The organism is Vibrio sp. PID17_43 (genome assembly GCF_002608565.1).
Lineage (GTDB): Bacteria > Pseudomonadota > Gammaproteobacteria > Enterobacterales > Vibrionaceae > Vibrio.
The window spans coordinates 1-57671 of the sequence record NZ_LIXM01000018.1; the positions used below are offsets into that span (position 1 = coordinate 1).

At 46.3% G+C, this 57671-nt stretch carries 44 protein-coding genes, 1 rRNA gene and 1 riboswitch (1 of these 46 running past the window's edge); of the genes, 33 read left to right on the forward strand and 12 right to left on the reverse strand.

Going from position 1 to position 57671, the window contains the following annotated elements; translation table 11 throughout:
- The first annotated feature begins 189 nt into the window (after window positions 1-189).
- Window positions 190-306, forward strand: a 5S ribosomal RNA gene (gene rrf / locus AK965_RS13545).
- Between the two features lie 446 nt (window positions 307-752).
- Here rrf and AK965_RS13550 read toward each other — a convergent pair.
- On the reverse strand, window positions 753-2039 hold the full coding sequence (locus tag AK965_RS13550; protein ID WP_099080103.1) for a sodium:proton antiporter: 1287 nt from the start codon (window positions 2037-2039) through the stop codon (window positions 753-755).
- 192 nt (window positions 2040-2231) lie between these two features.
- Between AK965_RS13550 and metH the strand changes: the two genes are divergently transcribed.
- Window positions 2232-5912, forward strand: a complete 3681-nt coding sequence (gene metH, locus AK965_RS13555) for a methionine synthase (RefSeq protein WP_099080104.1) — start codon at window positions 2232-2234, stop codon at window positions 5910-5912.
- Between the two features lie 89 nt (window positions 5913-6001).
- Here metH and lysC read toward each other — a convergent pair whose 3' ends face one another.
- A complete protein-coding gene (gene lysC / locus AK965_RS13560) occupies window positions 6002-7354 on the reverse strand; it encodes a lysine-sensitive aspartokinase 3 (protein WP_099080105.1) in 1353 nt (450 codons plus the stop codon).
- A 122-nt stretch (window positions 7355-7476) separates the two neighbouring features.
- A riboswitch (Lysine riboswitch) is annotated at window positions 7477-7655 on the reverse strand.
- Window positions 7656-7877: 222 nt separating this feature from the next.
- On the opposite strand from lysC, the gene AK965_RS13570 reads away from it, so the two are divergent.
- Entirely contained in the window at window positions 7878-8999 is a 1122-nt protein-coding gene (locus AK965_RS13570) for an alanine--glyoxylate aminotransferase family protein (RefSeq protein WP_099080106.1), read from the forward strand.
- Between the two features lie 54 nt (window positions 9000-9053).
- Here the strand turns inward: AK965_RS13570 and AK965_RS13575 are convergent, their stop codons facing one another.
- The 4 genes from AK965_RS13575 to AK965_RS13590 form a co-directional block, all read right to left on the reverse strand.
- Entirely contained in the window at window positions 9054-10838 is a 1785-nt protein-coding gene (locus AK965_RS13575; protein WP_099080107.1) for a PglL family O-oligosaccharyltransferase, read from the reverse strand.
- A 69-nt stretch (window positions 10839-10907) separates the two neighbouring features.
- The gene (uvrA, locus tag AK965_RS13580; protein WP_099080186.1) at window positions 10908-13730 is read right to left on the reverse strand and encodes an excinuclease ABC subunit UvrA; all 2823 of its coding nucleotides are present in this window, start codon (window positions 13728-13730) and stop codon (window positions 10908-10910) included.
- 134 nt (window positions 13731-13864) lie between these two features.
- A complete protein-coding gene (galU, locus tag AK965_RS13585; protein WP_099080108.1) occupies window positions 13865-14737 on the reverse strand; it encodes a UTP--glucose-1-phosphate uridylyltransferase GalU in 873 nt (290 codons plus the stop codon).
- A gap of 124 nt (window positions 14738-14861) precedes the next feature.
- Window positions 14862-15506: a LuxR C-terminal-related transcriptional regulator gene (locus AK965_RS13590; protein WP_099080109.1), complete on the reverse strand. Its 645-nt coding sequence runs from the start codon at window positions 15504-15506 to the stop codon at window positions 14862-14864.
- Window positions 15507-15783: 277 nt separating this feature from the next.
- On the opposite strand from AK965_RS13590, the gene AK965_RS13595 reads away from it, so the two are divergent.
- The 26 genes from AK965_RS13595 to tldD all read left to right on the forward strand — a co-directional run bounded on the left by AK965_RS13595 (window position 15784) and on the right by tldD (window position 46120).
- Window positions 15784-16314, forward strand: coding sequence for a single-stranded DNA-binding protein (locus AK965_RS13595; RefSeq protein ID WP_099080110.1), 531 nt, complete (start codon window positions 15784-15786; stop codon window positions 16312-16314).
- Window positions 16315-16621: 307 nt separating this feature from the next.
- Complete coding sequence (gene csrD / locus AK965_RS13600) at window positions 16622-18628, forward strand: RNase E specificity factor CsrD (RefSeq protein ID WP_099080111.1); 2007 nt, start codon at window positions 16622-16624, stop codon at window positions 18626-18628.
- Between the two features lie 14 nt (window positions 18629-18642).
- Window positions 18643-20088 (forward strand): PilN domain-containing protein, encoded by a 1446-nt coding sequence (locus AK965_RS13605; protein ID WP_099080112.1) that lies wholly within the window; start codon window positions 18643-18645, stop codon window positions 20086-20088.
- The gene (gspM, locus tag AK965_RS13610; RefSeq protein WP_099080113.1) at window positions 20085-20735 is read left to right on the forward strand and encodes a type II secretion system protein GspM; all 651 of its coding nucleotides are present in this window, start codon (window positions 20085-20087) and stop codon (window positions 20733-20735) included. The genes AK965_RS13605 and gspM overlap by 4 nt, the downstream gene beginning before the upstream one ends.
- Window positions 20728-21060: an MSHA biogenesis protein MshK gene (locus AK965_RS13615; protein ID WP_172438149.1), complete on the forward strand. Its 333-nt coding sequence runs from the start codon at window positions 20728-20730 to the stop codon at window positions 21058-21060. Before gspM ends, AK965_RS13615 begins: the two co-directional genes overlap by 8 nt.
- 20 nt (window positions 21061-21080) lie before the next feature.
- Window positions 21081-22712: a pilus (MSHA type) biogenesis protein MshL gene (mshL, locus tag AK965_RS13620; RefSeq protein WP_099080114.1), complete on the forward strand. Its 1632-nt coding sequence runs from the start codon at window positions 21081-21083 to the stop codon at window positions 22710-22712.
- A 45-nt stretch (window positions 22713-22757) separates the two neighbouring features.
- A complete protein-coding gene (locus AK965_RS13625; protein ID WP_099080115.1) occupies window positions 22758-23603 on the forward strand; it encodes an ExeA family protein in 846 nt (281 codons plus the stop codon).
- The gene (locus AK965_RS13630; protein ID WP_099080116.1) at window positions 23588-24709 is read left to right on the forward strand and encodes a lipopolysaccharide assembly protein LapB; all 1122 of its coding nucleotides are present in this window, start codon (window positions 23588-23590) and stop codon (window positions 24707-24709) included. Before AK965_RS13625 ends, AK965_RS13630 begins: the two co-directional genes overlap by 16 nt.
- On the forward strand, window positions 24706-26430 hold the full coding sequence (locus tag AK965_RS13635; RefSeq protein ID WP_099080117.1) for a GspE/PulE family protein: 1725 nt from the start codon (window positions 24706-24708) through the stop codon (window positions 26428-26430). The genes AK965_RS13630 and AK965_RS13635 overlap by 4 nt, the downstream gene beginning before the upstream one ends.
- A gap of 8 nt (window positions 26431-26438) precedes the next feature.
- Window positions 26439-27662 carry a type II secretion system F family protein gene (locus AK965_RS13640; protein WP_099080118.1) on the forward strand — a complete coding sequence of 408 codons (1224 nt, stop codon included), beginning with the start codon at window positions 26439-26441 and terminating at the stop codon, window positions 27660-27662.
- Between the two features lie 3 nt (window positions 27663-27665).
- On the forward strand, window positions 27666-28127 hold the full coding sequence (locus tag AK965_RS13645; RefSeq protein ID WP_099080119.1) for an MSHA biogenesis protein MshF: 462 nt from the start codon (window positions 27666-27668) through the stop codon (window positions 28125-28127).
- Between the two features lie 292 nt (window positions 28128-28419).
- The gene (locus AK965_RS13650; protein WP_099080120.1) at window positions 28420-28881 is read left to right on the forward strand and encodes a type II secretion system protein; all 462 of its coding nucleotides are present in this window, start codon (window positions 28420-28422) and stop codon (window positions 28879-28881) included.
- A gap of 80 nt (window positions 28882-28961) precedes the next feature.
- Window positions 28962-29195 carry an MSHA biogenesis protein MshA gene (locus AK965_RS13655; protein ID WP_099080121.1) on the forward strand — a complete coding sequence of 78 codons (234 nt, stop codon included), beginning with the start codon at window positions 28962-28964 and terminating at the stop codon, window positions 29193-29195.
- Window positions 29196-29322: 127 nt separating this feature from the next.
- On the forward strand, window positions 29323-29805 hold the full coding sequence (locus tag AK965_RS13660) for a type II secretion system protein (RefSeq protein ID WP_099080122.1): 483 nt from the start codon (window positions 29323-29325) through the stop codon (window positions 29803-29805).
- Window positions 29806-29855: 50 nt separating this feature from the next.
- Window positions 29856-30425, forward strand: a complete 570-nt coding sequence (locus AK965_RS13665; protein WP_119464577.1) for a type II secretion system protein — start codon at window positions 29856-29858, stop codon at window positions 30423-30425.
- Complete coding sequence (locus tag AK965_RS13670) at window positions 30425-31156, forward strand: PilW family protein (protein WP_099080123.1); 732 nt, start codon at window positions 30425-30427, stop codon at window positions 31154-31156. Before AK965_RS13665 ends, AK965_RS13670 begins: the two co-directional genes overlap by 1 nt.
- Window positions 31146-31580, forward strand: coding sequence for an MSHA biogenesis protein MshP (locus AK965_RS13675; protein WP_099080124.1), 435 nt, complete (start codon window positions 31146-31148; stop codon window positions 31578-31580). Before AK965_RS13670 ends, AK965_RS13675 begins: the two co-directional genes overlap by 11 nt.
- 5 nt (window positions 31581-31585) lie before the next feature.
- A complete protein-coding gene (locus AK965_RS13680) occupies window positions 31586-35137 on the forward strand; it encodes a DUF6701 domain-containing protein (protein ID WP_099080125.1) in 3552 nt (1183 codons plus the stop codon).
- 152 nt (window positions 35138-35289) lie between these two features.
- Window positions 35290-36333: a rod shape-determining protein gene (locus AK965_RS13685; protein WP_099080126.1), complete on the forward strand. Its 1044-nt coding sequence runs from the start codon at window positions 35290-35292 to the stop codon at window positions 36331-36333.
- A 147-nt stretch (window positions 36334-36480) separates the two neighbouring features.
- On the forward strand, window positions 36481-37371 hold the full coding sequence (mreC, locus tag AK965_RS13690; protein WP_099080127.1) for a rod shape-determining protein MreC: 891 nt from the start codon (window positions 36481-36483) through the stop codon (window positions 37369-37371).
- Window positions 37361-37849 (forward strand): rod shape-determining protein MreD, encoded by a 489-nt coding sequence (mreD, locus tag AK965_RS13695; protein ID WP_099080128.1) that lies wholly within the window; start codon window positions 37361-37363, stop codon window positions 37847-37849. The genes mreC and mreD overlap by 11 nt, the downstream gene beginning before the upstream one ends.
- Before the next feature lie 4 nt (window positions 37850-37853).
- Window positions 37854-38423, forward strand: coding sequence for a nucleoside triphosphate pyrophosphatase (locus tag AK965_RS13700; protein ID WP_099080129.1), 570 nt, complete (start codon window positions 37854-37856; stop codon window positions 38421-38423).
- A gap of 18 nt (window positions 38424-38441) precedes the next feature.
- Window positions 38442-39911 (forward strand): ribonuclease G, encoded by a 1470-nt coding sequence (gene rng / locus AK965_RS13705; RefSeq protein WP_099080130.1) that lies wholly within the window; start codon window positions 38442-38444, stop codon window positions 39909-39911.
- Between the two features lie 11 nt (window positions 39912-39922).
- The gene (locus AK965_RS13710) at window positions 39923-43801 is read left to right on the forward strand and encodes a YhdP family protein (RefSeq protein WP_099080131.1); all 3879 of its coding nucleotides are present in this window, start codon (window positions 39923-39925) and stop codon (window positions 43799-43801) included.
- A 40-nt stretch (window positions 43802-43841) separates the two neighbouring features.
- The gene (locus tag AK965_RS13715; RefSeq protein ID WP_099080132.1) at window positions 43842-44672 is read left to right on the forward strand and encodes a carbon-nitrogen hydrolase family protein; all 831 of its coding nucleotides are present in this window, start codon (window positions 43842-43844) and stop codon (window positions 44670-44672) included.
- Between the two features lie 2 nt (window positions 44673-44674).
- Window positions 44675-46120, forward strand: a complete 1446-nt coding sequence (gene tldD, locus AK965_RS13720) for a metalloprotease TldD (protein ID WP_099080133.1) — start codon at window positions 44675-44677, stop codon at window positions 46118-46120.
- Between the two features lie 66 nt (window positions 46121-46186).
- On the opposite strand, the gene AK965_RS13725 is transcribed toward tldD, so the two are convergent.
- Window positions 46187-47563: a PhoH family protein gene (locus AK965_RS13725; protein WP_099080134.1), complete on the reverse strand. Its 1377-nt coding sequence runs from the start codon at window positions 47561-47563 to the stop codon at window positions 46187-46189.
- A 531-nt stretch (window positions 47564-48094) separates the two neighbouring features.
- Between AK965_RS13725 and rapA the strand changes: the two genes are divergently transcribed.
- The 3 genes from rapA (at window position 48095) to AK965_RS13740 (ending at window position 52852) form a co-directional block, all read left to right on the forward strand.
- Window positions 48095-51004 (forward strand): RNA polymerase-associated protein RapA, encoded by a 2910-nt coding sequence (rapA, locus tag AK965_RS13730; protein ID WP_099080135.1) that lies wholly within the window; start codon window positions 48095-48097, stop codon window positions 51002-51004.
- A gap of 100 nt (window positions 51005-51104) precedes the next feature.
- Complete coding sequence (gene rluA, locus AK965_RS13735; RefSeq protein ID WP_099080136.1) at window positions 51105-51857, forward strand: bifunctional tRNA pseudouridine(32) synthase/23S rRNA pseudouridine(746) synthase RluA; 753 nt, start codon at window positions 51105-51107, stop codon at window positions 51855-51857.
- Between the two features lie 32 nt (window positions 51858-51889).
- A complete protein-coding gene (locus AK965_RS13740; protein WP_099080137.1) occupies window positions 51890-52852 on the forward strand; it encodes a D-2-hydroxyacid dehydrogenase in 963 nt (320 codons plus the stop codon).
- Between the two features lie 76 nt (window positions 52853-52928).
- Here AK965_RS13740 and yjgA read toward each other — a convergent pair whose 3' ends face one another.
- Complete coding sequence (gene yjgA, locus AK965_RS13745) at window positions 52929-53456, reverse strand: ribosome biogenesis factor YjgA (protein ID WP_099080138.1); 528 nt, start codon at window positions 53454-53456, stop codon at window positions 52929-52931.
- Between the two features lie 110 nt (window positions 53457-53566).
- On the opposite strand from yjgA, the gene pmbA reads away from it, so the two are divergent.
- A complete protein-coding gene (gene pmbA / locus AK965_RS13750) occupies window positions 53567-54910 on the forward strand; it encodes a metalloprotease PmbA (RefSeq protein ID WP_099080139.1) in 1344 nt (447 codons plus the stop codon).
- A gap of 79 nt (window positions 54911-54989) precedes the next feature.
- On the opposite strand, the gene mgtE is transcribed toward pmbA, so the two are convergent.
- The 4 genes from mgtE to ptsN all read right to left on the reverse strand — a co-directional run.
- Complete coding sequence (gene mgtE, locus AK965_RS13755) at window positions 54990-56345, reverse strand: magnesium transporter (RefSeq protein WP_099080140.1); 1356 nt, start codon at window positions 56343-56345, stop codon at window positions 54990-54992.
- A gap of 165 nt (window positions 56346-56510) precedes the next feature.
- Window positions 56511-56786: an HPr family phosphocarrier protein gene (locus AK965_RS13760; RefSeq protein WP_099080141.1), complete on the reverse strand. Its 276-nt coding sequence runs from the start codon at window positions 56784-56786 to the stop codon at window positions 56511-56513.
- 2 nt (window positions 56787-56788) lie between these two features.
- Entirely contained in the window at window positions 56789-57652 is an 864-nt protein-coding gene (gene rapZ / locus AK965_RS13765; RefSeq protein ID WP_099080142.1) for an RNase adapter RapZ, read from the reverse strand.
- Between the two features lie 14 nt (window positions 57653-57666).
- Window positions 57667-57671, reverse strand: the 3' portion of a protein-coding gene (gene ptsN / locus AK965_RS13770) for a PTS IIA-like nitrogen regulatory protein PtsN (RefSeq protein ID WP_099080143.1). The gene runs 442 nt beyond the window's last position; only the last 5 of its 447 coding nucleotides appear in the window; its start codon lies off the right edge, out of view; it ends in the stop codon at window positions 57667-57669.

Genomic DNA, 57671 nt, shown 5'->3' on the forward strand with positions numbered 1-57671 from the left:
AGCGTTGTGAGGCGTTGAGCTAACTGATACTAATTGCCCGTGAGGCTTAACCATACAACACCCAAGGGGTTTTGATGGACTCAATACAAGAACGATTGAATGTGTAAGAGCGTTTACAAAGATTAGAAACAGCTTTCCGAATTTATTGGTTGTCACTTTTTAATAAAAGTGAAACCGAAACAGAATTTGCTTGGCGACCATAGCATTTTGGACCCACCTGATTTCCATGCCGAACTCAGAAGTGAAACGAAATAGCGCCGATGGTAGTGTGGGGCTTCCCCATGTGAGAGTAGGACATCGCCAGGCTTTTAATTTAGAAAAGCCCACTCGAAAGAGTGGGCTTTTTGCGTGATTAAAGCAAATAAATATTATTTCAATTCTGTTCTAGAATAGTAATAAATTAAGCTCATTCACGCTTATATTCTGTCTTTCTAATTCCCTCTTCTCGCATCTCACCAGTATGCTAAATCTTGTTCTTCATCACGACGAACGTCTATTTTTCGACACTTATTGACGTTTAAGGTACGTTTATCTCAAGCCAAACTCATTACAGTTCAAATCAGTGTCTGAACATTCTTACTTAAGGCTTTTAACTTTGTAATTAGAGTAACGACAAAAGCCATCCCCAACCAATCGATTTTTCAGTGTAATTCCCTGATCCAGACTGCTCATTTATCCCAATTAAAATTTTTCTATTTGGACAATATAAAAAAGGCAGCCACTTGGCTGCCTGATAATTTAGAATGCGGAATCTACGCTTCTTGAGATGCTTTTTCGGCTTGCTTCGCTTTTTCTATCATTGGTGTAATTGTCGAGCCTTGAATTAAGATTGAAAAAACGACGACAGAGTAAGTCATGACTAAGATGATTTCTTTTACGTCGATGAGTTTATCTGGAATGACCCAAATACCCGATGGAATAGATAAAGCCATAGCAAGCGCTAGGCCACCACGTAATCCCCCCCAAGTTAAGATCTTCACTGACCAAGGGTTATATGTTCTAAAGCGTTTAAAGCCGACATAGGAAATAGCGACGCTCAAGTAACGTGCAGTTAGAACAAGTGGTACTGATACAGCCATCATGATCCAGTCTTCTTTGTGGAATTCAAATAGAAGCATTGACATACCAATGAGCAAAAATAGCACACCGTTTAGGAATTCATCTACCAATTCCCAGAAGTGATCAAGGTGATCCTCACTCTCTTTAGAGAAGCCAATAAAGCGTGTCCAATTCCCGATCATGATACCTGAAACCACCATAGCCAGTGGGCCGGAAACATGTAGATATTCGGCTAAGGCATAGCCTGCCGTCGGAACACCTATGGTGAGTAGTAATTCCATTGAGTGGTCGTTTGTTGCACTGATTAAATAGTGAAAAATTACCCCTAGAACTAAGCCGTAAACAATACCCCCAATTGCTTCTTGAACAAATAGTAATGCTACGCTGCTTACGCTCGGTGCTTCTATTCCAAATGCGATGGTAAATATGGTCACGAAGAGCACTAGACCGAAACCGTCGTTGAATAAGGACTCACCTTCAATTTGGGTCGAAATACGCTTCGGTGCATTAAGTTTTTTGACGATCGCTAAGACTGCAATTGGGTCGGTTGGAGAAATAAGCGCGCCAAAAAGTAAGCAGTAGACGAGCTTGAATTGAATACCGATCAGTAGGCAGAAACCGTAGAGAACAAAACCGATGAAGAAAGTTGAGAAGAGAGTTGCGCCTAGAGCAAGTACTGTAATTTCCCATTTTTGGTCTTTGAGGTTAGGCAGTTTGACGCCTAAGCCACCCGCAAATAATAGAAATCCTAGGATCCCCTTAAGTAGAAAATCTTCAAAGTCGATGCTAGTGATGGTTCGTGTTGCGATATCTGTAAGCTGAAACCAATCATTTTGACCCGCGATGAGAATGAAGAGCGAAAGTATCATTGAGCCTGCGGTAATGGCTATGGTGGTTTGCATTTTTCCTATCTTGCTGTTTATAAAGGCAATTAGAATTGCTGCGGCAGATAGGAAACATAAAGTATGATAGACCGACATAGAGCCCTCTATTTGTAACTTTTTATGAATGGAAATTCTCGGCCTATGTTGGCTAAATAGCAAACATTTTTTCGTGATTTCTTTGTAACTTGAAATGGACGCTAAATAATCACTAATTCTACTTTTAGACGTCTAGACTCCTTTTGTTTGTGTGATAGGATGAGAAGATAATTAAAGGAATGAGGCTGTACTGTGGGAAGTAATGTAAGAGAGCAGATAGAAGCTCAATTGAAACAACGTATTTTGCTGATTGATGGTGGTATGGGTACCATGATTCAGGGTTACAAACTTGAAGAGCAAGACTATCGAGGTTTGCGTTTTGCAGATTGGCATTGTGACCTAAAAGGTAATAACGACTTGTTAGTGCTTACTCAGCCTCAATTGATTAAGGATATTCATAGCGCATACCTCGAAGCGGGTGCTGACATTCTCGAAACAAATACTTTTAATGCAACCTCTATTGCAATGGCTGACTACGAGATGGAAAGCCTGAGTGAGGAGATTAACTTCGCCGCGGCTAAGCTTGCTCGTGAGGTCGCCGATGAATGGACAACAAAGACGCCTAGTCGTCCCCGTTATGTTGCCGGTGTTCTTGGTCCGACAAACCGTACTTGTTCGATCTCTCCGGATGTAAACGATCCGGGCTACCGTAATGTTTCTTTCGATGAACTCGTTGAAGCTTACTCCGGATCAACTCGTGCGCTGATTAAAGGTGGTTCTGATCTTATTCTGATTGAAACTATCTTTGATACACTCAATGCGAAAGCGTGTGCCTTTGCGGTAGACAGTGTCTTTGAAGAACTAGGTGTTGAGTTACCAGTCATGATCTCCGGCACCATTACCGATGCGTCTGGTCGCACCCTTTCCGGTCAAACGACAGAAGCGTTCTATAACTCTCTGCGTCATGTAAACCCGCTTTCATTTGGCTTGAATTGTGCGCTTGGCCCTGATGAATTGCGCCCTTACGTAGAGGACCTTTCTCGCATTTCTGAATCTTTTATCTCAGCACACCCTAATGCTGGTCTACCAAACGCTTTTGGTGAGTATGACCTCTCGCCAGAAGATATGGCGATTCATGTTAAAGAGTGGGCGGAAAGTGGCTTCTTGAACCTGATTGGTGGCTGTTGCGGTACGACGCCAGAGCACATTCGCCATATGGCAATGGCAGTTGAAGGTGTGAAACCTCGTGATTTGCCTGAGCTTACGGTTGCGTGTCGTTTGTCCGGTCTTGAGCCTCTTACGATTGAAAATGAGACGCTGTTTATCAACGTGGGTGAACGTACTAACGTTACCGGTTCTGCTCGCTTTAAACGTCTGATCAAAGAAGAGCTCTACGATGAGGCTCTGGAAGTTGCTCGCCAGCAAGTTGAGAACGGCGCTCAGATCATCGATATCAACATGGATGAAGGTATGTTGGATGCAGAAGCCAGTATGGTTCGCTTTCTAAATCTATGTGCGTCTGAGCCAGAAATTTCCAAAGTTCCAATTATGGTCGACTCTTCCAAATGGGAAGTGATCGAAGCGGGTCTGAAGTGTATTCAGGGCAAAGGCATCGTGAACTCCATCTCTTTGAAAGAAGGGAAAGAGATGTTTGTTAAGCAAGCGAAGCTGATTCGTCGATATGGTGCTGCGGTTATCGTGATGGCATTTGATGAGGTTGGTCAGGCAGAAACGCGTGAGCGTAAGCTAGAGATCTGTACCAATGCTTATCGCATTTTGGTTGATGAAGTGGGCTTCCCGCCGGAAGATATTATCTTTGACCCGAACATTTTTGCGGTTGCGACGGGTATCGAAGAGCACAACAACTACGCAGTTGACTTCATTGAAGCGGTTGCAGATATTAAACGTGATTTACCACATGCGATGATCTCTGGTGGCGTGTCTAACGTTTCCTTCTCCTTCCGCGGTAATAACTACGTTCGAGAAGCGATTCACGCGGTGTTCCTATACCACTGTTTTAAAAATGGTATGGATATGGGTATCGTTAACGCGGGTCAGCTAGAAATCTACGATAATGTTCCAGACAAACTGCGTGAAGCGGTCGAGGATGTGGTGCTAAACCGTCGTGATGATTCAACTGAACGACTGCTCGATATTGCTGCTGAGTATGCAGATAAAGGTGTCGGAAAAGAAGATGATGCCTCTGCGCTTGAATGGCGTACCTGGACGGTAGAAAAACGTTTAGAGCATGCGCTGGTTAAAGGCATTACCGAGTTCATCGTAGAAGATACTGAAGAAGCTCGCCTTAATGCGTCCAAACCACTTGAAGTGATCGAAGGCCCTTTAATGGATGGTATGAACGTGGTTGGCGATCTATTTGGAGAAGGCAAGATGTTCCTTCCCCAAGTAGTAAAGTCGGCACGTGTTATGAAACAGGCAGTTGCTCACCTTGAGCCCTTCATTAACAAAGAAAAACTAGCCGGTTCATCCAACGGTAAGATCCTGCTTGCGACCGTTAAAGGTGATGTTCATGACATTGGTAAGAACATTGTTGGCGTGGTGCTGCAATGTAATAACTACGAGATCATCGATCTTGGCGTAATGGTACCGTGTGAAAAGATCCTGAAAGTGGCTAAAGAAGAGAATGTCGACATTATTGGCCTTTCTGGCTTGATCACGCCATCTCTGGACGAAATGGTTCATGTCGCAAAAGAGATGGAGCGTCTAGATTTTGAACTTCCACTTCTGATCGGTGGTGCGACCACATCAAAAGCGCATACTGCCGTTAAGATTGAGCAGAACTACAAACACCCAGTAGTATACGTAAATAACGCTTCTCGTGCGGTAGGTGTGTGTACATCACTGCTATCAGATGAACGCCGTCCGGCTTTTGTTGAAAAATTGGATGAAGACTACGAACGCGTACGTGACCAACATAACCGCAAGAAGCCTCGTACCAAGCCTGTCACCTTAGAAGCCGCACGTGCTAATAAAGTTGCGATTGATTGGGAGGCGTATACACCACCTGTACCAATTAAACCAGGCATCCACATTTTTGAAGATTTTGATGTCGCTACTTTGCGTAAGTATATCGACTGGACGCCTTTCTTCATGACTTGGTCGTTAGTCGGCAAGTTCCCAACAATCTTTGACCATGTAGAAGTGGGCGAAGAAGCGCTGCGTCTGTACAAAGATGCAAATGAGTTGCTTGATCGCGTTGAGCGTGAAGGGTTACTGAAAGCACGAGGTATGTGTGGTCTGTTTCCTGCGGCTAGTGTTGGCGATGATATTGAAGTTTACACAGATGAGTCACGCACCAACGTTGCTAAAGTGCTGCATAACTTACGTCAGCAGACAGAGAAACCAAAAGGCTTCAACTATTGTTTGTCTGATTATATTGCACCGAAAGAGTCTGGTAAGCATGATTGGATTGGTGCCTTTGCAGTAACGGGCGGTATTGGTGAGCGTGAACTTGCTGACGAATACAAAGCGCAAGGTGATGATTTCAATGCCATCATGATCCAAGCGGTGGCGGACCGTCTTGCAGAAGCGTTCGCAGAGTACCTACATGAGCGTGTACGTAAAGAGATTTGGGGTTACGCTGCGGATGAAGAGCTGTCGAATGAAGAACTGATTCGTGAAAAATACCAAGGCATTCGACCAGCTCCGGGTTATCCGGCATGCCCTGAGCATACTGAGAAAGGACCGCTATGGGAACTGATGAATGTTGAAGAAAACATTGGTATGTCACTGACAACAAGTTACGCGATGTACCCAGGAGCGTCCGTATCGGGTTGGTACTTCTCGCACCCTGATTCTCGTTACTTTGCGATTGCTCAGATCCAAGAGGATCAACTACAAAGCTACGCTGATCGAAAAGGTTGGGATAGGATCGAAGCAGAAAAGTGGTTAGGTCCTAACATTAACGGTTAATCGACTCAGATAGAAACAACAAGGGCTGCGATGTGTAGCTCTTGTTGTTTCTTGGTGAATTAAAGTTTTATCGTTGAGTTAAAGCGTTCTTACTGTTCAAACAGCTCTGTATGCAGTTTTTGGATCGCTTGACGTGATACTGACTCGTGGACAAGGAAGCACAGGTTATGTGGGCTTGCTCCGTAACAGATCATACGTAGGTTGAAGTCTTCTAACGTGCCAAACACTTGCTTCGCGTAGCCTTTGCTTTCACTCATATTGTTACCAATCAGAGCGACAAGACATAGGTCGTGTTCCACTTCTACTTTACATAGTTCTTCAAGTTCCTCGCGTGCCGCTTGTGGTAATTGAGGTGCACCGCCTGACGTGTCTGTTTGATCAAGGGTGAGTGATACACTGATTTCAGATGTGGTGATCAGATCGACAGATATTTTGTGTTTCGCTAGGATCTCAAATACCTTCGCTAAGAAGCCGTAGGCGTGGAACATGTTTGCGCTGCGCAGTGTCACCATGGTTTGGTTACAGCGCAGAGCAAGTGCACGGAATAAAGGTGAGCTTTCCACTTGATGACGGATCCATGTACCGCCTTTTTCTGGCTCTTTAGAAGAGCCTACGAATACTGGGATGTCGTGACGAAGTGCCGGAACCAGTGTTGAAGGGTGCAGGATTTTTGCGCCGAAGTTTGCCATCTCTGATGCTTCACTAAAGCTGATCTCTGGGATTGGCGCTGCTTTTGAGGCGATACGTGGGTCTGTGGTGTAGATGCCCGGAACGTCGGTCCAAATCTCTAGACCTGCTGCTTTCACCCCTTCTGCAATCAATGCTGCGCTGTAGTCACTGCCGCCACGACCAAGCGTTGTCGTGTTACCTTCTTCATCTGAGCCGATGAAGCCCTGAGTGATAACAACATACTCTTGGCATAGTGGAACCAACTTTTCTTGTGCGAGTTGTGAAATGGTTTCGACATTTGGTTCAGCACGACCAAAGGTAGCATCGGTTTTTAACACGTCGCGAATATCAAAACGGATGGTGTTAATACCACGCTCACGCATTAACTGCGCAAGAATGTGAGTCGACATTAATTCGCCACAAGCGACCAAATGATCGGTCAGTTTGGTGTTTGCTTGGATAGAAGTGGCCTCTGCCAAGCTTGTGACGGTATCAAGAATCGAATAAACCTCAGCTGCCGCTTCGGTTGCGTCTTCAAGTTGCGACAGAATCGATTCGTGAATGTTTGCTAGTTTCTGTAGTACTTCCGCACGATGTTCTTGGTCTTGAACACCATTTGCGAGTTCAACTAATAGATTAGTGACACCTGAGCAAGCGCTGCTGACGACAAGGCGAGTATTTGGGTTGTTTTCTATGATAGTGGAGCAACGGCTCATTGCCTCAAAGTTGGCAACACTGGTTCCACCGAATTTTGCTACGTTAAATGCGCTCACTGCGTTCTCCCACGACTTCCTGAAAAATAACAACAATTAATTGGTTGTCTAATACATCCAATGTTTGGTGAGGAAAGGAACAGAGCAAATAGAGAGGTAGTTAGAATGTAATTTGAAAATTTACCCTCAGAAGCTCTTCATCATACGGCACTGATGACAGTTGATGGGACTCAACCCAAGTCAACCGACAAGTCAAATCCTGCAACTTTGACTTACCTCGGCACTGCTCCCCCTGAGTGATTGGTATTGGAATTGCGGCTCCACAAATCACCTGCCTGGGCAGTGCTCCTCTTCTGCATAAAGCTTAAACATTGAACGGTTTTGTTGTCACATTGTCAACCAATATCTCAACCATTATGAAAGTTTTTATTAACGAATTTGTGACAGTGGTTTGACCTCTATACTTAGGGTTAATTGCCGATAGAGGAAAAATCTATTAGGGTGAAAACTTCGATACCTGAGCCAGCCTTTGAATAGAACTTTTATAACGCTCAGGATGAAAGACTGCAATCAAGGAGCTGACATGCCGATCCAAAGCTTTATCCCCCCACACCGTATTTTGATGGGACCTGGTCCCTCTGATATTTCACCTCAGGTTTTACAGGCGCTTAGCCGTCCAACCGTTGGTCACCTAGATCCCCTTTTCATTGCCATGATGGATGAGCTAAAACAGTTGCTTAAATACGCTTTCCAAACAGAAAATGAATTCACTATCGCTGTCTCAGCTCCGGGCAGTGCGGGCATGGAAACGTGTTTCGTCAACCTGATTGAAAAGGGTGACAAAGTCATCGTCTGCCGTAATGGTGTTTTCGGTGAGCGCATGCGTGAAAACGTGGTTCGTGCTGGTGGTGAGGCCGTTGTCGTCGATGATGAGTGGGGAACGCCTGTATCGGTCGATAAAGTTGAAGAAGCGTTAAAGGAGCACTCTGATGCTAAGATTCTTGCTTTTGTTCATGCAGAAACATCGACGGGCGCGGTAAGTGACGCTCAAGTCTTGGGTAAGCTTGCGAAGCAATACGGTTTGCTATCGATCGTCGATGCCGTGACTTCGCTTGGTGGTGTGCCTCTAAAAGTCGACGAGTGGCAGTTAGATGCGGTGTATTCTGGAAGCCAAAAATGCTTGTCCTGTGTTCCTGGCTTATCGCCAGTGACGCTTTCTCCTGCAGCCATAGAGAAGATTCAATCCAGAACGACACCGGTTCAAAGCTGGTTCTTGGATCAAAGCCTAGTATTAGGTTACTGGAGTGGAGAAGGCAAACGCAGCTATCACCACACAGCGCCGGTGAACAGTTTGTATGCGCTGCATGAAGCTCTACTGATCCTTAAGAATGAAGGTTTAGAAAATGCGTGGGCGCGTCACCAGTTAATGCATGAGAAGCTCAAAGCTGGTTTGCAAAAGCTAGGTTTTGAATTTGTGGTAGAAGAAGCGTATCGCCTACCGCAACTTAATGCGATTTATGTCCCCGAAGGGATTGATGAAGCAAAAGTGCGTAATCACTTACTTGAAACCTACAATCTAGAGATTGGCGCAGGTCTTGGCTCACTGGTTGGCAAAGCATGGCGCATTGGTCTGATGGGTTATGGTGCTCGACCTGAAAATGTCGCCTTGTGTTTACGAGCTTTAGAAGAGTCGTTGATCGAATAACGGATTTGGTCATAGGATAAAGAAAAGCGAAGGTTATCCCTTCGCTTTTTTTATTTATTGCTTAGCGCTTGGGGCTGGCGTTGGTGAGGCTGAAAGAGCCTGATAAGGCGGTTGATAATTCACATCACTGAAATCAATGTTAGGGAATAAGAATTGTGCTTCTGCACGAATTTGCTCAGCCTTACTTGTCTCATCCAGCCCTTGATACGCTCGTATCAGGTTGTTGTAGAACGCTGGGCGTGGTTTGTCTTTAATGATCTCTAATGACCAATCAATGTATGGCTGAATCAACGTTGGGTCTTGCTTATATAAGCCAATATTTAGGAAGGTACTGTACACATCCCAATCAAAGCGATCTTTCCATACCACGGGATTAGAGACCTGATTGAGAATGTCTGGATTGGTTGGACGCGTGGTTTCAAACTTGGTGAGTACGTAGTTTGTGTGTAGAGCACTCACCATATAGAAAGTGACCACGATAGGGAACAATAGACTACAAATGCGCAGCAAACTTTTGGTTATGCGACTAAAGCCTATTTGACGGTAACGTGAGACTCGTTGATCCACCCAATAAAGCAAAATGATAAAGATCAGCCAGTGCACAAGAGAGTGATAGAACGGGTACTCGAGTTGTGAATGCAAAACAATGGGAATGAATAGTGCTAGCAGTGCCAGACGTGTGCCTCGATTCGCCTGATAAATTCGGTGTAGCACTAAAGACATCGCCAAAAAGATGCCAAGAATAGGCAGTAAACCGCCTTCAACGCCCCAATAAAACAGTTCATTGTGTGGATGGTCCATTGAGGGGAGGCCTGGAGGGTATTGCTCATTCAATGCGTGCTGCCGAGCCGTATACAGTATGTATTCAGATTCAAACTTCCCATAACCATATCCGGTAAATGGTTTCTCAATCACCATATCTAAGGCTTGCGGGAAGGTATAAGTACGAGGCGATTCCATGTTTACTTTTTCATTTGCTAAGCCCCCTCCACTTGGAAAGGCGATATGCATAATGAAGACTGCAAGGGCGAGCCCGGTGAGTAAAGCGGCTAGCCAACGTAAAAAACGCCCTTGAGTGGCATAGCGGTACATGTATGGAATAACTAGCAAAATAGCGATGATCGAAGCCAGCCAGCCAGTGCGAGAGGCAAGTACCACAATCAGAGGGATAGTAAAAATTGGGACGGTGTAGAGTAGATAAATATCACTTAACTTACGTGAATACTTGTATGGCTGGCGAGCAAGTAGGTAGCTGGCTATCACCAGCCCGGTGGCAAGGAAACTCGCCATCACATTGGGCTGTTGAAAGATACCATAAGGACGGTTGGCCTCTGTGTTGTAACCAAATATATTCCCCGGTTTAAGGTACAAGTATTGTGTTAAACCAAAGATGCTCTCTATAACGACAGCGAGAACAATAAACCACAGTAGGCGTTGACGGTGCTTGTTACTGAAGTGGAATTGTTGCAGCACAATAAAAAATAGCATGCCGCTCCAAAGCCCTATCAGTTTGCTGGCGGCCAATATACTGTTCGCATTAGGATAGAACACTGGCAGCGTTATGATGATGCAACTAATGAACAATCCAATGGTTAATTTGGAGTAGCGTAACTCACGATTTGTAGCGAATTGATACAAGCCGATACCTAAAGCAAAACTGAATGCAATCCACGTCGTCGCATTAAATGAGAGTGCTAACCCAGAGCCCCCAGGGTTAGGCATAAAGAAATGCATCGCCAGCAAAAACAGTGCTGCCAATACCATAAGGAACTTGCGATTGAGGGGAACGAGAACTTTTTCAGGTGAAAGTTTGGTTCCACTTACATGTATAGTAGCCATAGAGATTGCATTGTTTTAAATGAAAAAAAAGACCAGCAATGGCTGGTCTTTGTACTTTACCTGTTTTTTCTATTTCAACATAGGCTTAAGGAAGCGAGCAGTGTGCGAACCTTCGATCTGAGACACATATTCCGGTGTGCCTTGAGCAATTATCTCTCCGCCACCTTGTCCACCTTCTGGCCCTAAGTCGATGATCCAGTCAGCGGTTTTAATCACATCGAGGTTGTGTTCAATGACGACAACGGTATTTCCATGGTCGCGCAAACGGTGTAGTACAGTTAGTAGCTGCTGGATATCGTGGAAGTGCAGACCGGTTGTCGGCTCATCTAAAATGTACAAGGTTTTACCTGTATCACGCTTAGACAGTTCTCGAGCCAGTTTCACACGCTGAGCTTCACCACCAGAAAGCGTGGTTGCCGCTTGACCTAGGCGAATATAAGACAAGCCCACATCCATCAGTGTTTGCAGTTTACGGGCAATCGCTGGCACAGGGTCGAAGAAAGTACGGGCATCTTCTACAGTCATCTCTAGTACTTCATCGATCGCTTTGCCTTTATAGCGAACTTCCAACGTTTCACGGTTATAACGCTTGCCCTTACATACATCACATGGCACATACACATCGGGCAGGAAGTGCATTTCTACTTTAATAACCCCATCACCTTGACAGGCTTCGCAACGACCACCACGGACGTTAAAGCTAAAACGGCCTGGCTTGTAACCACGGGAGCGTGACTCTTGCGTACCAGCAAACAGTTCACGGATTGGGGTAAAGATCCCCGTGTAAGTCGCAGGGTTTGAACGCGGTGTTCGACCAATAGGGCTTTGGTCGATATCGATAACCTTATCGAAGTGCTCTAGACCCTTGATGGATTTATATGGTGAAGGATGCGCGGTTGTTGCACCATTCAACTGGGTATGAGCAATTTTAAAGAATGTATCGTTGATTAACGTGGACTTACCTGAGCCAGATACTCCGGTAATACAGCTAAATAAGCCGACAGGAACCGAAAGGTCGACATTCTTTAGGTTGTTGCCAGTTGCGCCAACCAGCTCAACGGTTTTCTTGGGATCGCATGGCGTACGTTCTTTTGGTACTGCAATCTCTTTAGTGCCACTGAGGTATTGCCCAGTCAGTGAGTTTGGGTTAGCGATGATTTCAGCCATGGTGCCTTCCGCAACCACATTGCCACCATGAACCCCGGCACCTGGACCAATATCAATCACGTGGTCAGCACAGCGAATCGCATCTTCATCGTGCTCAACGACTAATACGGTATTCCCCAAGTCTCGTAGGTGAGTCAGGGTTTTCAATAAACGTTCATTATCTCGCTGGTGGAGGCCAATAGATGGCTCATCCAAAACATACATTACACCAACAAGACCCGCTCCGATTTGGCTTGCTAAGCGAATGCGTTGTGCTTCGCCACCCGACAGTGTTTCTGCGCTGCGTGAGAGGTTGAGATAATTCAGGCCAACATTGACAAGAAACTGTAAGCGGTCAGTGATCTCTTTCATGACCTTCTCTGCAATTTGAGCGCGTTGTCCTTCCAGTTTTAGCGTATGGAAAAACTCGAGGGAATCAGCAATGCTCAGCTCGACAATCTCTGGCAGAGTCGTATCGGCAATGAATACATTGCGGGCTTCGAGGCGTAAGCGTGTACCGCCACAGCTTGAACAAGACTTAGTTGAGATGTATTTCGCCAACTCTTCACGTACGGAGTTTGATTCCGTATCTCGGTAACGACGTTCCAGCGTATTTAAGATCCCTTCGAATGGATGACGCTTAACACGAATATCACCACGATCGTTGATGTATTTGAATTCAACGTCAGTGCGGCCTGAGCCTTTTAGAATGATTTCTTGGGTTTTCTTCGGTAGTGAGTTAAATGGCACATGAAGATCAAACCCGTAATGATCCGCTAAAGAAGACAGCATTTGGAAGTAGTAGTAGTTTTTTTGATCCCAGCCGCGGATCGCGCCTTGCGCTAAACTCAAAGAGTCATCTTGGATCACTCGACTTGGATCAAAGTACTGTTGTACCCCTAAACCATCACAAGTGCCACACGCACCAGCAGGATTGTTGAATGAAAACAAGCGAGGCTCAAGCTCTTGCATGCTGTAGCCACAAATTGGACAAGCAAAGTTGGCAGAGAAGATCACCTCTTCACCGTCACCATCCATTGGTGCAACGACAGCAATACCACCAGAAAGCTCCAGTGTGGTTTCGAATGATTCAGCTAAGCGTTGCTGCAAATCTGGGCGTACTTTAAAGCGGTCGACAACCACTTCGATGGTGTGCTTCTTGTGCAGCTCTAGCGGCGGTGGATCAGAAAGGTCGCAAGTTTCACCATCGATGCGTGCGCGAATAAAGCCCTGAGCAGCAAGATTCTCCAAGGTTTTAACGTGCTCACCTTTACGCTCTTTCACGATGGGAGCAAGTAGCATCATCTTACTGCCTTCCGGCAACGCTAACACTTTGTCTACCATCTGGCTGACAGTTTGCGCAGCAAGCGGCGAATGGTGCGTTGGACAGCGGGGCTCACCCACACGGGCATACAGTAGACGTAAGTAGTCGTAGACTTCGGTTATGGTACCTACGGTTGAGCGAGGGTTATGGGACGTCGACTTCTGTTCAATAGAAATTGCAGGAGACAAACCTTCGATGTGATCCACATCAGGCTTTTCCATAAGAGACAAAAATTGACGGGCGTAAGCCGATAATGACTCAACATAACGTCTTTGGCCTTCTGCGTACAAAGTATCGAAAGCGAGGGATGATTTGCCAGAACCACTTAATCCTGTAATCACGGTTAGTTTGTCGCGAGGGATCGTGAGGTTGATGTTTTTGAGGTTATGAGTGCGGGCACCACGAACTTCTATTTTGTCCATCATTTTTGCTCTATGTGTCACCAAGTGAAGCAAGTATTACATAGTCGGAGAAATGTGCAAAGAAGGCACTGGATAAAAAAACAGTAAAAAGCTCGGCAAGTGCCGAGCTTTTTGAGTTGTTCTATCTGGAGGCGCTATGCTTCTTTTTTGGTGGCGTGTTTACCTAGTTCTGACTTCTTTTCATCTTTCAGATAGAGGTGCTCGAAACAGTAGTTAGTTGCTTCGATGTAGCCTTCTACGCTACCACAGTCAAAACGTTGACCTTTGAATTTGTACGCCAGAACACAGCCCGCTTTGGCTTGTTTGAGCAGCGCATCCGTAATTTGGATTTCGCCGCCTTTGCCTGGTTCGGTATTTTCAATTAACTCAAAAATATCGGGTGTGAGAATATAGCGGCCAATGATCGCTAGGTTACTTGGTGCAGTACCTGGATCTGGTTTCTCAACCATGTCATCAACGCGGTAGATATCGTCTTTGATCATTTCACCAGAAATAACGCCATATTTGTGCGTTTCTTCTGCTGGTACTTCTTGTACGGCAACAATTGAGCAACGGAACTGTTTAAACAGGGTGACCATTTGCGCCAATACGCCTTCGTCTTCATTGACACATAGGTCATCAGCAAGAACAACGGCAAATGGCTCATCACCAACGAGTTCACGACCAGTCAAGATCGCATGGCCTAGGCCTTTCATTTCGCGTTGGCGAATGTAGGTAAAGTTGGCTGAGTCAATGATCTCACGAATGTCTACTAGCAGCTCTTCTTTATTGGTTCCACTGATCTGATGCTCAAGTTCGTAGTTCTTATCGAAGTGGTCCATGATTGAGTGCTTGCCACGGCCTGTTACAATACACATGCCGTTCATCCCTGCTTGAATCGCTTCTTCAACGCCGTATTCAATCAGTGGCTTGTTTACAACAGGCATCATCTCTTTTGGCATTGACTTCGTCGCTGGAAGGAAGCGCGTACCGTAGCCTGCCGCAGGAAATAGACATTTTTTAATCATTGGGGGAATATCCTTTCTTATCATTTTTAAGAATCTACGCGCTACTTTATCATGAGACACGCAGAATAATCATGAACTAAGTATGAGAAATGTGTGAAATTAGACCAACTAACAAGCTTGATTCTTACGACATTAAGTTTTGGTCTGCCCAAGCAATCGCTTGGACGCGGTTTTTGACTGACAGTTTTTTGAAAATCTGATAAAGATGCGACTTAATGGTGAACTCACTCACGAATAACTCTTCAGCCATTTGGTTATTTGAGGAGCCAGCCTGAAGGCAGCGTAGAACCTGTAACTCTCTAATGGTGAGATCCACTGTTGCAGGTGCTGTATGGGTGTTAATGACATTGCGATAGTAGTGCAACAATTGGCTCGTGACATTTCTTGGCAACCAGTTCTGCCCGTTAATGATCCCTTTGAGGCCTTCTCCGATGAGCTCGATAGCCTCATCTTGATAGAACACGCCTTTCAATTGACCGAAAGTAAGCAACTCATCCGTAGTTAAGCGCTTGGGGACATTAAACACCACCGTTTCGAAGTTTTTCCAAATCAAAGGCAGATTCTTAATCGTTCGAATAAGTGATTTATGCTCGTTGAAGTCTATCAGTAAGATTTTGTTGCGATGCTTTGGACTCGCCTCCATTAAGGCCTCTGTAGAGATCACTGGAATGTCGATATCGGTGTATCTCTCCAATGCATTAACTTTCTTCTTTGCATGCTCTTCCATACTAATCAGAAACAGTTTTCTCGCATAAGCCGATTTTTTCACGCGCCAATCTCTCCAAAGTTTACACAATGTTAATACGTTGTCATTAATGATTACTAAGAGCTATAGGGCAGGCAAAAAAATGCGTTGAGATTCAAAGGATCAGGAAACGATGTCTGCAAAGCGAATCAGAAATGCTACGTGAGGGGGGGGGCATAGAGATTCAGACGCCAGAGCTTTGCCGTTACAACTCATTCGGATTAGGCTTTAATCAATTCACCAAAGCGTGTTATTCTAATGCGCTAAAATTTTATATATCCAGAGTGAAACGGAGCACATCATGGCCAGCCGTGGAATTAACAAAGTTATCTTGGTGGGAAATTTAGGTAATGACCCAGAAATTCGTTACATGCCTAATGGCGGTGCAGTAGCAAACATTACGATTGCTACTTCAGACTCATGGCGTGATAAAGCGACTGGCGAACAGCGCGAAAAAACAGAATGGCACCGTGTTGTGCTATTTGGCAAGCTAGCTGAAGTCGCGGGCGAGTACCTTCGTAAAGGTTCGCAAGTATACATTGAAGGTCAGTTACAGACTCGTAAATGGCAAAACCAGCAAGGCCAAGATCAGTACACAACAGAGGTTGTTGTTCAAGGCTTCAATGGTGTAATGCAAATGCTTGGTGGTCGTGCTCAAGGTGGCGCTCCAGCAATGGGTGGTCAGCAACCGCAGCAAGGTGGTTGGGGACAGCCTCAGCAGCCAGCCCAGCAGCAGTACAATGCCCCTAAGCAACAGCAGCAGGCTCCGCAGCAGCCACAGCAGCAATACAACGAGCCTCCAATGGATTTTGATGACGATATTCCGTTTTAAATTTCATTGCTTCTGAATTTGAAAGGCCGCGAATACGCGGCTTTTTTATGTGTTAAGCATGACCAATACCCATTACTGTGAATCATTGCTCAACCTAGCTTAGTAAAAGGGGCGAGTTTTGACCTTGAATTCACGGGTAGATGAACATCATAGTGTTGATTCACTCGAGCTTAGATTGCGTTTTGAAACTCAATAACTTTCCGCCTCAGACTCTCACAATCAAACGAATCAGATTGTTTACTGATTGCTTATCAAGTATAAGTCATTCAATAAGGTATATGATGAATAAAAAAGGGATTTGGCATTCATGAGGTATACCCCCACTCTTAAGTTAAGCACGCGTCTGGTGGCATTTGTCACCATGATAGTTATTTGCGCAATGTTTATTTTGTTTGTCGGTGGCACCCTCTCTTTTAAACGACTAGGACAAGAGTATCTAACCCATTACTTGGAGGGGATCGTCGAGGTTGTTGATAAAGAGATGGAAGATCCAGATGCCGCGTATTCAATGCAGCGTTGGATGCCAAAAATGCTGCAAGCGAGCAGCATCGTCGAAATGACACTATCGACCAACAACGCCGTTGTTTATCGTTTTAAAGATACTTCCCATAAGATGGATAATGCGGTTTTATTTGAGCAAGAGTTTCGACTTACTCATAACCAAGATTATGTCATCTACTTCAAAGCGATTCCCCCTTACCTAGGCTATGGCTACTCAATGCAGGCGCTGTGGTCAATTACGCTTGCCGTTATTTTGATCATCTTTTGCTTAATGCGTGGTGTCGCATGGCTAAAAGAGCAGTTATCAGGCTCTGAAATGCTCGAAGAGCGTGGCCGAATGATATTAGCTGGTCGCGTAGAACAATATGCGAAAGGTGATGAAAGAGAGTGGCCTTACACTGCCAGTGAGGCCCTGGATGTTTTAATCGAAGAGCTTCAAGACGCGCGTCAAGAACGCAGCCGCTTTGATACCTTTATCCGGACACAAACTTTCCTTGATAAGTTAACGGGCACTGCTAACCGTGTATTGTTTGATAGCAAGCTTGAATCTGCGCTGTTGGAGAGTGGCGCAAGCGGGGCCGTATTATTGGTGCGCATTCAAGATTGGAAGTTGGTTGAAGAGGAGCAAGATAAACAAACGTGTGATGAGTTTATCGTTGAAGTCGGTGGTCTGCTATCCAACTTAGTACAACGCTTTCCAGAAGTCGTCTTTTCTCGTTACTACGATGCTGATTTTGCCCTTTTTCTTCCTCACTATGCTGGAAAGGATGTGGCGAATTTGGCCTCGCAGTGTATTCGTCAATTAGAGAAACTACACCCTCCGTATCCATTAGATGCAGAAAACTGGTGTCACATTGGCATGACCATGTATAAAGAAGGCGAGCGTCACAGCCAAATCATTGATGAAGCAGAAACCGCACTTCGTAGTGCCCAGTTACAGAATAGTAATAACTGGAGTCGGTTTAAAAAGTGGAATCATGATGAAAATGTACGCGGTAGCGTGAGGTGGCGTACGCTATTTGATTCAGCGCTTACATCTGAAAATGTGATAATCTACGCACAATCTGCTTATTTGATAAGTGATTCGGCGCATAAACAGACACTGCATGAAGAATTAACCTGTCGAATTCACGACCCAGAAAATGGCATTGTGAAGGCTTCCCGCTTTATCTCTGCGGTAAGACAAGTCGGTTATGAAGCGCAAATGGATCGAGCTGTTATTAATAAATTCTTAAATGATTTTAAAGGTAGCATCGATAGAACTCAGTGTTATGTCCTTAACCTCAATGTGACTCCTTTTAGAAGTAGAGAGTACTTCAAGTGGTTTCGTTATGAACTCTTGCAGTTATCACGAGAACAAAGGCAGGCGCTGATATTTGAGTTTGTAGAGGCGCAATTCGTAAAACACTTAGATTTTATGCGACCAGCGGTAAGAATGTTGGCCGGCTTAGAATGTCAGATCATGATTGGGCAGGCGGGTCGAACAATTGTGAGCACCCATTATTTAAAAGAAGTGGAAATTAGGTACTTGAAGCTGCATCGCAGTTTAGTTGCCAAAATTGACCAGAGACATGAGAACCAACTGTTTGTCCGTAGTATGTTGGGGGCGGCCGCAAACAGTAAAACTAAAATAATAGCAGTGGGAATTGAGAATAAGCATGAACTAAATACTCTGGTTGAGTTAGGGGTTCATGGCGGCCAAGGGCGTTATTTCTCCGCAGAGGAGCAGTACCTTCCACGTCCACAGGCAAAGCAAAGTTCTCATTCTGAATCTCAAGTGAAGTTGGGAAGAAGAAATCGCTGGCGGAAATAATAAAGATAATGAACATGGATTTTAAAGCAGTATTCGGCAAGCTCAAGCGCTCATCTGCCGGTGATCGCACGTGCTTTTTGGTGATCCAGCCAGACGCCGTTTATTTATCATCATCAGCGACTCGCAGTCGGCCATCTAAGATTGACATTACAGAATCAAACTGGGAACGAGCCTGTGAGCAAGCATTAAGTGTTGCAGCAAGCGCTTATGACTCTCTGACGGTGATACTTTCGCATAACTACTATCAGATGTATCAGATCGACAAGCCCGCAATGCCGCGTCAAGAGTGGCCTTCAGCGTTGCCTTTTTTGTTGAAAGAACTGATATCTGAACGTGCAATCGACATTATTTCCGATGCCGTAGAACTGCCGAATTCGAATAAAATTCAGGCATATGTGTTGTCTCGGAAAATTGTAGATAAGCTCGTTCTGCTGGCGAGTCGAGTACACCTAACATTAGACGCAATTGTTCCTGAAGATGATGTTTGGGGTAATACTGCGGGTGAGTTAGGTCACTTCTTGTTATTGCAGTACAGTACCCGTGGGCACTTTCGAATCAGTGCTTTTGTTGATCACACCATTGCTTTCCATCGTTCAATTCGCAGCGTGACACCACCATTAACCGGGGTTCCATCTAGCGAACTGCAGATGGACGGTCTTTCGCTAGAGTTACAACGTTCGATTGACTACCTCTCTTCACAGCTTCGTCATGTGCAACTGCATCAACTCAAAGTGTGTTGTGATGAGGAAGACGAGAATGAGTTAGTCCAGTCGCTCAATTACCGCCTCAGCACCAAAGTATCACCACTGCTTCCGGGGGGGCATGAGCTCTCTGGGCATTTATTGGCTGACACGGCAGCAAACGCTGTTACGCAACGGGTGAATTTATACCCAGACTTTCTAAAGCCGAAAAAGAACCTTCTCACACTGAAAAATGTGGCGATTTCTTGGGGAGTAACGGCTGCGATGATCCTTCTTTCATACGGCTATGTCACTTGGCAAAGTAATGGCGTTGAAGATGAAATTGCGATTGTGAAGAGCAAAGGCAATATCCTGAACTCTGAGCTTGAGCGCTATCAAGTTCGCCTTCGTAAGCATCAGCCTGACACAAACAAGTTAGCGGCGAAAGTGCGTCTTGAGCGAGAAGTCAAAGCAAAACGCGATTCAATGAAAGCAGTAGGTAAATATGATGACTCTCAGCGTACGGGTTACTCTGGGGTGATGCAGTCTTTAGCTAAATTGGGCAGTAATAATATTTCACTGTCAGAAATCGATATCGATAATGATACGCTTGACTTGAAAGGGTTAGCCAGATCACCCAGTGCCGTTCCTAATTGGGTTCGCCAATTTAAAAATGAGATCAGTTTAATTGGTCGAACATTCGATGATGTGACGATTGGACGTAATGATGAAAACGTAGTGACCTTTGAGTTGAAGACGCGCGGAGATAAAGAGCAATGAAGGAATTTTGGCTCTCATTGGAAGAACGCTTTGATGAAATGAGCGCACGTGAAAAAGTGCTGGTTGCACTGTGTGGTTTAGTTGCAATCGTGATGCTGCTGTTTACTTTGGTTTTGGAGCCAAAACTAAAGGAAATTTCCAGTAATGATAAGCGACTAAGCAACTTGAAGTTGACCAATCAAAAAACAGAAATTGATATTTTACGCATTCAAGCGCAATTGAAGAAAGACCCGAATGCGGAAATTGATCAAGACATTTCTGATCTATTGGCAGAGAGTCAGTACCTTTCTCTGCAATTGTCTGAGATTATTGAGCATTTAATTACGCCTTCTCAAATGGCAGAACTACTTGAAAGCGTGCTTGAACAACAAAGTGGAATTTATTTGTTGTCGCTAAAGACCTTACCTGCAGAACCGATTACTGAAAGCAAAGAAGCGTCGCAATACTCTGGTTATTACGTACATCCTGTGCGTATGGAACTGATGGGGGATTACTTCTCGATACTGAATTACCTCTCTAAGTTAGAGCGCTTGCCCACGAGTTACTACTGGCGCAGTTTTAATTACAAGGTAGATGAGTATCCAAAAGCGAAACTGGTGTTAGAAGTGTACACGTTAGGTTCTCGAGAGGAGTTTATCGGTGGTTAAAAAACGCATTATTTCAGCGATGCTGATAGTTGCTTCAGGTGGGGGGTGGGCGAATCAAGACCCAACGGCACCATTAGGCTGGAAGAAGCCTGTGGCTGAATCGAAAGCAAAGTCAAGAGTGAAGCAATATCGCTTGCCAACACTCAACAGCATTGTGTGCCAATCTAGCACAGAATGTATTGCTACTTTAAATAACCGAATTGTTGAACAGGGAGCACTGTTCAATGGCTATCGTGTTGTAAGAATTAACAGTGAATTTGTAACGTTAAAGCGTGGTGACCGCCAGTGGAAGCTCGCGCTTTTTGGTTTGAACGTAAAAAAATAATAACCAGAGCCTGATCAGATATGCGCAAATTAGTGGTAGGAATAACAATTGCTTCCTTAATGGGATGTTCAATGGGACACCGCGACCCAGTTGAAGTGAAGCAAGCTCTCAACGAATCTATTAATCAAGCAAACAGTCGCGCGCTTGAAGAGCTCCCATCTTCAGTAGAAGCCGATTTAATGCCTAATCTAGAGAGCAATGTGGCATCAGGGCAAGGCATGTTGAAGCGTTTTATTATTCAAGCGAATGCGGTCGAAGCGCGCAGTTTCTTTACTTCATTGGTCAAAGGTACTGAGTACAGCGTCGCTATTCACCCTGCTGTACAAGGTAACGTCACCGTCAACCTTTCTGATGTGACATTGGATGAAGTACTGCGCGTCGTGCAAGATATGTATGGTTACGACGTGGTGAAGTCAGGCAAAGTGATTCAAGTATATCCAGCAGGTATGCGCACGGTAACCATTCCGGTTGATTACCTGCAGTTTAAGCGCTCGGGTCGCTCGTTGACGAGCATCGTTACTGGCTCTGTCACCTCTGCCGGAACATCGAGTTCTGGTGGTAGCTCAAATGATTCAGATTCATCCAACTCCAACTCGAGTGATAGTTCAACCACATCGACGGGTGGCACGCGGATTGAAACCATTACCGAAAGTGATTTTTGGCCAATGTTGCAACAAGCGGTCGCAAACCTGATAGGGTCCGGAAAGGGACAAAGTGTGGTGGTGACGCCGCAAGCCAGTGTGATTGTGGTTCGTGCTTTTCCTGATGAAATCCGTGAAGTGCGTGAGTTCTTAGGTGTCTCTCAAGAGCGTATGCAGCGTCAGGTGATCCTTGAAGCGAAGATTTTAGAAGTGACTTTGAGCGACGGTTATCAGCAAGGAATCAACTGGTCTGATATGACAGCATCGATTGGCAATTCAGGCAGTATAGTGGTGGAGAGAGCGGCATCAGCATTACCGCCATTGGATTCGATTGGCTCACTATTGGGCGGTCAAACCAATGTGACAATTTCGGATGGCAATTTTGAAACCGTACTGAGTTTCATGTCGACTCAAGGTGACTTGAATGTGCTTTCTAGCCCGCGTATTACCGCCGCGAATAACCAGAAATCGGTTATCAAAGTGGGTACCGATGAGTATTTTGTTACTGAGCTTTCAAGTAACGTTGGTAACGGTGAATACTCTAATGCTGTACCTGAAGTAGAATTGACCCCGTTCTTCTCGGGGATTTCTCTCGATGTTACACCTCAAATTGATGACCAAGGTAATGTATTTCTGCATGTCCACCCGGCAGTTATCGAAGTGGAAGAAGAGGTGAAGCGGCTCAATTTAGGTGGCGATTTCCAGAATATCCAACTGCCTTTGGCAAAAAGCTCGATTCGAGAGTCAGATTCCGTGATTCGTGCGAAAGATGGCGATGTGGTTGTGATTGGCGGCTTGATGAAACAGCAAAATCGTGAGCTTGTTTCAAAGGTTCCATTCCTAGGAGACGTACCAGCATTAGGTCATTTATTCCGTAACGTGAATAACGTAACAGAGAAAACCGAACTGGTGATTTTGCTTAAACCTACCGTGGTTGGGGTAAATACGTGGCAAAAAGAGTTAGAACGCTCGCGTGATTTACTACAAGAGTGGTTCCCTGACGCTCAATAAAGGGCGTGGGGAATCGTATCGTTGTCATGGTGTTGTGATTAGCCTATGTACTTGTCGCATTTCGGATTCCGATCTCAACCTTTTTCTTTGACTCCAAATACAGAAATGTTTTTAGGGTTGATGCCGCATTATGACGCCATTCAAACCATCTTGGCTGCGGTGAAAATGGGGGAGGGAGTGATCAAGGTCACCGGTGAAGTTGGTACCGGCAAAACCATGGTGTGCCGTAAGCTGATTGAACAAATCGAATCGCAAGTTGAACTCGTTTATTTGCCTAATCCGGCACTGAGTGGCGAGCAACTTCAGTTTGCTGTTGCGAGAGAGTTGGGAATTGAAGAGTGTAATCCGCTGTGTATTGTTTCTCTTATTCAAGAGCATTTAATTCAGGTTCACTCAAGCGGTAAGAGAACGGTATTGATTGTCGATGAGGCGCAGGTGCTGTCTGCTGAGGCGCTAGAAACATTGAGGCTATTTGGTAACTTAGAAACGGAGCAACACAAGTTGATTCAACTGGTGTTGTTCGGTCAGCCAGAACTCGATGAGCGATTAGGAACCCATGAGTTAAGGCAGTTTCGTCAGCGGATAACCTTCAGTTGTCAACTTCGTCCTCTTTCGATTGATGAAGGGGTCGCTTATATCAACAATCGCTTAGATAAAGCCGGAAATGGTGCCCATATTTTCTCAATCGAGCAGAAAAAGGCAATTTGGCGCTCTGCAATGGGGATCCCACGCCTGATAAATCAGATCAGTCATAAAGCTCTACTTTCCGCGTTTAATGATCGTTGCAGCTTTTTGAAAAATCATCACGTTTATGTGGCGATTCACGATACGTTTGACGCCCGAAAACCTAAGTTTAAAACCCCCGTATTTTGGGGATGGAGTCAGCCTTGAGTGCTATCAATAAAGCATTATCAGAACTTGCTGAAAAAGAATCGCCTTCTGCGCTAATTAAAGCAGAAGTCCCGTGTGTATCGAAGAATAAGCCGTGGCTTTGGCTGGTAGGGGGCTTTTCATTAAGCCTCGCGGTTGGTGGGTGGGCAGTGTCTCAAGAACCAACTTTCGCAGAGCAAGACAGGGTTTCCGTTCCTACCTTGGCAGTAAGAGCTCCGGAATCTGTCAACGTGCCTGTCACCACCTTGACCAAGGTGAGTGAGTCACCAACTAGCAAAGCGACGCCTAAACTGGATAACGTCATTTATACCAAGCGAGTGGAATCTCCACAGCCTGAGGTGAAGGTTGAAGATGTTCATCAGAAACTGCTGGCGGATAAAGCGTTGCATGATACCGAACCACGCCAAGTGCCCCCCCCTGTACTGCTAGCCAAGGTTATCCCGGTGCCGAGTGCTCCATCGGCCTCAACGCCGTCGAGTTCTGTACCGGCGAGTTCAATGCGTATTGAGCAGGTAGAATTGACACCTCAACAGTTGGCTGAAAAAGCGTTGGTTCGTGCTGATAAGGCAATGGATGCCAATGACATGAAGAGTGCATTGGCGGCATTTAATGAGGCATTACGTTATCAACCGACCAACGTTGAAGCGCGTCAGAAATTGGCGGCGCTCTATTTTGGCAAAGGCGATACACGCGAAGCGTACGATATCCTTCAAGCGGGGATCAACTTAGATAGGAATAACCAGGTTTTGCGCTTGGCGTTATCTAAATTATTGGTTAAAGCGGAACAACTTGAAGCGGCACTGAGCCCTCTCGTTCATATGCCGCTTGCGCCAAGTCGTGACTATTTAGCCATGCGAGCAGCATTAGCACAAAAGCAAAAACAGAATGAGATTGCATTGGAAAGCTATCAGCTGCTTACCTCGCGAGAACCTGAAAACGCTCGCTGGTGGTTGGGGCTTGCGATTCAGCAAGAGCGAGCATTGGCGTTTCAATCCGCAATTGACTCATACCAACAAGCGCTTGGAAAAGTCGGCATCTCAAATCAATCACAAGCTTTCATTCGTGATCGCTTGAATCTTTTAAAGCAACTGGAGAGTGCACAATGAAAATTCAGTTGAGAAAACGCTTAGGCGATCTGTTAGTAGAAGAAGGCATTGTCTCAGAAGAGCAAATTCAGCAGGCATTATCGGCACAGCGAAGTACCGGGCAGAAGCTTGGCGATGCCTTGATTGACCTCGGCTTTATTACAGAAAAGCAGATGTTGGAATTTTTGTCTCAGCAATTGGCCTTGCCTTTGATTGATCTAAGCCGCGCTCCTGTTGATGCGGATGTTGTGCCGATCCTTCCTGAAGTGCATGCCCGCCGTTTGCGCGCGTTGGTGGTGGCAAAAAATGACGACACGTTGCGTGTTGCCATGAGTGATCCTGCCGACCTATTTATCCAAGAATCGTTGATGAACTTACTTGGTCAATACAACCTAGAGTTTATCATCGCACCAGAACGTCAGTTGATTGAAAGCTTTGACCGTTACTATCGCCGAACCCAAGAAATCGCCTCTTTTGCAGAGCAGTTGCAAGCGGAGCACCAAGACGTTGAGGGATTTAACTACGGTATTGATGAAAGCGACAGTGAAGACGTCACGGTAGTGAAACTGGTTAACTCGATGTTTGAAGATGCGGTGCAAGTTGGCGCGTCAGACATTCATATCGAGCCAGATGACAAGGTGTTGCGTTTGCGTCAGCGTGTTGATGGGATATTGCATGAGACGATCCTCAATGAAGTTAAAGTAGCCCCTGCTTTAGTGTTGCGTTTAAAGCTGATGGCGCACTTAGATATTTCTGAAAAGCGTTTACCACAAGATGGTCGATTCAATATCAAAGTGCGTGGCCAATCGGTCGATATTCGTATGTCGACACTACCAACCCAATACGGTGAGTCAGTGGTGATGCGCTTGCTTAACCAATCTTCCGGTTTACGCAAACTGGAAGACTCTGGTTTACCACCTGATTTACTGGCGCGCTTACGTCGCCAGCTCTCGCGTCCGCACGGCATGATCTTGGTGACCGGACCTACGGGCTCGGGTAAAACCACGACGCTTTACGGCGCATTGAGTGAGCTCAATGATCCGGGCAAAAAGATCATTACTGCAGAAGACCCTGTAGAGTATCGTTTACCGCGTATTACTCAGGTTCAAATAAACAGTAAGATCGAGCTGACTTTTTCTCGTGTGCTGCGCACCTTTCTACGCCAAGACCCGGACATTATTCTTATCGGTGAGATGCGCGACCAAGAAACGGTTGAAATCGGCTTGCGAGCAGCCCTGACAGGGCATTTGGTTCTGAGTACCTTACATACCAATGATGCGATCGAAAGTGCATTACGTATGATTGACATGGGCGCGCCTGGTTACTTGGTGGCAAGTGCGGTTCGCGCCGTGGTGGCTCAGCGACTTGTGCGCCGAATTTGTACTGATTGCAAAACGACGGATGTGTTAGATGGCGCTCGTCAGCAATGGCTAGCTGAACGGTTCCCGAATCAAGTTGGAACTGTATTCCATCGAGGTAATGGTTGCCAAAACTGCAACATGACGGGTTATCGCGGCCGAGTTGGTGTTTTTGAAATACTCGAACTTGAACAAGACATGATGGATAAGCTGCGTGCTAATGATGCGGTCGGGTTTGCACAAGTGGCGCGTCGTTCTCCAAATTACAAGCCGCTTTTGGCATCGGCGATGGAGTTGGCGTTGCAGGGAATCGTGAGTTTGGATGAAGTGATGGCGCTTGGTGAGGGTGATGCTTCTGGTCAATTAGCCCCGATTTTGATGTAGGTAAGTGAATGCCAACTTTTCGTTATCAAGGCCGTTCTTTGGACGGCAAGCCAACCAGTGGCAAAGTGGATGCGGTCAACTCAGAGGCGGCGGCTGAGGCGTTGATGAATAAAGGGATCATCCCGCTAAACCTGCGTTTAGAAAAAGAAGCGATTAAGAACAAGGTGAGCTTGTCAAAGCTGCTCGTACCGGCCATTCCGCTGGAAGTGATTATTCTGTTTTCTCGTCAACTGTTCAGTCTAACTAAAGCGGGGGTGCCGCTGCTGCGCTCAATGCGAGGTTTACTGCAAAACAGTGAAAACAAACAGCTTAAAGATGCGCTTGAAGATGTCGTATCCGAGCTCAGTAACGGCCGTGGTTTGTCGGCATCCATGCAGCCACACACTAAAGTCTTTAGCCCGCTGTTTGTCTCGATGATCAATGTGGGTGAGAACACCGGTCGTCTCGATCAAGCATTACTGCAATTGGCCAACTATTACGAGCAGGAACTCGAAACGCGAAAACGGATCAAAGCGGCAATGCGTTATCCGACCTTTGTGATCGTGTTTATTACCATTGCGATGTTTATCCTCAACATTTTGGTGATTCCTGAATTCGCTTCTATGTTTACCCGCTTTGGGGTGGAACTACCGTTGCCAACTCGGGTTTTGATCGCCACATCGAACTTCTTTGTCAACTATTGGGGACTACTGATCGCTGCCATGGTTGGTGCTTTTTTTGCGTTTCAAGCGTGGGTTGCAACTGCGGATGGGCTGGAGCGGTTCGATAAGTTTCGTCTGCATTTACCGATAGTCGGCGGCATCGTCAACCGAGCACAATTGTCACGGTTTGCCCGCACTTTCGCTTTGATGCTTAAATCGGGTGTGCCATTGAATCAGTGTCTGGCATTGGCAGGTGAAGCGTTAGGTAACAAGTTTTTGGAAAATCGCATTTTAGAAATGAAAGCCTCGATTGAGGCGGGCAGCACTATTTCGGTTACCGCTATCAACAGCAAAATATTTACCCCGTTAGTGATACAGATGATCGCGGTTGGTGAAGAGACGGGTCGAATTGATGAATTGTTGCTGGAAGTCTCAGATTTTTATGATCGAGAGGTAGATTATGACCTCAAAACACTCACGGCCAGAATTGAACCGTTACTTTTGGTGATCGTCGCAGGCATGGTGATGGTGTTGGCTCTGGGCATTTTCTTGCCTATGTGGGGAATGTTAGACATTATCAAAGGCGGCTAATGCGTGGTTGAAAACCAAACAAGGGCGTCGGCCATTCTTGGTGGATTCGTGGTGGTCATTCTGCTTGTTGCTTTGATTTATAACCTCAAACCAATTGAGCAGCAAGGCCAAGCGACCGGTGTCAATATGGCTAAGGCTTGGATGCAAGATAGCGTCCTGCGTTATCGCCACGCATGGTTACTCAATGGTGAGCCCAAAACGCTGTCGATGGATGGTTTTGATCTGCTGATGACGGACGAAGGGTTAGTCTCACCTTTTGTCGCTGGCGGAGCGCTCGATTGTGACTATTGGCTGACGGTGCACTATCCACAACGTAGCATTATGTCGAGTGAGTTGTTGGAAATTCGTGGTGTGGTTAAAAGTAATCATTTTCTGTGTGACTATGCTTACGAAAATGGTTATAAAATTGTAGTTAATTCGAGTAATAACTACTTGAAATTGAGCGTCAAAAGGCTGGCGGAGTGAATTTTTTGGCACTTTAGCGCTACAAATGACCAGTAAAGTTAGTATAATCCAAGTATTACCATAAGAAAAAGGTTGTAATAAAAAAGTAAATTTACCATGTTTACTTTTTGTCATGGCTTTGAATGAATAATGACGAATCGTCATTTTGCTCAAGCGGTAGAGAAAGCGCTCATCTTGCCAATTCAACAAAGTAGGGTGAGGCGTTATTCCGTTTTAGCATTATCTAAAAAAATGGTCACGTGACCGATAAAATTTGCAGTCACACTGCATGCTTACATAGAGAGAAAAAACAATGAAAAGACAAGGTGGTTTTACCCTTATCGAGTTGGTAGTGGTTATTGTGATCCTAGGCATTCTAGCGGTGACGGCAGCGCCACGTTTCCTTAACCTGCAAGATGATGCGCGTAACTCGACACTTGAAGGTCTGAAAGGTGCAATGGTTGGCGCGGCTGGCATTACTTATGGTAAAGCAGCTATTGCAGGTCAAGAGGGAGATACTGGTGCAATTTCAATTGGTACTAGCACTTTGAATCTAGTATGGGGTTATCCAGAAGCAACATCTCAAGCTCTTGGCTTGGTAGTTGATGGGTTGAGTGAGGATTGGGTTGTTAAAGGAACTCCTACAGATACAGTTATCCGTTTTGGTATTGATGGTTATTCAAAATCTTGTGTTAAATACACTGAAGGTACAGCGAACGATGCCGCTAAAGTGGAAGTTGTTATTCCAGGTGAGGGTGATACTGAGTGTGACTAACCCTTAGTTAAACTAAATTGGTTGAGGCCAGCCAGTCTGGCCTTTTTTCCCAAGTTCTGGTTAATCTCGGAATACTGAATATGCGTAAACCCTCCGGTTTGAGCTCCGTTGAGTTCGTTGTTGTTTTAATCCTCCTCGGTGTGGTTGGCTATGTGGTATTACCAAGATTTATCAGTTTTGAATCTGAGCAGGTTGAGGCGCAGTGGGAAGTCACTAAGCAAAAAGCACAACATGTTTCGGAATCGCTGAGTAACAAAAAAACTTACGATCGTATTGAGGAAGAGCTTGAACGCGCAAAAGGTGAGCGTCACTAGCAGCGAGCGGTTGCGATTTGCATGCGTGCTCACACTTCATGCTTAAACCTTATAAGCCTATCATTATCCTCAATATTTCATCGTATACTTACTTCGCTTGTCCTAAGCCTAAGCCTAAGGTTGGGTTATGAAAATTCGCAGCTCTGCATTAGGGTTCACGCTGATGGAATTGATCCTCGTGATCGTCCTCCTTTCTATTCTCTCGCTTTACGCGGCCAGTCGCTTTATTGGTACGGCCAGTATTTCCGCCTACGCATTACAAGAGCAAGCCATCTCGGTTATTCGCCAAGTGCAGATTAACCGTATGCAATCCAACATTGACGGTGAGGATGATAACTTTATCCTCCAAGTCTCCAGTTCGTGTATTGGCTCTAAGACCGCATGTGAATTGAGTAGCAGCCAACGTGAATCACGCAGTGATTATGTGGCAGACCCGAAAGCGGTGTTTAGTTTGAGTGGGGCGTTCTCTCCAATTAAATTTGACTTATTAGGTAACCCTCAAGGCGTCAGTGCTGGTGTTTCTATTCTGATAGAAGATAAAAATGGCGGTAGCCGTTGCCGTGTTGATATCAACAGTCAAGGGTATGTGTCAGAGGGAGCCTGTTCATGACGCGTCTAAACATGAAGCGCTTAATCCTGAAACGCTTAAGCAATAAAAGACTGAAGAGCCAAGGCGGCATGACCTTGATTGAAATGGTGATCGCCATCGTGCTGATGGGCATTGCGATGATCGCTTACACCTCCTTCTTGGTACCGCAACTGCGTGATTCTGCGACACCACACTACCAAGCTCGCGCGGCGGCATTGGCACAAGGTGTTATGTCTCAGATCTTAGCGCGTGGCTTTGATAATCATAGCGATTTTGATGGTGGTTTAATTCGTTGTAGTGAAAACGGTGCGCCGAGCTGTACTGCGCCGGATGACTTAGGGCCGGATAGCGGGGAAACGCTGCCAAGCCACTTTAATGATGCGGATGACTATATCGGCTGTTGGAGCACGCCAATCACAGCCAGCCAATGTATTGGCGAGAGTCGCGGTAACATTAGCGATGTCTTAGGTGAAGACAGCAAAGACAGCTATCGTAATTTCCGTGTCGAAGTGGCGGTTGCTTACGATGACCTCACAGGCACTCCGCCTAATGGCGTAACGAACTACAAAAAAGTGACGGTGACGATATTCTCCAGTAACACGCAGCCGCTATCGCTGAGCGGGATTAGAGGAAACTACTGATGAACGCACGTGGTTTTACTTTAATTGAAATGATCGCCACGATTGTGATCGGCAGCTTTATTATGCTCGGCATTGCCGGCTATGTGCAGTTAGGCATGAAAGGCTATGCCGATTCAATAGATCGCCAACGTTTACAAACTCAAGCCCAATTTGTGTTGGAAAAGATGTCGCGTGAGATTCGTCATGCGGTGCCCAACAGTTTTTATGAACCTAACGGTACCACCAACTGTTTAGCGTTTGTCCCTATCGAGTATTCTGGTTTTTACACTCTGAATGGTCAGGACTTGGAATTCTTATTAGGTAATGATACGGCGCGAACGGTAATGCCTAAAGACAGTTGGTTGGTCATTAATCCAAGCCGTTATGACGATCTGTTGCCATCTTCACCGCAGAGCTATTCTGTAAGTCTACTTTCCAAAGACGATGGGGTGTTTAAGGTAAATGGCGCAGCCGATAGCATTGATAGCTCCTCTATCTCGAGCCGTCATTATGTTTACCAGGAGAGCGCACAGATAACCTACTGCTTGGACAACAATCAGGTGACTCGCCAAGATGCGGCGTTTCCAGATCCGGTGATCGTTGCTGAAAATGTCGATACTGCGGCAAGTCGAATGTATTACAAAGAACCAACGCTCCAACGTGGTGGTTTAGTACACATCAATCTCGAGTTTGTCCAAGATGGCGAGCGCAGTGTTTACCAACAAGACGTGCAGGTGCTCAATGTTCCATAGCAGAAAACAACAAGGCAATGTCTTAATCGTTGTGCTGTTCGTCATTATTGTGATGGGCTTCTTGGCTTCGTCATTAATGCGTGTGAATTGGTCGAACCAAAGCACACTCACGCGAGAATTTTTAGGAACCAAAGCGTGGTTTATTGCCCAATCTGCCAATGAGTGGGCACTGACTCAGCTTTACCCATTAAATACCCCAAAGCCCGATGTTGCTAGGTTATGTTTAAGCCAAGTCAGTGGCGCAACGCCGAATGTGACACAGGGAACGGGGTGTCAGCTAAAAACGATAACATGTTCAACGATCGGTACCTTTAATCCAGGTACTTCTGAAGCGGAATCCCTCTTTAAGGTACAAGCGACAGCGATTTGTGGCTCCGGGGTGATACAGGTACAGCGCCAGCAAGAGATATGGGTTAGGGAGTAAAAATAATGAAAAAGTTGTTCAAAGTCGTCACGCTGATGTTGTTAGTTAGTGCATCTAGCTTAACGTATGGGCAGCCATCTTTAGGAATATGTGAAATTCAAACGAATAGTCAGTTTTCAGTTGGCTTTACTGTGACCGGAAGTGATGCGTTCCAAGCCGTGTACTTTGAGCACAGTGGGAACCATGCTGATGAGGTTGTTTGGTATACACAAAGCAAGAAAAGTGACACTGATAGTAAGATATACCACTTTAATGAACAGCACCTGACAAGTGGTCAAGTCTATGAAATAAAAATATTTCATGATGCGAAGAGCAATAACCTATCAAAGTACTATCGACGAATTCAGGGTCAATCTCGCTGGCAATTGATTGGTACGATGAATAAGGCGATGAAGCACGGTAAGTTAAGTGTTTATGCAAATGGTACAGATATCTCTGGGGGACATTGTGACCCTAATGCCACCGAACCTCCTCTAACGGATCTGCCTGATTACGTCTGTGAAGTATTTCCAGAGCCAATCCAAGGATGGAGAGGTTCGACAAGCACTCTAAATATCTCCAACGATAGCGCTCGAGCCTTAGGGTGGTCTGAAGAATATAAGACTTACCCTGATAATATCTATCGTTATCAACAAAGTGGGTCTAGTAGCCGTGCTTGGGACAATATTCGAGTGGGTTTCGATATCGGTACTGAGCCTTGGCCGCTCTACGAGAACCCAGCAGTGGAAATCTGTGATGGCTTAGGATGTTTTCCTAAAAATGGACGTTCAGCTTCTGACCAGACTGCTGGCGATGATGGGCTTACCGAAGCGAGAAAAGTGAAAGCGCCAGCAGAGTTTACCCCAAACTTTGGTCGCTTTGACTTACACGTCAGCTCTGACCTTATAGGGAGCGGCGATCAAGCTCGACCTGAAATAGAGTCGATTTGTGATGATAATCCGGATATTTGTCGTTATGAGTACAATGGTGATAATCGGCTTAAAGTCAACGTTCTGAGCAGTTTAAGTCGTTTGGAGATCAATAACCCAGGTGATAATCCGTTATTTGACGAACTGACGATTGAGCTTGCTAATGGCATACAAATTGGGGAATTAGAAATATCAAATGGTCGTAATGTTGTATTTAAAACATTAGATAATTCAGCGATCACTCTAGGTACATGGAAAGAGAACACGGGAGATACCAAGTACTCATTTGGTCTGAACTCCATAATAAATATCTCGTCATCATTTGTTATGAGCAATCCTATGGATCTTGCGAATAACAATAGTGTTTTGTTTTACGCGCCGACAGCAAGCGTTCGCTTTCAAACCAAAACTAATGAGTTCTATGGCTACATTTTGGCGAAGGAAGTGAAATTTGAGAACCCGATAACGATTTATGGTGCTGTTACGTCTCAAGATTTAACGATGAGAAACCGTGTCGTGATTCAAAAACCGAATTACTCCTGTCCTTTTACCCCAATTGAGGATGGAAATTTTTTTGTAGAGCCTCAATGGCAATATGGTTTGACCTGTGATCGAATTCCTGTCGAATTTAAACTGCTAGATGAGCAAGGTGAATATATTGAATCCAATGCGAGTTTCTATCCTACCGTCAGTGGCGATCAAGGTACTTCATGGTGTGAGTCTGCGGTAGGCGCTGATTGTGGCGTGACGAGTGCAAACTTGAGCAGTGGACGCAAAACCTTGTATCTATCAACCACCGACATTGGCAAGTTGCAAATTGGAGCGACTTATGAGTCAAAGCCGTATTCTGGGGGGGAAGTGGAGTTTGTTCCCTATAAGCTTCATGCTCAACTGAGCCCTGTTGAAATGATTGCTGGGCGAGCTGTCAATGTTGAAGTGAAAGCCTTGGCTTGCCGTGGTGAACAGGCAACGGCAATAAAGGGTTATAACCAAAATATTGTACTGAGTGAGGATAGCTTCAACTTAAAGAGTCCTGCTAGCGGGAAGTTATACGACTTTGATTCTTCAGACTTGCTCTTTAAGAATGGTGTCGCATCGACCGTCGTGTCTTGGAGTGATGTAGGGCATGCGCGTGTCGCGTTTGAAGATAAGGCCTTCGACTGTCGTCAATACCAAGAGGCTGAAGATAGTGGTATTTATTGCCCTATTGATGGTGGCGTGTTGAAAGGTGAGTTCAGTATTAAGTCTCGCCCTTGGAAAATCGCGGCTTGTAATATCATGGCCACAAAAGATGGAAAACACAATCCTGCCAGTCAAGTAGGCGGTGAGGGCTTTATCCCATCATCAGAAAGCTTTAGTGTGACGTATAAGCCTGTTGTTCATAGTGACGGCAAAGGTAATGCAAACACTGTTTGTGATTATCCTGTCACACAAAACTATTTTTCGGATGCAGATGTCAGTGCGCCATTGAATACGGAGTTTTCAGTCGCGTATCCATCAACAGGAGATATCGCCAATTTAGCTGGTGGGCAGCACTTAGCTTTCAGTAAGGAAGAGGCAAAATCAGGAAAGGCGGTTGAATACGTTTGGAATGAAGTGGGGTCGTTGAACTTAAAAACAAAAACGACTTATCTTGAAATGTCGTTAGATGAAGATAATGCCACGATTGGGCGCTTTTACCCGAAATACTTCCAAGTGAAAGGCAGTGCTTGGATTTACCCTGACGGTCAAAACTTTGCTTATATGGGGCAGCCTTTTGATGGCGTTTCGTACTCTGTTGAGGCATTGAACGCTAATGAAGGTTCACTAAAAAACTATGCGCTCTTTGAGTCTGCGAATCAAGCGATGTTTAACATTGATGAGCTAAGTCCATTAAGTGAACGGTTCGATGCGCCGGACTCTACAGCACGCTGGGGGTTGGTAGATAAATCCCAAAGTATTGGTGATTTCACGATAAGTGGTAATTCGCTTTGCGGGGTGGATTCTGCAAATAGAAAGCAAGGTAGCGCATGTTGGATTAAAGACTTCTCTAAGATCCACGAGCCTAAAGGATATGCTGATGGGCCATACAACACGAATACTGGCGGAGACGCCTCCCACATTGGATTGGTGTACGGGAATAATGCCGATCCAGCTTCATATTTGAATGAGGGGGAGATCCGTGATTCGAGGTTAATTAAGCAACCCGATATCCGCTTTGGTCGAGTTAACTTATCTGATGCGGGCGAAAAACAAGGCACAGATACGGTGATTCACATTCCACTTCGAATCGAGTATTGGAATGGTAGTCGATTCACTCTCAATTTAGATGATAGCCAGACTCGTGTTCTCGGCGATAAAGCGAAACAAGTGCACATGTGGCCAACGGGAGACGATGTTAAGCAGGCTGATGTTGAATTAAGCGCGGGTGGTCAGGTTATTTCTGGGCGTTCGCGTTCTATCGAAGCGCAACAGGTGGAGTCAAACCGCCAACAGACTCGTGTGTGGCTTAATCTCGATCTAAGTGGTAACGACTTACCATGGCTCAAATACAACTGGGATAAAGAGCAAGCCGGAGAGGAGAACCCATCGTCAGTGGTTACCTTTGGTATTCACCGTGGCAATGACCGCGTGATTTATCGTGGTGAACCGGGTATAACCGGACAATGACCATCGTCGGTTTCTTGCGTTAAGTAAGGAAACTGCAAGAAATTGAGGCTTTCTGCTCATGTTTATGTACCAATGCCTTGCTGTGACAGCGAGGCATTGGTACATTTAGGGCAATTTTTGTCTTCTAAATTTTTGCAGGATGAGCGAAGCACATGTTTAAAAAACTTCGTGGCATGTTTTCTAACGACCTATCTATCGATTTAGGTACTGCCAACACTCTAATTTACGTAAAAGGACAGGGCATCGTTCTTGATGAACCTTCTGTCGTTGCTATTCGCCAAGATCGTGCAGGTTCTGCAAAAAGCGTTGCTGCAGTTGGTCATGCCGCAAAGCAGATGCTTGGTCGTACACCGGGCAATATCTCCGCTATCCGTCCAATGAAAGATGGCGTAATTGCCGACTTTTACGTGACTGAAAAAATGCTACAGCACTTCATTAAGCAAGTGCATGACAACAGCATTCTTAAACCAAGCCCACGTGTACTCGTTTGTGTTCCTTGTGGTTCGACTCAAGTTGAGCGTCGTGCCATCCGTGAATCGGCATTAGGTGCTGGTGCACGTGAAGTTTACCTTATCGATGAACCAATGGCGGCTGCAATCGGTGCGGGCTTGCGCGTTTCAGAACCAACTGGTTCAATGGTGGTCGATATCGGCGGTGGTACGACTGAAGTTGCGGTTATCTCACTAAACGGTGTGGTTTACTCATCTTCGGTACGTATCGGTGGTGACCGATTCGATGAATCGGTGATCAATTACGTTCGTCGTAACTACGGCAGCTTGATTGGTGAAGCAACCGCTGAAAAGATCAAACATGAGATCGGTTCTGCGTACCCAGGTGATGAAGTGCGTGAAATCGAAGTTCGCGGTCGTAACCTTGCTGAAGGTGTGCCTCGTAGCTTTAGCCTTAACTCAAACGAAATCCTAGAAGCGCTGCAAGAGCCGCTGTCTGGTATCGTTTCGGCGGTAATGGTTGCACTGGAACAGTGCCCGCCAGAGCTAGCGTCTGATATCTCAGAAAACGGTATGGTACTGACCGGTGGTGGTGCACTACTGAAAGACCTTGACCGTCTATTGATGGAAGAAACCGGCATTCCAGTGGTTATTGCTGAAGACCCACTGACGTGTGTGGCTCGTGGTGGCGGTAAAGCGCTAGAAATGATCGACATGCACGGTGGCGATCTATTCTCTGAAGAATAAAGTGTCCGGCGAAGCCTAATTTTGGCTTCGCCTTCATTTCCGCTCTCTGTAATTTCAATCTGCTCCATTCCTGGTTCGGGTTAAGCCGTATCACCAGGTTGCCAAGTAAGGCTCAATAATCATGGAAGCAATCAGGTCAAAAACAAGATGAAACCGATTTTTGGCAGAGGTCTGTCTCTGCAATTGCGTCTGTTTTTTGCTGTCATCGTGTCGGCAAGCTTAATGCTGGCGGATAGTCGTCTAGATACGTTTTCCAACGTCCGATACCTATTGAACAGTATGGTTGCGCCTATTCAGTACGCAGCAAACTTGCCTCGTAGCATGTTTGATGGTCTATTCGAGCGTCTTAATTCTCACCAAGCTTTGATTGAAGACAACCGTAACTTGAAGCGAGAAGTACTTCGCCTCAAAAGTGAGCTCGTCTTGCTTAGCCAATACAAAGAAGAAAACCAACGTCTGCGTAAATTACTTGGTTCTTCGTTTGTCCGCGATGAAAAGAAAGTCGTCACTGAGGTGATGGCGGTTGATACCTCGCCATATCGTCACCAAGTGGTGATTGATAAAGGTCGTATCGATGGCGTTTACGTTGGTCAGCCCGTGATTAACGAGAAAGGCATTGTTGGTCAGGTCACGTTTGTTGCCGCACATAACGCGCGGGTACTGTTGTTAACAGACGCGAAGAATGCGATCCCGGTACAGGTGATCCGCAATGATATCCGCGTTATCGCATCGGGTAACGGCGAAGTGGACGAGATCCAACTTGAGCATATTCCAACCAGTACCGATATCCAAGTCGGTGATTTGTTGGTGACCTCTGGTCTTGGGGGGATTTACCCAGAAGGGTATCCGGTCGCCAATGTCACATCTGTGGCTCATGATCCGCGCCAAGAATTTGCCTCGATCAAAGCTGAGCCGGTGGTGGAGTTTGATCGTTTGAGATATCTACTGTTGATCTGGCCGAATGAAGATCGCCAGCACAAAGTATTGCAGTCCAATGTGGAAGAAGGTTCAGAGCAAGAGGTAACCGATGGCCAATAGTGTATTTCGAAGCCGAATGGTCATCGGCGTCAGCTTCTTTGTTGCGTTAGTTCTACAGACGATTCCATGGCCGGGTGTATTAGACCTACTGCGCCCATCATGGTTATTCCTCGTCACCTGTTACTGGGTATTAGCATTGCCGCACCGCGTCAATGTTGGGACCGCCTTGGTGCTTGGTCTGCTATGGGATATTTTGATTGGCTCGACCTTGGGTATACGAGGGATGATGATGTCGATCGTTATCTACTTGGTTGCGCTCAACTTTTTGGTGATCCGTAACATGGCATTGTGGCAACAGTCGACACTGATTGCCTTTTTAACTGTGCTATTGGAACTTCTGATATTCTGTGGTGAATATTTGAATCAGGACGTAGTATTTAACCCATTATCTCTGTGGACGGCTGCAATAAACTGTATACTTTGGCCATGGATGTTTTTACTAATGCGACGCGTCCGTCGCGCATGGCACGTAAGGTAGCGTTGTGAAAAAGGGCTTTCCCCTCGTTCTCGCCTCGGGTTCTCCGAGAAGAAAAGAGCTGCTTGCTCAACTCGGTTACGAATTTGATATTGTGCTTCCTGATATAGAGGAAGCAAAACAAGACCACGAGCAAGCACAAGACTATGTGTTGCGTCTCTCTCTGGAAAAGGCTCAAACAGGCTTAGCAATGGCTAAGCCTGATTCTGTTGTATTGGGCTCAGATACCATTGTGGTATGCGATAATCAAGTATTAGAAAAACCCAAAAGTTTTGAAGATTCAAAGCGTATGCTCAACAACTTATCTGGTCGTCAGCATCAAGTGATGACCGCTGTGAGCATTGTTTCATCGGAACAACAACACTCAGTGGTCGTTATCACTGACGTGTGGTTCAAACCACTGTCTGAAGAAGAAATCGAACAATATTGGCACTCAGGTGAACCATGCGATAAAGCTGGAAGTTATGGTATTCAAGGGCTCGGAGGACGTTTTGTCACCCGAATAGAAGGCAGTTATCATGCCGTAGTAGGCTTACCTTTGTTCGAAACCGATCAGCTAATTCAAGAATTTTTATAATTGTTTTGAGGTGTGCACATGAGTGCAGAATTGCTGCTAAACGTGACCCCGAGTGAAACTCGCGTGGCCATGATTGAAGGTGGAGTACTACAAGAAGTTCATATTGAACGAGAAGCGCGTCGCGGCATCGTCGGTAATATTTATAAAGGTAAAGTGAGCCGGGTATTGCCAGGCATGCAAGCGGCGTTTATTGATATCGGTCTGGATAAAGCGGCGTTTTTGCACGCGTCAGATATTGTGCCACATACTGAATGTGTGGCAGAAAACGAAAAACAGCAATTTCAGGTACGCGATATTTCTGAATTGGTTCGCCAGGGCCAAGATATTGTGGTGCAAGTGGTGAAAGATCCGCTAGGCACAAAAGGCGCTCGCCTAACAACCGACATCACTCTTCCATCACGTTATCTTGTTTTTATGCCTGGCTCGAGCCATGTGGGCGTATCTCAACGCATTGAAAGTGAGAGTGAACGTGAACGCCTAAAGAAAGTGGTAAACCACTATTGTGATGAGAATGGTGGCTTTATCATTCGTACCGCTGCAGAGGGTGCTGATGAGAAAGAACTCTCTCAAGACGCGGCATTTTTGAAGCGTTTGTGGCTGAAAGTCATGGAGCGCCGTTCCAAATACAAAACGCGTTCAACGCTGTACGGTGAACTGGGCTTGGCGCAGCGTATTCTGCGCGATTTTGTTGGCACTGAACTGGACAAAATCATGGTCGACTCTCGTCTCGAGTACGAAAACCTCAAAGAGTTTACCTCTGAATATGTTCCAGAGCTGACCGATAAGCTTGAGCTGTACGAGGGTGACAAGCCGATCTTTGACATGTACGACACCGAGAATGAAATCCAACGTTCTCTGGAGCGTAAGGTTGAGCTCAAATCGGGTGGTTACCTGATCATCGATCAGACCGAAGCGATGACCACGGTAGACATTAATACGGGCGCGTTTGTTGGTCGTCGTAACCTTGAAGAGACCATCTTCAACACCAACGTTGAAGCGACTCTGGCGATCGCACGTCAACTGCGTTTGCGTAATCTTGGCGGTATCATCATTATCGACTTTATCGATATGGCATCAGAAGAACATCGTAAGCGTGTACTTACTTCTCTAGAAGGCGCACTGTCAAAAGACCGAGTGAAAACCAACATCAATGGTTTTACTCAGCTAGGGTTAGTCGAGATGACTCGCAAGCGCACACGAGAAAGTATTGAACATATTCTATGTTCTGGCTGCCCTACTTGTGAAGGACGTGGCAGCGTGAAAACGGTCGAAACCGTGTGTTACGAGATCCTACGTGAAATCACCCGAGTGAACCGTGCGTACGATGCGGACAACTTTGTTGTGTATGCATCGCCATTTGTCGCGGAAGCGTTGCTAGGTGATGAATCCCACGCGCTAGCGGAACTCGAAGTATTTATTGGAAAGCAAGTTCGTATTCAAGCTGAACCCCTGTACATTCAGGAGCAGTTTGACGTCGTGATGATGTAATTGGAAAATTTGTGAATTCTGGTTTTAAGCGTTTCGGGCGTTTCTGCACGTGGAGTTTGATCACCATATTGGTTCTACTGGCCATACTGGTAACGACACTGCGCGTCGCATTGCCACAACTTAACCATTTCCAAGATGAGATCAAAACCTGGGTCAAACAAGGCACAGGTTTTGACTTTTCTATCGCCAGCGTTGCTGGTTCTTGGCGTAATAACCATCCTTCAATCTCGTTGCAAGGTTTAGAGGCTAATCTGCCGAATAATCAAGATGCACGGTTTGCTGTCGACGAGATCCATATTGAATTTGATTTAATTCAGTCACTGTTCAGCCTGAAACCTGTGGTGGCCGATCTAACTATTGATGATTTGGCATTGGATATCCGAACACTTGATATTCTTGCCAAACCAAACAAGAGTAACAAGTCTACCAACGTAAATAAAAGCGAAACTAAGCTGATTGATCAACTTGACTCGTTACTCTTACGTCAGTTTGAAGACTTTACCATCACCGACTCACGCATTTGGTATCAGTCTGTTTCTGGTGAAACTCGCCGTTTAGATATCGAGCAACTACGCTGGAGTAATCGAGGTAAGCAGCACTTAGCGGAAGGTACGGTCAGCATCGCTGATGTCAGCCTCAACTCTTTGTTAGTGAGTGCAAACTTTAAAGATTACGGATCGTTGCTTGACGTGTCGGGTGAGTTTTATGTTAGCGCTCAAGACTTGTCTGTGACGCCGTGGTTAACCACCTATATGAAGGACGCTTCTGGCATAGAGTCCGGTCGCGTGAGTTTAAATACCTGGCTGACGTTAAAGCACAGTCAACCAAATTACGCATACGTTGAGCTGCGTCCTTCAGAGTTAGTCTGGAATGAAAATGGCCGTCACGAACTACTGTTAGAGTCAGGTATTTTTATACTTTCTCCGGACAAGCAAGGTTGGAAAGTTAATGGTCACTCACTGCAAATTCGTACGGATGACCGTCCTTGGCCTGAATTGGATGTGGCGTTTGATTGGCAACCTGACGGATGGTTGCTAAACCTCTCTCTGCTTGACATTGAAGCACTGACTCCATTAATCAAGTTAGCGCCACAGTCGGAATCCACTAGCGAACTACTCAATAAATTAGCACCAAAAGGGCGAGTGGAAGATATTCGTTTGTCGATGAACGGCAGTGTAGATACATTACGTTATTCGGTCGAGCTTGACCAGCTAGGCATGGCTCAGTGGGAGCTGCTGCCGGGCTTTCATCATGTGCAGGGGACACTGTTTGGTGACTTAAAGCAGGCCAAGGCCAACATCACAGTGATTGATGATGTCTTCCCGTATGGCGATGTATTCCAAGCGCCATTGAATATCAAACAAGGTGAAGTGGACATCATTTGGCAGCAAGATGAAAACGGTTGGCGTCTATGGTCAGACAAAGTGACCGCCGCGACGCCTGATTTGCAGGTGCTTGGTGCGTTTCGTTTGGATTTTCCGCAAGATCAAAGTCCATTTCTATCGTTTTATGCCGAAGCGGATCTCTACAATGCGGGTGGAACGTGGCGGTATTTACCGACTCCAGCGCTGGGACAAGATCTGACAGACTACCTTTCAACGGCGATTCAAGGTGGCAAAGTTAATACTGCGAAGCTACTTTGGTATGGTGAATTGGGTGACTTTCCGTACAAAGAACATAATGGCATGTTCCAAGCTTGGGTGGGACTGAAAAACGCCAAATTCAGCTTTGATACCGCGTGGCCGACCATTACTGATCTGCAGCTGGACTTGCTGTTCGAAAACGATGCGATGTATTTGGACTCGAAATCTGCAACCCTAAATGGCGTAAAAGCGAAACGCATTACAGGTCGTATTCCTGATCTTGCAGAAGGTGGTCATATTGAAATCGAAGCCAAAGCAAGCGCGCTAGGTAATGAAGTTCGCGATTACATGATGGCGACGCCATTGGTAGACTCTGTTGGTGCTGCGTTGACTGCGCTGCAAGTGAGTGGGCCTGTGTACTCCGAATTCCAGCTTAATATCCCTTTTGATTCAGACAAAGACGCAAGAGTGTGGGGCTATGCGGATTTAAACAACAACCAAGTCTATATCGATGCCCCGCCGATGACGTTAGAAAACGCGACTGGGCGAGTCACCTTCGATAACGATGTCGTGATGGCCTCAGGCCTTTCTGCTGAGCTCCTGAAGCAGCCGATCTCGCTAGACTTTCGTGGTGAAAATGCCGAGCAAGGCTATGACGTGGCGATCAATACCCTTGGAGACTGGGAGGTTGGACCGCTTAAACCTTATTTAGGCGACCGTTGGTTGAGTTTAGTCTCTGGTCATGCACCGTGGCAGATGGATATAGACTTACAGCTTAACGACGTAGGCTTCACTTACCAAGTGGATGTGTTAGCACAGTTGAGCCAACTGACGAGTGATTACCCCTATCCGTTAGGCAGAAAACGTGGTGAGGAAGGCCAAGCCAAGTTACAGGCGTTAGGCAATCAACAAGGCATTTCTGCGCGGCTGCAAATTCCCAATGCGAAGTACCAGACTGAAATAGATATTTCTGGTGATGTGCCAGTATTGACGGCGACAAATCTTGTGATTGGTAATGGGGGATTCAAAGTCAATCCGGTCGTTGGGCATGATGCTTCAATTCGTTTGAATGAGCTCAGCCTTGAACAATGGATTGATCTGATGAATGTGCCGACGAGTAACACAGAATCTGTCCTATCGAGCATGAAGACGCCGACGATTCCGTTGCCAACCCGCGTTGAGATGGATGTAAAAAACCTTCAATTCGGTGGTATTGAGTTTCACGATGTGGATCTGAATGCCCGTAAGAAAAACTTGAGCTGGCAGTTTGACGTCGATAGTCAGGAGATTAAAGGTAAAGCGAACTATCTTAAGCCTTACGACTTGTCGGTTTCTCTTGAGCGGCTGCACTTGTACATCCCTGGCTTTGATCAGATTACCGAAGAGAGGAATTCTCTGTTTGCCAGTGAAGATCAAGCTGCGCCATTGATTTCAGATTTTGACCGCCAGCTCCATAGTGAGATGCCAAATGTCGTCTTGAATATTGATGATTTCTGGTTACAAGGCTACAAGGTTGGTCAGGTGAATGTGGACTTACAGCGTCGAAATAATCGTTTGGAGTGGAAAAATGTCACTTTCAGTAGCGGTCAAAGCCGCGTTGATATGAATGGCTGGTGGGAGTTAACCAAAGCGCGCAGTCACTCAAATCTAACCATCAAACTGCAAGGTGAAAACAACAGCGATTTGATGGAGCGTTTCGGCATTACCTCTGGCATTCAGCGAGCGCCATTTGATATCAATGCGAACTTGGAATGGGATGGTGCACCATGGTCGATGAAAACACAAAGTTTGCAAGGAAACGTATCGACTGAATTTGGCAAAGGGGTGATCAGCGAAGTGAGCGGTGCTGCGCGACTGCTTGGTTTGTTCAGTCTGGACTCCATCATTCGCAAAATGCAGCTCGATTTCACCGATGTGTTCGATAAAGGCATGGCATTTAACTCCATCACTGGTAGTGGCAAGATCCAAGATGGCGTGTTTGTCACCAATGACATTGTCATGGATGCACTGGCTGGAGAGATGCAAATCCGAGGTATGGCCGATATTAATGCTCGTTTGGTGGATGCAGAAGTGAATTTTACGCCAGATATTACCTCTGGTTTACCAATGTTGACGGCATTTGCGGTTGCACCTCAAACCGCGCTGTATGTGTTGGCGATCTCGACCGTGATCTCTCCGGTCGTGGAAGTTTTCACCCAAGTTAACTACGAAGTAAAAGGCCGGCTTGATTCGCCAACGGTAAAAGAGATATCACGTAGTAAAGGTGAATACACATTGCCAGAAAAATTGCGTGATGAAGCGAAATAATCACGCAGTTAGTTTTCTTAGCGTATAAGGAATAGAGAACATGGAACGTGTAGGCATCATACAAATGACGTCAGGTTCAGATCGAGAGGAGAATCTGGACTTCATTGCCAAGCAGTGCGCATTGGCAGCGGCGCAAGGTGTGAAGTTGGTACTCACACCAGAAAACGCAACGCTGTTTGCTAATCGCGAAGCGTATCACCATAACGCAGAAGTGTTGTGTTATGGTCCGATTCAACAGCGTTTATCTGATATAGCAAAACAAAACCAATTGACTTTGGTTTTAGGCAGTATGCCGATTTGTACCGAGCAAGGCGTCACGACCACCACGTTGGTTTTTTCTCCAGTGGGAGAGTGCATTGCTCATTACGACAAGCTACATATGTTCGATGTCGAAGTAGCGGATGGTCATGGTCGCTATCGTGAATCCGATACCTTTCGGGCTGGTGCTCAAATTGTCACAGCAGAAACCAATATTGGCACACTTGGATTGAGTATTTGTTACGATGTGCGCTTTCCTGAGTTGTATAAAGCATTACGCTTAGCGGGAGCAGACATTATTGTCGTACCAGCGGCGTTTACTGCGGTTACGGGGAAAGCACACTGGGAAATACTGCTGAGAGCGCGTGCAATAGAAACCCAATGCTGGATTTTAGCAAGTGGGCAAACTGGCACTCACCCATGTGGACGCCAAACATGGGGACACTCGATGGTTATTGACCCCTGGGGACAGATACATGCGCAACTTCACGAGCAAGTAGGATTGCTGGTGACAGAGATAGATTTGTCACAAAGCCAGCAAGTAAGGCAGAATATGCCGCTGACTCAACACAGTCGCTTTCAAAATGAATTGAAACGGAAACTAAAGAGCTAACTATGAGCATAAATCAAATAGAACAGGCACTCCTTGCCCCAAACGGTCTGACAGAGCAAGACATCGCTGATACGCTCGCGAGAATTGCCACACGCCAGATCGATTATGCGGACATTTACTTTCAGTCCAGCTGGCATGAGTCTCTGGTTCTAGAAGACAGCATCATCAAAGATGGCTCTTTTAACATTGATTGTGGTGTTGGTGTGCGCGCTGTAACGGGTGAAAAAACCGGTTTCGCTTACTCAGACCAAATTAATCTAGAAGGTTTAAAGCAAAGTGCCATTGCCGCACGTGGTATCGCTCAGCAAGGCCAAAATGGCAACGTTCAAGCGTTCAAGCGTTCAGCTAACCAAGCGTATTATGATGCGGTAAACCCGCTAGCAAGCTGGGAAAAGCAGCAAAAAACCGAACTGTTGATGTCGCTTGATGCGTACATTCGTACCAAAGAGCCGCTGATCAAAGAAGTCTCGATCAGTATCAGTGGTGTCCATGAGCAAATGCTTGTGGCAGCAACCGATGGTACTTACGCGGGGGATATCCGTCCTCTTGTTCGTCTGTCGATCAGCGTGCTCGCTGAAAAAGGCGATCGTCGTGAGCGCGGCAGCGCAGGTGGCGGTGGTCGTTTCGGTTATGATTTCTTCCTGTCTGAAACGGACGGCGTGAAACAAGCCTTCCAATTTGCAGATGAAGCCATCCGCATGGCGCTAGTGAATTTAGAAGCGGAAGCTGCGCCTGCGGGTATGATGCCTGTCGTATTAGGCTCTGGCTGGCCAGGTGTTCTTTTGCATGAAGCGGTTGGTCACGGCTTGGAAGGTGACTTCAACCGTAAAGAGTCTTCAGTCTTCTCTGGCAAGCTAGGCCAACAAGTAACATCGCCATTATGCACCATCGTTGATGACGGTACGTTGAAAGACCTACGTGGTTCATTGAATGTGGACGATGAAGGGGTAAATGGTCAGTACAATACGCTCATCGAAAACGGTGTGCTAAAAGGCTACATGCAGGACAAGCTAAACGCGCGATTAATGGGTGAGAACCCAACGGGTAATGGTCGTCGTGAATCTTACGCGCACCTACCAATGCCGCGTATGACCAATACTTACATGCTACCGGGTGAGCACTCGCCGGAAGAGATCATCTCAACCGTGAAGAAAGGTTTGTACGCGCCCAACTTTGGTGGCGGTCAGGTCGATATCACATCAGGTAAGTTCGTATTCTCTACGTCAGAAGCGTACTTGATTGAGAATGGCAAGATCACTCGCCCAGTAAAAGGTGCAACATTGATCGGATCTGGTATCGAAGCGATGCAGCAGGTCTCAATGGTGGGCAATGACCTAAGTATTGACAGAGGTGTTGGTGTTTGTGGCAAAGCCGGGCAAAGTGTGCCGGTTGGTGTAGGCCAGCCTACGTTGAAGCTTGACTCCATCACGGTTGGTGGTACAGAGTAAGTGACTCGATAAGTGGATGAAATAGAGCGCTCATAGAGCGCTCTTTTGTTATGGGAATACGGAGCGCTACAGGTTTTCTTCGGCAAACTCTGCCAAGCGACTACGTACTACGCCATTGAGGTGAATATTGGCGCTGCCTTCAAAGTTCTTGAAGCGTTCAACCATATAAGTCAATCCAGACGTGACTGGTGTGAGGTAATGGGAGTCAATCTGTGCCAAGTTACCCGAACACACAATCTTCGTCCCCTCACCACAGCGGGTGATGATGGTTTTGATTTGTGAAGCGGTGAGGTTCTGACACTCATCGAGCAGGACAAATGCATTCTGGATAGAGCGACCACGCATAAAGTTAATCGACTTAAACTGAATGTTGGCTTTATCGCAGATGTACTTCATCGAGCCTTCAGTACAATGGTCGTGCTTGTGCAGCGCTTCCAGTGTATCTGTTACGGCTGCCAACCACGGCATCATTTTCTCTTCTTCTGATCCGGGTAAGAAACCGATGGATTCGCCAATATCTGGCGTATTACGTGTCACAATGATCTTATCGAACATCCCTTTTTCAATGGTTTGCTCCAGTGCTGCAGCCATCGCCAACAAGGTTTTACCACTACCAGCGGCACCGGTCAGAATCACCAAGTCAATCTCTGGATCGAGTAGGGCATCCATCGCCATGCCTTGATAGATATTTTTGGGTGTGATGTCCCAAGCGCGACGGTGCATCATGCGCTCACGGCTGAGGTCAAGCAGTGTGATCTTCTCTTCATCGATGCTTTCTACGCGACCGACAAAGTCACTATTTTCATCCATCATGTATTGGTTAATGAAAGTCGGCTCAAATGGTTCGCGATTGAGTTTGTGGAACGTTTTTCCGCCCAGAGCATAGCTTTCTACTTCATCAACGCCACTCCAGAAATCCCCTTCACGCTGTTGGAAGCCTTTGGTCAGGTATTGAATATCATCAATCAGTTGATCGGTGCGATAGTCTTCAACAAAGCGAACGCCAGCGCCTTTGGCGCGTAAGCGCATATTGATGTCTTTGGTGACGAGCACGACTTCACGTGGTGCGCGTTTGTTTTGTAGATAAAGCACCGCATTGAGGATGCGATTGTCACCGGCTTTGTCGGCGAAGGCTTTGACGGTTTCCTGCAATTCGAAGTCCGCCAAAATAGAAATGGTTCCTTGAGTTGGTTTTTCTTTGGAGACCGGAATACCCTCTGATATTTCGTCTGGTGTCGTGTCTCTGAATAAGTTTTCTAAAGCACGAATCGCAACGCGCGCATCTCGTGCTACATCGCGTTTGCTGTCTTTAATGCGGTCGAGTTCTTCCAATACCGTCATAGGGATGACGACATCGTGCTCTTGGAAAGAATAGATGGCGAAGGGTTCATGAAGAAGGATATTGGTGTCGAGTACAAACAGTTTCCGATCGGTATCGCCCATAGCGTCTCCTTGCCGCAAGCGCGGCTATGCTGCAGAAAGTTAAGTAGGTAAAAATCTTAACTCTGATTGCTTGCAATAGAGGTCGTCGAGCTATGTCGGTTAGTGCGCAACTGAGTAGCAAGACAACTTATTGCAAACCCGTGTTGATCCTAATCGTGTAGTTGTACACTCAAATCATACGCAATGCTTTTGAGTGCTCCTCACAACAAGTATACGTAATATTTACTTGTTACAACTCAATAATTGCCATGAGTTTTTTACAATTTGATTGCATTCTGAGTTCAGAAAAAAAAGTTTGTGCTTCGGGGCGTTTCAGCGTGACCTATATCACAGCATCAAGTAAGATTACCGACCTTTTTCTGCACATGGGCTAAGTCCAAATTATCATGTTGAGCTGAATTGAATATCTTCAGTTAAAAGTGGCATGGCAAGCATAATTGGTATAGCAGAAGCCAGAATCAGTTCTAAACTATTACCCATGCCACCGGGCATGAGTAGACAAACAAGAATCAACAACGAGGTAGTCAATACATGACATTTGCTTTGGGGCAGCGCTGGATTAGCGATACGGAAAGTGATTTAGGTTTAGGTACCGTAGTAGCAATGGATGCTCGTACTGTGACATTGATGTTTGCCGCATCAGAGGAAAACCGAGTTTACGCACGTAACGAGGCGCCAGTTACCCGAGTAACGTTTAACGTCGGTGATGTCATCGATTGCCAAGAAGGTTGGTCACTGAAAGTTGAAGAAGTACTGGAAGATGAAGGTTTATATACTTATTTTGGTACTCGTGAAGATACACAAGAAACCGCGGTTATTTTACGTGAGATTTTTCTAAGCAATCATATCCGTTTTAACAAGCCTCAAGATAAGTTGTACGCAGGTCAGATTGACCGTATGGACAACTTTGTTTTGCGTTACCGTGCATTGAAAAACCAGTTCGAGCAGCATAAGAGTCCAATGCGTGGCTTGTGTGGCATGCGAGCGGGTTTGATTCCTCATCAGCTTTACATTGCTCACGAAGTCGGTCGCCGTTATGCACCACGTGTACTACTTGCGGATGAAGTAGGTCTTGGTAAAACCATTGAAGCAGGCATGATCATCCACCAGCAAGTGCTGTCTGGCCGTGCCGAGCGCATTCTGATTGTCGTACCTGAGACACTTCAGCACCAATGGCTGGTAGAGATGATGCGTCGTTTCAACCTGCACTTCTCAATCTTTGATGAAGAGCGTTGTATTGAAGCGTTCGCAGAAGCAGAGAACCCATTTGATACGCAGCAATATGTACTGTGTTCTTTAGACTTCCTACGTAAGAGCCGCAAGCGCTTTGAACAAGCACGAGAAGGCGAGTGGGACCTATTGGTGGTCGATGAAGCGCACCACCTTGAGTGGAGCCAAGACAAGCCAAGCCGTGAGTATCAAGTGGTTGAAGGTTTAGCAGAGCGCACTGCAGGCGTGTTACTACTAACAGCAACACCGGAGCAATTAGGTCGTGAGAGCCACTTTGCGCGTCTGCGTCTACTGGATCCAGACCGTTTCTACGATTACGACACCTTTGTCGAAGAAGAAGAGCAATACGCGCCAGTCGCCGACGCAATTACGTCGCTATTCTCTGGTGAGAAACTGCCTGACGAAGCGAAGAACCAAATTACGGAGCTGCTTTCTGAGCAAGATGTTGAGCCGCTATTCCGCATTATCGAAAGCGACAGTGATGAAGACTTAAAAGCCTCAGCACGCCAAGAGCTTATCGACAATCTAATGGATCGTCACGGTACAGGTCGCGTGCTATTCCGTAACACGCGCGCGGCAATTAAAGGCTTCCCGACCCGTAATGTGCATTTAATGCCAATGGACATCCCATCACAGTATACAACGTCAATGCGAGTGTCTGGCATGATTGGTGGCAAGATGTCACCAGAAGCGCGGGCGATGAAAAACCTGTATCCAGAAGAGATCTTCCAAGAGTTTGAAGGTGATGACTCAAGCTGGTGGCAATTTGACTCACGCGTGAACTGGTTGCTTGAGAAAGTAAAAGAAAAACGCAGCGAAAAAGTACTCGTGATTGCGTCTCGTGCAAGTACGGCTTTGCAACTTGAGCAAGCCCTGCGTGAGCGTGAAGGTATCCGCGCCACCGTATTCCACGAAGGCATGTCTATCCTAGAGCGTGATAAAGCGGCCGCTTACTTCGCACAAGAAGAGGGCGGCGCACAGGTTCTGATCTGTAGTGAAATCGGCTCAGAAGGTCGTAACTTCCAATTTGCTAACCAGCTAGTGATGTTCGATTTGCCGTTTAACCCAGACTTGCTTGAGCAGCGTATTGGCCGTCTTGACCGTATTGGTCAAAAGCGTGATATCGATATTCATGTACCGTACCTAAAAGGTACGTCACAAGCAATCCTGGCGCGTTGGTTTGATGAAGGTTTGAATGCGTTCTCTGAAACTTGCCCAACTGGTCGCGCAGTTTACGACAAGTACTCAGATGCATTGATTGAGATGCTAGCGTCTGGTGATACGTCAAATCTTGATGAAGTGATTGAAGAGTCAGCGAAGCTGAACAAAGAGTTGAAATCACAGCTTGAGCAAGGCCGTGACCGTTTGCTAGAGATGCATTCAAACGGTGGCGAGAAAGCACTGCAAATCGTTGAGAAAATATCATCCACAGATGGCGATACGAACCTAGTGACATTCGCACTGTCTCTGTTCGACACTATTGGCCTGAATCAAGACGATAAAGGCGAAAATGCGCTAGTGGTCACCCCATCTGAGCACATGATGGTCCCAAGTTACCCAGGTCTTCCGTACGAAGGGGCGACGATTACCTTTGATCGTGACACGGCACTCTCTCGTGAAGATATGCACTTTATCAGTTGGGAACACCCAATGATCCAAGGCGGTATCGATCTTCTGATGAGTGAAGGGGTGGGTACGTCGGCGGTTTCACTACTGAAGAATAAAGCGCTGCCAGTCGGAACAATTTTACTTGAGCTAATTTATGCAGTGGATGCGCAAGCACCGAAGCGTAGTGGTATTGCTCGTTTCTTACCAAAGACGCCAATTCGTCTGATGATGGATGCTCGTGGTAATGATCTCTCTTCTCAAGTGGAGTTTGAAGGCTTCAACCGTCAACTGAGCCCTGTAAATCGTCACCTAGGTAGCAAGCTAGTGACATCAGTACAGAAAGATATTCACAACCTAATCGAAGCGGGTGATGCGCAGGTTGAAAAGCAAGTGGAAGAAGTGCGTCAGCAAGCGCATCAAGAGATGCAGCACAGCTTGAATGCAGAGCTAGAACGTCTGCAAGCGCTGAAAGCCGTGAACCCGAATATCCGTGATGAAGAAATTGAAGCAATCGAAGCGCAAATTAAAGAGCTTACCGGTTACATTAACCAAGCTCAAGTGCAGCTCGATTCATTGCGTTTAATCGTGGTAAGCCACAACTGATTGGTTTTTATCTAAAAACTTGATAATAAAAAACGGCTCCTTTACGGGAGTCGTTTTCGTATTAAAATAGCCTTCTTTTCTATATTTTGAGAGCACACTGATGGCAATGCTTGAATACAATCCACCGACTGATCCTTGGACCGATATCGTGTTTGAGGACGATCATATCTTAGCTGTGAATAAGCCATCAGGTTTGCTATCTGTGCCGGGACGTCTTGCTGAACACCACGACAGCATGTGGAGTCGTCTTCAGGAGCAGTATCCAGAGATCCAGGTGGTGCATCGTTTGGATATGTCGACTTCTGGCTTGATGGTTCTTGCGAAAAACAAACGTGCTGAGAGCGCATTGAAAAAGCAGTTCCAATTTCGTCTAACCCACAAAATTTATTATGCGCGCGTTTGGGGACACATTGATCAGCAAGAAGGCGAGATCGATCTGCCGCTGATTTGTGATTGGCCGAACCGCCCATTACAAAAGGTGTGCTTTGACGACGGTAAGCCATCGAAAACCCTATTTCAGGTGGCGAAGTTAGAAGAACATGAAGACGGTTCGAAAACGACCATTGTGCGATTATTGCCAATCACGGGCCGTTCACACCAGCTGCGTGTCCATATGCAGGCGCTAGGGCATCCGATTGTCGGTGATGAGTTCTATGCAACGGAAGAGGCGAAAGCGTTCTCAGAGCGTCTTGAATTACACGCCTCAGAACTGAGTTTCTACCACCCAAAGAGCGATTGGCTGCGTAGCATTTTTGTTCCTTGTGATTTTTATCCTGAAGCGGAAGAGATGATCTTTGACTATTTCGACCCAGCGCGTAAATTACCTGATTATAAAACACTGCCTCGCTCATAAATTAATCCTCAGGCAGTGAACAAGGAGCTGTTATGTCACTGCCTAAAGTGGTCTTTCTTGACCGTGCGACCATCCCTGCTCATATTCAGATACCACGCCCTAGCTTTGCTCACCAATGGGTAGAATATGAGTACACCTCACCACAGCAAGTCACTGAACGCCTTACGGATGCACACATCGTTATTAGCAACAAGGTGGTGCTCGATCAAACCATTCTTACCCAATTGCCGAATATCAAAATGATCGCCGTAGCCGCGACAGGATTTAATAACGTCGATGTGCACTATTGTGCGGAGCGTGATATCGCGGTGGCTAACGTACGTGGTTATGCGACTCGATCTGTACCAGAGCATGTTATCGCCATGTTGTTTGCGTTGCGCCGTAATCTATTTGGTTACCACCAAGATATTGCCGCAGGAGAGTGGCAACGCAATAAGCAGTTTTGTTTTTTTACTCATCCTATTGGTGATATCGCAGGCAGCACACTCGGTGTGATTGGCGGTGGTGCATTAGGTCAAGCAACCGCTCAGTTGGCGCAGGCCGTCGGTATGAAGGTATTGTTTGCCGAGCACAAAGGCGTGAGTGAGTGTCGAGAGGGGTACACCGAGTTTGATGAGGTACTCAAGCAGTCCGATGCGATTACGCTGCATTGCCCATTGAATGACGATACTTATCACCTAATCAGCACGGTTGAATTGCAGAAAATGAAGTCGACGGCGATTTTGATCAATACGGGGCGCGGTGGTCTGGTGGATGAGTTAGCGTTGGTGGATGCGCTGAAAGAAGAGGAGATTGCCGCCGCAGGTGTGGACGTATTTACTCAGGAGCCCGCCGATGAAACGAATCCACTGCTCGCCAATATGCACTTGCCGAATTTGTTGCTCACACCACATGTTGCATGGGGGAGCGATTCTTCTCTCCAGCGTTTGGCTGAAATCTTAATCGAGAATATTAATGCGTTTGAGCGGGGCGAAAGGTTCAATCGCTTAACCTGATGTGTGTATCGCTTGGAAGTAATAAAAAGCAGACCTCAAGTGAGGTCTGCTTTTTTTGCTGTTAAACGGAGTAGAATTAAACTTCTTCTTCGTTCAGCGCTTTTAGAATTTGGAAGATTTCACGGTAAGACTTTGCTGGCTTGCCGGCTTTCTTCTCTTTCGCTGCTTGACGCGCAAGTTGACGAAGGCGTTGACGGTCTGCAGTTGGGTACAGATCTACCACATCATCAATTGCCTTATCACCTTCTTCTACTACACGATCTCGTAGCACTTCTAGCTTGTGCAGTACGGCTGTTGCTTGCGAGTGCTTGTTGCGAACTTTGTCCAGAGCCGCTTGGATTGGCTCTGGATCTTCATAGCGCATCAATTTACCGATACGTTGCAATTGACGACGGCGAGCTTCGTTTTTAAAGCGTTGTGCATCCGCAATTGCTTCTCGCAGATCTTCGCTCATTGGGAACTTTTCTAATGTCGATGGCTTAAGACCGACTAGCTCTTCACCAAGCTTTTGCAGCTCTTCCATGTCGCGCTTCATCTCGGATTTACTTACCCAGATGATCTCTTCTTCTGGTTCCCATGGCGCTTTTTGATTCTTACGTGCCATTTCAGTTGCCTGTGTTCTGATTAATATTATGACTATTTTAACAAGAATCGTGGGGAGAAAGCGAAATTCTTGTTATTCTATTGTACATCGAATACATGATGTGAAAGACAATGGATATTAAACAGCAGGTTGCTGAGCAACGAACCGAGCTAGAACAAGCCGTCGCAAGGGCGTTGGAGATCGCTGCAGCGAAGTCTGATGCCGCTGAAGTCGCAATTACAAAAAGCACAGGCTTGAGTGTTTCCACTCGCATGGGCGATGTAGAAAATGTTGAGTTCAACAGCGATGGTGCACTTGGCATCACCGTCTACCGTGGCCAACGCAAGGGCAGTGCTTCCACATCAGACTTGAGCGAAGCCGCAATTAAGCAAACCGTGTTAGCGGCATTAGACATTGCTCAATACACATCAGAAGACCCATTCGCAGGCCCTGCGGCAAAAGAGTTCATGGTCAAAGACATTCCGGACCTAGACCTGTTCCATCCAGACGCTCCCAATCCAGATTATGCAGCAGAAGTAGCGATTGCGGCTGAAAAAGAAGCACTGAACTACAGTGAAGCGATTAAGCAAAGTGATGGTGCCAGTTACGACAGCCACTACGGCGTAAAAGTCTATGGTAACAGCCATGGCTTGCTAGCAAGTTACGCGTCAAGTCGTCACAGCACTAGTTGCTGTGTGATTGGCGTGGGTAAAAATGGCGAGATGGAACGTGATTACAGCTACACCGTAGCACGTCACCGTGATGATCTTTGGACACCAGAGACGGTTGGCCGTAAAGCGGCGGAAAAAACCATCAGCCGCCTCGATGCGCAAAAGCTAAAAACGGGTAAGTACCCTGTGATGTTTGCCGCTGATGTAGCGACGGGCTTGATTGGTCATCTAGTGATGGCGATTAGCGGTGGTAACTTGTACCGTAAATCCTCTTTCCTGCTTGATCACCTTGGCAAGCAAGTGCTGCCGGAGTGGTTCAATATCTCAGAACGTCCGCACGTGCTACGCGGCTTGGCTTCAAGCCCATTTGACAGTGAAGGCGTATACACACAAGACCGTGAAATCATCACTGATGGTGTTTTGGCGACTTACTTACTAACTAGCTACGCTGCTCGCAAGATGAAGATGGACCCAACGGGTCACGCTGGTGGTATTCATAACTGGTATGTGAAGTCTACGGGTCAAAACTTCGAGCAAATGCTGAAAGAGCTGGGCACTGGTCTACTGGTAACAGAAACCATGGGTCAAGGCGTGAACGTGGTGACCGGTGATTATTCACGTGGTGCTGCGGGTTTTTGGGTAGAGAATGGTGTCATCCAATATCCAGTATCCGAGATCACGATTGCTGGCAACCTGAAAGAGATGTTCAACAAGATTGTTGCAGTGGGTAGTGATGTGGAGACCCGCTCACAAATCCAGACGGGGTCTATCTTGCTTGATACCATGAAGGTGGCGGGGGAGTAAGCTTTTCTAGCCAATAGATGTGAAAAAGCCTGATGTGTTCATCAGGCTTTTTTTTGTTTTTAAGCGTCCTAGCCCTGAGTCAGATCGCTAGGGTTGCCAGGCCAAGGAAGACTGAAAGACCAATCACATCGGTGACGGTGGTCAATGCCATTCCACCCGCTAAGGCTGGATCGATGTTCATCTTCTTAAGCAGTATTGGAATACTTACCCCGGCAACACCCGCAACTAACAGGTTGGTTAACATGGCAGCCGAGATGATCCCACCGAGCATCCAGTTCCCTTTCCACACGACAACAATGCCGCCGATGATCAATGCCCACATGATACCATTGAGTAAGCCGATGGCGGCTTCTTTCATCAATAGTTCGCGTTTGTTGGCGTCACCGATATGGCCAAGTGCAAGGCCACGAATGACCAGTGCAACCGTTTGGTTCCCCGCAACACCGCCCATCGATGGCACAATGGTCATTAAGACAGCGATTGCGGCCATTTGATCGAGCGTGGCTTCGAACATGTTCGACACGGATGCCGCTGCCAGTGCGGCAAGCACGTTGGCGCCTAACCAGACACTACGTTTACGTGCCGATTTAAACACTGGGGCGAAGGTATCTTCGTCGTCATCCATACCCGCCATACTCATCATTGAGTGTTCTGCGTCTTCGCGAATAACGTCGACCACGTCATCGATGGTGATACGGCCAACGAGGTGCTGATTTTCATCCACGACTGGCGCTGAAACCCAGTTACGACGTTCAAATAGGCTTGCCACATCAGAGTCACTGGTGTCTACCGTGATGGCGTCGTCTGCATCTTCCATCACATCCCTGACTTTTACATCAGGTTGAGTGGTGATCAGTGTGGTGATTGGCAGTTCACCGATCAGCTTGTTCTCATCGTCAATGACGTAAAGCGCGTCGGTTGCTTCAGGCAGTTCGCCTTTTATGCGCAAGTAACGCAGGACGACGTCGACGTCGACGTCACCACGAATGGTGATGACATCGGTATTCATCAATCCGCCAGCGGAATCCTCAGGGTAGGATAGGGCGGTCTCGACGCGTAGGCGGTCGTCAGAGTCCATTTGTGATAGGACTTCACGCGATAGCGTATCTGGCAAGCTCCGTAGTACGTAAGCCACGTCATCGGTGTCCATGCCTTCTGTCGCTTCTGCCAGCGCTTCAGGGGCCATTTTTGACACCAGACTGTCTTTTACGTCTTCGTTCAGTTCATCGAGGATCTCACCGTAGTCTTCCGGATCGGTCAGCTGCCATAGTACTTCACGACTTTTACGCGGAGATGCTTCTAAAAGGTGCGCGATATCCTCAGGTTCCATGTCCTGTAGTTGACGACGAACATGGACGAAGCGGCCATTCTCTAGTGCTTCTGTGACTTCTTGGAGGGCTTGGTGAGCTTGGTCGAATTCTATTTGCTCTGCCATTCATTCCTCCCAATTCCTGATATTTACAATGCGTTGAATAGTATCTTAATTCTAGGCACCTTTTAATAACAACTTATGAAAGTAGACAAAATTATTTGTTGATGGGAGGCTAGGGATGAGAAGGGATGAGAAGGGATGTGTGCAGATGTGAGCAAAGCGAGTGAATCACTCGCTTTCTTCAAATTTGTCTTCGATCAGGTGACAAACTGCATTGAGGGCTTGCTCTGACTGTTCGCCAGTGGCGTGGATAGTAACATATTGTCCTTGAGCGGATTCGAGCATTAGCAGGCCCATCACGCTGTCTGCGGTCGCCGTTGTATCCTCTTCGTTGTTGATAGTAACGACGGCATCAAAACTTTGTGCCAGTTCAACTAACTTAATGGCTGCGCGAGCATGTAAGCCTAAGCGATTTTGGATCAATACTTTACGACTTAATTCCACCGTTATTCCTTAACGTTTTTTTCCAATGAAGTGTGGCGAATTTGCACTTGATGCCCTTTTTCTGCGAAGTATTCACCAATTTTTTGTGTTAGATATACCGAGCGATGTTTACCCCCTGTACAGCCAATCGCAACCGTTAGGTAGCTGCGGTTGTTTTTCTCTAACATCGGTAACCATGTCTCAATAAAACTTTCAATTTGCTTTTTGAGCTCAAGAACCGGTTGATGTTGTTCTAAAAAGGCAGCAATAGGGGCATCTAATCCTGTAAATGGACGCAGTGCAGGTTCCCAGTGCGGGTTTGGTAAAAAGCGAACGTCAAATACGTAATCCGCATCTGATGGTAGACCAAATTTGAAGCCAAATGACTCAAACACCATGACGAGGTCTTTGCGTTCACGCCCTTCAACACGCATACGCACGGTCTCGCTCAAGTCATGCAGCGATTGACCGCTGCTATTGAGCACGAGATCGGCATGGGCTTTTAGTGGCATCAAAATGTTCTGCTCAAGCTCGATCGCCTGATCCAAAGAGAGGGATTGACCGTCAAGTGAAAGTGGGTGAATCCGGCGTGTTTCGCTGTAGCGTTTGAGTAACGTTTCTTTGTTTGCATCTAAGAACAGCACCGTCACGTCGAGTTCCGCTTTGAGCTTTTCTAACGTTGCGTTTAGTTCTTTGAGTTTCTTAGGGATATTACGGATATCAATACTTACAGCGACGTTTTGTTTACTGCCGGCAGTGGACTGAACAAATGCATCAAGCAAATTAACCGGTAGATTGTCTACGCAGTAATAACCCATATCCTCAAGTACACGCAGGGCAACACTTTTACCAGCACCAGAGTGCCCACTGACTACGATTAATCGCATGATGATCGCCTTGATTACT

Excerpts from the sequence above, each read along its gene's own strand:
- AK965_RS13675 (WP_099080124.1), top strand. The coding sequence starts at position 31,146 with ATGTTCCATAGCAGAAAACAACAAGGCAATGTCTTAATCGTTGTGCTG.
- AK965_RS13650 (WP_099080120.1), top strand. The coding sequence starts at position 28,420 with ATGAAAAGACAAGGTGGTTTTACCCTTATCGAGTTGGTAGTGGTTATT.
- AK965_RS13715 (WP_099080132.1), top strand. The coding sequence starts at position 43,842 with ATGGAACGTGTAGGCATCATACAAATGACGTCAGGTTCAGATCGAGAG.
- AK965_RS13575 (WP_099080107.1), bottom strand. The coding sequence starts at position 10,838 with ATGGCTACTATACATGTAAGTGGAACCAAACTTTCACCTGAAAAAGTT.
- AK965_RS13685 (WP_099080126.1), top strand. The coding sequence starts at position 35,290 with ATGTTTAAAAAACTTCGTGGCATGTTTTCTAACGACCTATCTATCGAT.
- pmbA (WP_099080139.1), top strand. The coding sequence starts at position 53,567 with ATGGATATTAAACAGCAGGTTGCTGAGCAACGAACCGAGCTAGAACAA.
- mreC (WP_099080127.1), top strand. The coding sequence starts at position 36,481 with ATGAAACCGATTTTTGGCAGAGGTCTGTCTCTGCAATTGCGTCTGTTT.
- mshL (WP_099080114.1), top strand. The coding sequence starts at position 21,081 with ATGCGCAAATTAGTGGTAGGAATAACAATTGCTTCCTTAATGGGATGT.
- yjgA (WP_099080138.1), bottom strand. The coding sequence starts at position 53,456 with ATGGCACGTAAGAATCAAAAAGCGCCATGGGAACCAGAAGAAGAGATC.
- AK965_RS13725 (WP_099080134.1), bottom strand. The coding sequence starts at position 47,563 with ATGGGCGATACCGATCGGAAACTGTTTGTACTCGACACCAATATCCTT.
- AK965_RS13640 (WP_099080118.1), top strand. The coding sequence starts at position 26,439 with ATGCCAACTTTTCGTTATCAAGGCCGTTCTTTGGACGGCAAGCCAACC.
- uvrA (WP_099080186.1), bottom strand. The coding sequence starts at position 13,730 with ATGGACAAAATAGAAGTTCGTGGTGCCCGCACTCATAACCTCAAAAAC.
- rluA (WP_099080136.1), top strand. The coding sequence starts at position 51,105 with ATGGCAATGCTTGAATACAATCCACCGACTGATCCTTGGACCGATATC.
- gspM (WP_099080113.1), top strand. The coding sequence starts at position 20,085 with ATGAAGGAATTTTGGCTCTCATTGGAAGAACGCTTTGATGAAATGAGC.
- mgtE (WP_099080140.1), bottom strand. The coding sequence starts at position 56,345 with ATGGCAGAGCAAATAGAATTCGACCAAGCTCACCAAGCCCTCCAAGAA.
- rng (WP_099080130.1), top strand. The coding sequence starts at position 38,442 with ATGAGTGCAGAATTGCTGCTAAACGTGACCCCGAGTGAAACTCGCGTG.
- AK965_RS13670 (WP_099080123.1), top strand. The coding sequence starts at position 30,425 with ATGAACGCACGTGGTTTTACTTTAATTGAAATGATCGCCACGATTGTG.
- AK965_RS13605 (WP_099080112.1), top strand. The coding sequence starts at position 18,643 with ATGGATTTTAAAGCAGTATTCGGCAAGCTCAAGCGCTCATCTGCCGGT.
- AK965_RS13570 (WP_099080106.1), top strand. The coding sequence starts at position 7,878 with ATGCCGATCCAAAGCTTTATCCCCCCACACCGTATTTTGATGGGACCT.
- AK965_RS13655 (WP_099080121.1), top strand. The coding sequence starts at position 28,962 with ATGCGTAAACCCTCCGGTTTGAGCTCCGTTGAGTTCGTTGTTGTTTTA.
- AK965_RS13740 (WP_099080137.1), top strand. The coding sequence starts at position 51,890 with ATGTCACTGCCTAAAGTGGTCTTTCTTGACCGTGCGACCATCCCTGCT.
- csrD (WP_099080111.1), top strand. The coding sequence starts at position 16,622 with ATGAGGTATACCCCCACTCTTAAGTTAAGCACGCGTCTGGTGGCATTT.
- tldD (WP_099080133.1), top strand. The coding sequence starts at position 44,675 with ATGAGCATAAATCAAATAGAACAGGCACTCCTTGCCCCAAACGGTCTG.
- mreD (WP_099080128.1), top strand. The coding sequence starts at position 37,361 with ATGGCCAATAGTGTATTTCGAAGCCGAATGGTCATCGGCGTCAGCTTC.
- AK965_RS13680 (WP_099080125.1), top strand. The coding sequence starts at position 31,586 with ATGAAAAAGTTGTTCAAAGTCGTCACGCTGATGTTGTTAGTTAGTGCA.
- AK965_RS13625 (WP_099080115.1), top strand. The coding sequence starts at position 22,758 with ATGTACTTGTCGCATTTCGGATTCCGATCTCAACCTTTTTCTTTGACT.
- galU (WP_099080108.1), bottom strand. The coding sequence starts at position 14,737 with ATGATTAAAAAATGTCTATTTCCTGCGGCAGGCTACGGTACGCGCTTC.
- rapZ (WP_099080142.1), bottom strand. The coding sequence starts at position 57,652 with ATGCGATTAATCGTAGTCAGTGGGCACTCTGGTGCTGGTAAAAGTGTT.
- AK965_RS13635 (WP_099080117.1), top strand. The coding sequence starts at position 24,706 with ATGAAAATTCAGTTGAGAAAACGCTTAGGCGATCTGTTAGTAGAAGAA.
- AK965_RS13630 (WP_099080116.1), top strand. The coding sequence starts at position 23,588 with ATGGAGTCAGCCTTGAGTGCTATCAATAAAGCATTATCAGAACTTGCT.
- rapA (WP_099080135.1), top strand. The coding sequence starts at position 48,095 with ATGACATTTGCTTTGGGGCAGCGCTGGATTAGCGATACGGAAAGTGAT.
- AK965_RS13660 (WP_099080122.1), top strand. The coding sequence starts at position 29,323 with ATGAAAATTCGCAGCTCTGCATTAGGGTTCACGCTGATGGAATTGATC.
- AK965_RS13550 (WP_099080103.1), bottom strand. The coding sequence starts at position 2,039 with ATGTCGGTCTATCATACTTTATGTTTCCTATCTGCCGCAGCAATTCTA.
- AK965_RS13595 (WP_099080110.1), top strand. The coding sequence starts at position 15,784 with ATGGCCAGCCGTGGAATTAACAAAGTTATCTTGGTGGGAAATTTAGGT.